Source organism: Aquipseudomonas alcaligenes (assembly GCF_003205495.1).
GTDB classification, from domain to species: domain Bacteria; phylum Pseudomonadota; class Gammaproteobacteria; order Pseudomonadales; family Pseudomonadaceae; genus Aquipseudomonas; species Aquipseudomonas alcaligenes_B.
On sequence record NZ_QJRX01000001.1, the window covers coordinates 224432 to 279271 of the forward strand.

The 54840-nt window shown below is 69.0% G+C and carries 54 protein-coding genes (2 of these 54 only partly in view); 28 read left to right on the forward strand and 26 right to left on the reverse strand.

Annotated elements, in window-relative coordinates:
• The 3 genes from DMO17_RS01015 to DMO17_RS01025 form a co-directional block, all read left to right on the forward strand.
• Positions 1-661: the 3' portion of a class I SAM-dependent rRNA methyltransferase gene (locus DMO17_RS01015; protein WP_110680456.1), read on the forward strand. The gene continues 536 nt to the left of window position 1, outside the view; 661 of the gene's 1197 nt are visible here — the last part of the coding sequence; its start codon lies beyond the left edge, outside the window; the stop codon is at positions 659-661.
• Positions 662-890: 229 nt separating this feature from the next.
• The gene (gene ilvD, locus DMO17_RS01020) at positions 891-2729 is read left to right on the forward strand and encodes a dihydroxy-acid dehydratase (protein ID WP_110680457.1); all 1839 of its coding nucleotides are present in this window, start codon (positions 891-893) and stop codon (positions 2727-2729) included.
• 90 nt (positions 2730-2819) lie between these two features.
• On the forward strand, positions 2820-3287 hold the full coding sequence (locus DMO17_RS01025) for a metallophosphoesterase family protein (protein WP_110680458.1): 468 nt from the start codon (positions 2820-2822) through the stop codon (positions 3285-3287).
• On the opposite strand, the gene DMO17_RS01030 is transcribed toward DMO17_RS01025, so the two are convergent.
• From DMO17_RS01030 to DMO17_RS01040, 3 genes are all read right to left on the reverse strand, one after another.
• Entirely contained in the window at positions 3269-3916 is a 648-nt protein-coding gene (locus tag DMO17_RS01030; protein WP_110680459.1) for a YitT family protein, read from the reverse strand. The genes DMO17_RS01025 and DMO17_RS01030 overlap by 19 nt on opposite strands.
• A gap of 86 nt (positions 3917-4002) precedes the next feature.
• On the reverse strand, positions 4003-4515 hold the full coding sequence (locus DMO17_RS01035) for a dihydrofolate reductase (protein WP_181418706.1): 513 nt from the start codon (positions 4513-4515) through the stop codon (positions 4003-4005).
• 28 nt (positions 4516-4543) lie between these two features.
• Positions 4544-5731, reverse strand: a complete 1188-nt coding sequence (locus DMO17_RS01040) for a GGDEF domain-containing protein (RefSeq protein WP_181418707.1) — start codon at positions 5729-5731, stop codon at positions 4544-4546.
• A gap of 126 nt (positions 5732-5857) precedes the next feature.
• Here DMO17_RS01040 and DMO17_RS01045 point away from each other — a divergent pair, with 126 nt between their 5' ends.
• Together DMO17_RS01045 and DMO17_RS01050 are read left to right on the forward strand one after the other, a co-directional pair.
• Positions 5858-7249, forward strand: coding sequence for a DUF2868 domain-containing protein (locus DMO17_RS01045; RefSeq protein ID WP_375537996.1), 1392 nt, complete (start codon positions 5858-5860; stop codon positions 7247-7249).
• Between the two features lie 120 nt (positions 7250-7369).
• On the forward strand, positions 7370-8740 hold the full coding sequence (locus DMO17_RS01050) for a DUF3482 domain-containing protein (RefSeq protein WP_110680461.1): 1371 nt from the start codon (positions 7370-7372) through the stop codon (positions 8738-8740).
• 6 nt (positions 8741-8746) lie between these two features.
• Here DMO17_RS01050 and DMO17_RS01055 read toward each other — a convergent pair whose 3' ends face one another.
• The 3 genes from DMO17_RS01055 to DMO17_RS01065 form a co-directional block, all read right to left on the reverse strand.
• Positions 8747-9541, reverse strand: coding sequence for a thymidylate synthase (locus DMO17_RS01055; protein ID WP_110680462.1), 795 nt, complete (start codon positions 9539-9541; stop codon positions 8747-8749).
• 74 nt (positions 9542-9615) lie between these two features.
• Positions 9616-10407, reverse strand: a complete 792-nt coding sequence (lgt, locus tag DMO17_RS01060) for a prolipoprotein diacylglyceryl transferase (protein WP_110680463.1) — start codon at positions 10405-10407, stop codon at positions 9616-9618.
• Positions 10408-10417: 10 nt separating this feature from the next.
• Positions 10418-11200, reverse strand: a complete 783-nt coding sequence (locus DMO17_RS01065) for a sulfite exporter TauE/SafE family protein (RefSeq protein WP_110680464.1) — start codon at positions 11198-11200, stop codon at positions 10418-10420.
• A 103-nt stretch (positions 11201-11303) separates the two neighbouring features.
• Here DMO17_RS01065 and DMO17_RS01070 point away from each other — a divergent pair, with 103 nt between their 5' ends.
• Complete coding sequence (locus DMO17_RS01070) at positions 11304-12056, forward strand: NRDE family protein (protein ID WP_110680465.1); 753 nt, start codon at positions 11304-11306, stop codon at positions 12054-12056.
• Here the strand turns inward: DMO17_RS01070 and DMO17_RS01075 are convergent.
• On the reverse strand, positions 12053-12625 hold the full coding sequence (locus tag DMO17_RS01075) for a DUF6436 domain-containing protein (protein ID WP_110680466.1): 573 nt from the start codon (positions 12623-12625) through the stop codon (positions 12053-12055). The genes DMO17_RS01070 and DMO17_RS01075 overlap by 4 nt on opposite strands.
• Positions 12626-12736: 111 nt before the next feature.
• Between DMO17_RS01075 and bipL the strand changes: the two genes are divergently transcribed.
• Positions 12737-13675 (forward strand): phospholipase BipL, encoded by a 939-nt coding sequence (gene bipL, locus DMO17_RS01080; RefSeq protein ID WP_110680763.1) that lies wholly within the window; start codon positions 12737-12739, stop codon positions 13673-13675.
• 10 nt (positions 13676-13685) lie between these two features.
• On the opposite strand, the gene DMO17_RS01085 is transcribed toward bipL, so the two are convergent.
• Entirely contained in the window at positions 13686-14453 is a 768-nt protein-coding gene (locus DMO17_RS01085; protein ID WP_110680467.1) for a DUF2059 domain-containing protein, read from the reverse strand.
• A gap of 63 nt (positions 14454-14516) precedes the next feature.
• Between DMO17_RS01085 and DMO17_RS01090 the strand changes: the two genes are divergently transcribed.
• The 3 genes from DMO17_RS01090 to DMO17_RS01100 are packed head-to-tail and all read left to right on the forward strand — an operon-like array spanning position 14517 to position 16131.
• A complete protein-coding gene (locus tag DMO17_RS01090; protein ID WP_110680468.1) occupies positions 14517-15125 on the forward strand; it encodes a 2OG-Fe(II) oxygenase in 609 nt (202 codons plus the stop codon).
• A 21-nt stretch (positions 15126-15146) separates the two neighbouring features.
• A complete protein-coding gene (locus DMO17_RS01095; RefSeq protein ID WP_110680764.1) occupies positions 15147-15644 on the forward strand; it encodes a 2-thiouracil desulfurase family protein in 498 nt (165 codons plus the stop codon).
• A 52-nt stretch (positions 15645-15696) separates the two neighbouring features.
• Complete coding sequence (locus tag DMO17_RS01100) at positions 15697-16131, forward strand: DUF4399 domain-containing protein (protein ID WP_110680469.1); 435 nt, start codon at positions 15697-15699, stop codon at positions 16129-16131.
• Here DMO17_RS01100 and DMO17_RS01105 read toward each other — a convergent pair.
• A complete protein-coding gene (locus DMO17_RS01105) occupies positions 16118-18499 on the reverse strand; it encodes a penicillin acylase family protein (RefSeq protein WP_110680470.1) in 2382 nt (793 codons plus the stop codon). The genes DMO17_RS01100 and DMO17_RS01105 overlap by 14 nt on opposite strands.
• Positions 18500-18593: 94 nt before the next feature.
• On the opposite strand from DMO17_RS01105, the gene DMO17_RS01110 reads away from it, so the two are divergent.
• Positions 18594-19613 (forward strand): AraC family transcriptional regulator, encoded by a 1020-nt coding sequence (locus tag DMO17_RS01110; protein ID WP_110680471.1) that lies wholly within the window; start codon positions 18594-18596, stop codon positions 19611-19613.
• Positions 19614-19699: 86 nt separating this feature from the next.
• On the opposite strand, the gene serA is transcribed toward DMO17_RS01110, so the two are convergent.
• Positions 19700-20929: a phosphoglycerate dehydrogenase gene (gene serA, locus DMO17_RS01115; protein ID WP_110680472.1), complete on the reverse strand. Its 1230-nt coding sequence runs from the start codon at positions 20927-20929 to the stop codon at positions 19700-19702.
• A gap of 176 nt (positions 20930-21105) precedes the next feature.
• Between serA and DMO17_RS01120 the strand changes: the two genes are divergently transcribed.
• The 3 genes from DMO17_RS01120 to DMO17_RS01130 all read left to right on the forward strand — a co-directional run bounded on the left by DMO17_RS01120 (position 21106) and on the right by DMO17_RS01130 (position 24251).
• The gene (locus DMO17_RS01120) at positions 21106-22500 is read left to right on the forward strand and encodes an FAD-binding oxidoreductase (protein ID WP_110680473.1); all 1395 of its coding nucleotides are present in this window, start codon (positions 21106-21108) and stop codon (positions 22498-22500) included.
• A 66-nt stretch (positions 22501-22566) separates the two neighbouring features.
• Entirely contained in the window at positions 22567-23232 is a 666-nt protein-coding gene (locus DMO17_RS01125; protein ID WP_110680765.1) for a fumarylacetoacetate hydrolase family protein, read from the forward strand.
• Between the two features lie 89 nt (positions 23233-23321).
• Complete coding sequence (locus tag DMO17_RS01130; RefSeq protein ID WP_110680474.1) at positions 23322-24251, forward strand: SdiA-regulated domain-containing protein; 930 nt, start codon at positions 23322-23324, stop codon at positions 24249-24251.
• A gap of 69 nt (positions 24252-24320) precedes the next feature.
• On the opposite strand, the gene DMO17_RS01135 is transcribed toward DMO17_RS01130, so the two are convergent.
• From DMO17_RS01135 to DMO17_RS01145, 3 genes are all read right to left on the reverse strand, one after another.
• The gene (locus DMO17_RS01135; protein ID WP_110680475.1) at positions 24321-25355 is read right to left on the reverse strand and encodes a histone deacetylase family protein; all 1035 of its coding nucleotides are present in this window, start codon (positions 25353-25355) and stop codon (positions 24321-24323) included.
• 315 nt (positions 25356-25670) lie between these two features.
• Positions 25671-26843, reverse strand: coding sequence for a 5-demethoxyubiquinol-8 5-hydroxylase UbiM (ubiM, locus tag DMO17_RS01140; protein WP_110680476.1), 1173 nt, complete (start codon positions 26841-26843; stop codon positions 25671-25673).
• A 77-nt stretch (positions 26844-26920) separates the two neighbouring features.
• Complete coding sequence (locus DMO17_RS01145) at positions 26921-27904, reverse strand: AraC family transcriptional regulator (protein WP_258371056.1); 984 nt, start codon at positions 27902-27904, stop codon at positions 26921-26923.
• Between the two features lie 148 nt (positions 27905-28052).
• Between DMO17_RS01145 and DMO17_RS01150 the strand changes: the two genes are divergently transcribed.
• Complete coding sequence (locus DMO17_RS01150; protein ID WP_110680478.1) at positions 28053-28976, forward strand: SdiA-regulated domain-containing protein; 924 nt, start codon at positions 28053-28055, stop codon at positions 28974-28976.
• On the opposite strand, the gene DMO17_RS01155 is transcribed toward DMO17_RS01150, so the two are convergent.
• Positions 28977-29756 carry an exodeoxyribonuclease III gene (locus tag DMO17_RS01155; RefSeq protein ID WP_110680479.1) on the reverse strand — a complete coding sequence of 260 codons (780 nt, stop codon included), beginning with the start codon at positions 29754-29756 and terminating at the stop codon, positions 28977-28979.
• A 104-nt stretch (positions 29757-29860) separates the two neighbouring features.
• Between DMO17_RS01155 and pyrE the strand changes: the two genes are divergently transcribed.
• On the forward strand, positions 29861-30502 hold the full coding sequence (gene pyrE, locus DMO17_RS01160; protein WP_110680480.1) for an orotate phosphoribosyltransferase: 642 nt from the start codon (positions 29861-29863) through the stop codon (positions 30500-30502).
• A gap of 19 nt (positions 30503-30521) precedes the next feature.
• The gene (locus DMO17_RS01165; RefSeq protein WP_181418708.1) at positions 30522-31121 is read left to right on the forward strand and encodes a DUF4124 domain-containing protein; all 600 of its coding nucleotides are present in this window, start codon (positions 30522-30524) and stop codon (positions 31119-31121) included.
• An 18-nt stretch (positions 31122-31139) separates the two neighbouring features.
• Here DMO17_RS01165 and argB read toward each other — a convergent pair whose 3' ends face one another.
• The 4 genes from argB to coaBC form a co-directional block, all read right to left on the reverse strand.
• A complete protein-coding gene (argB, locus tag DMO17_RS01170; RefSeq protein WP_110680481.1) occupies positions 31140-32048 on the reverse strand; it encodes an acetylglutamate kinase in 909 nt (302 codons plus the stop codon).
• A gap of 23 nt (positions 32049-32071) precedes the next feature.
• Positions 32072-33469: a phosphomannomutase/phosphoglucomutase gene (gene algC, locus DMO17_RS19790; RefSeq protein WP_220034062.1), complete on the reverse strand. Its 1398-nt coding sequence runs from the start codon at positions 33467-33469 to the stop codon at positions 32072-32074.
• 1192 nt (positions 33470-34661) lie between these two features.
• A complete protein-coding gene (gene dut / locus DMO17_RS01180) occupies positions 34662-35117 on the reverse strand; it encodes a dUTP diphosphatase (RefSeq protein ID WP_110680483.1) in 456 nt (151 codons plus the stop codon).
• Positions 35118-35140: 23 nt separating this feature from the next.
• Positions 35141-36349: a bifunctional phosphopantothenoylcysteine decarboxylase/phosphopantothenate--cysteine ligase CoaBC gene (gene coaBC, locus DMO17_RS01185; protein ID WP_110680484.1), complete on the reverse strand. Its 1209-nt coding sequence runs from the start codon at positions 36347-36349 to the stop codon at positions 35141-35143.
• A 138-nt stretch (positions 36350-36487) separates the two neighbouring features.
• Here coaBC and radC point away from each other — a divergent pair, with 138 nt between their 5' ends.
• Positions 36488-37162 carry a RadC family protein gene (radC, locus tag DMO17_RS01190; RefSeq protein ID WP_110680485.1) on the forward strand — a complete coding sequence of 225 codons (675 nt, stop codon included), beginning with the start codon at positions 36488-36490 and terminating at the stop codon, positions 37160-37162.
• Here radC and DMO17_RS01195 read toward each other — a convergent pair.
• Entirely contained in the window at positions 37159-38733 is a 1575-nt protein-coding gene (locus tag DMO17_RS01195) for an ABC transporter substrate-binding protein (protein ID WP_110680486.1), read from the reverse strand. The genes radC and DMO17_RS01195 overlap by 4 nt on opposite strands.
• A 321-nt stretch (positions 38734-39054) precedes the next feature.
• Here DMO17_RS01195 and rpmB point away from each other — a divergent pair, with 321 nt between their 5' ends.
• Positions 39055-39291 carry a 50S ribosomal protein L28 gene (gene rpmB / locus DMO17_RS01200; RefSeq protein WP_021702024.1) on the forward strand — a complete coding sequence of 79 codons (237 nt, stop codon included), beginning with the start codon at positions 39055-39057 and terminating at the stop codon, positions 39289-39291.
• A gap of 10 nt (positions 39292-39301) precedes the next feature.
• On the forward strand, positions 39302-39457 hold the full coding sequence (gene rpmG / locus DMO17_RS01205; protein ID WP_021702025.1) for a 50S ribosomal protein L33: 156 nt from the start codon (positions 39302-39304) through the stop codon (positions 39455-39457).
• A 60-nt stretch (positions 39458-39517) separates the two neighbouring features.
• Here the strand turns inward: rpmG and ptsP are convergent, their stop codons facing one another.
• Together ptsP and DMO17_RS01215 are read right to left on the reverse strand one after the other, a co-directional pair.
• Positions 39518-41797: a phosphoenolpyruvate--protein phosphotransferase gene (gene ptsP / locus DMO17_RS01210; RefSeq protein ID WP_110680487.1), complete on the reverse strand. Its 2280-nt coding sequence runs from the start codon at positions 41795-41797 to the stop codon at positions 39518-39520.
• A 19-nt stretch (positions 41798-41816) separates the two neighbouring features.
• Entirely contained in the window at positions 41817-42296 is a 480-nt protein-coding gene (locus tag DMO17_RS01215) for an RNA pyrophosphohydrolase (protein ID WP_110680488.1), read from the reverse strand.
• 145 nt (positions 42297-42441) lie between these two features.
• On the opposite strand from DMO17_RS01215, the gene DMO17_RS01220 reads away from it, so the two are divergent.
• Positions 42442-43098 carry a histidinol-phosphatase gene (locus tag DMO17_RS01220; RefSeq protein ID WP_110680489.1) on the forward strand — a complete coding sequence of 219 codons (657 nt, stop codon included), beginning with the start codon at positions 42442-42444 and terminating at the stop codon, positions 43096-43098.
• On the opposite strand, the gene DMO17_RS01225 is transcribed toward DMO17_RS01220, so the two are convergent.
• The 3 genes from DMO17_RS01225 to ilvA are packed head-to-tail and all read right to left on the reverse strand — an operon-like array spanning position 43099 to position 45564.
• The gene (locus tag DMO17_RS01225) at positions 43099-43566 is read right to left on the reverse strand and encodes a DUF2269 family protein (RefSeq protein WP_110680490.1); all 468 of its coding nucleotides are present in this window, start codon (positions 43564-43566) and stop codon (positions 43099-43101) included.
• A gap of 28 nt (positions 43567-43594) precedes the next feature.
• Positions 43595-44038 carry a DUF2269 family protein gene (locus DMO17_RS01230; RefSeq protein WP_110680491.1) on the reverse strand — a complete coding sequence of 148 codons (444 nt, stop codon included), beginning with the start codon at positions 44036-44038 and terminating at the stop codon, positions 43595-43597.
• Between the two features lie 11 nt (positions 44039-44049).
• The gene (ilvA, locus tag DMO17_RS01235; RefSeq protein ID WP_110680492.1) at positions 44050-45564 is read right to left on the reverse strand and encodes a threonine ammonia-lyase, biosynthetic; all 1515 of its coding nucleotides are present in this window, start codon (positions 45562-45564) and stop codon (positions 44050-44052) included.
• A 44-nt stretch (positions 45565-45608) separates the two neighbouring features.
• Here ilvA and DMO17_RS01240 point away from each other — a divergent pair, with 44 nt between their 5' ends.
• From DMO17_RS01240 to DMO17_RS01255, 4 genes are all read left to right on the forward strand, one after another.
• A complete protein-coding gene (locus DMO17_RS01240) occupies positions 45609-46208 on the forward strand; it encodes a TetR/AcrR family transcriptional regulator (protein ID WP_258371058.1) in 600 nt (199 codons plus the stop codon).
• A gap of 271 nt (positions 46209-46479) precedes the next feature.
• A complete protein-coding gene (gene aguA / locus DMO17_RS01245) occupies positions 46480-47586 on the forward strand; it encodes an agmatine deiminase (protein WP_110680494.1) in 1107 nt (368 codons plus the stop codon).
• A gap of 103 nt (positions 47587-47689) precedes the next feature.
• Positions 47690-48010, forward strand: a complete 321-nt coding sequence (locus DMO17_RS01250) for a DUF2388 domain-containing protein (RefSeq protein ID WP_110680495.1) — start codon at positions 47690-47692, stop codon at positions 48008-48010.
• On the forward strand, positions 48007-49968 hold the full coding sequence (locus DMO17_RS01255; protein ID WP_110680496.1) for a DUF7844 domain-containing protein: 1962 nt from the start codon (positions 48007-48009) through the stop codon (positions 49966-49968). Before DMO17_RS01250 ends, DMO17_RS01255 begins: the two co-directional genes overlap by 4 nt.
• A gap of 16 nt (positions 49969-49984) precedes the next feature.
• On the opposite strand, the gene DMO17_RS01260 is transcribed toward DMO17_RS01255, so the two are convergent.
• Positions 49985-50386, reverse strand: coding sequence for a GFA family protein (locus tag DMO17_RS01260; RefSeq protein ID WP_110680497.1), 402 nt, complete (start codon positions 50384-50386; stop codon positions 49985-49987).
• Positions 50387-50467: 81 nt separating this feature from the next.
• Here DMO17_RS01260 and DMO17_RS01265 point away from each other — a divergent pair, with 81 nt between their 5' ends.
• From DMO17_RS01265 to DMO17_RS01275, 3 genes are all read left to right on the forward strand, one after another.
• Positions 50468-51388 (forward strand): AEC family transporter, encoded by a 921-nt coding sequence (locus tag DMO17_RS01265; protein ID WP_375537997.1) that lies wholly within the window; start codon positions 50468-50470, stop codon positions 51386-51388.
• A gap of 143 nt (positions 51389-51531) precedes the next feature.
• Positions 51532-52836: a CitMHS family transporter gene (locus DMO17_RS01270; RefSeq protein WP_110680499.1), complete on the forward strand. Its 1305-nt coding sequence runs from the start codon at positions 51532-51534 to the stop codon at positions 52834-52836.
• A gap of 98 nt (positions 52837-52934) precedes the next feature.
• Positions 52935-53696, forward strand: a complete 762-nt coding sequence (locus tag DMO17_RS01275) for a TerC family protein (protein WP_110680500.1) — start codon at positions 52935-52937, stop codon at positions 53694-53696.
• Positions 53697-53749: 53 nt separating this feature from the next.
• Here the strand turns inward: DMO17_RS01275 and recD are convergent, their stop codons facing one another.
• Positions 53750-54840: the 3' portion of an exodeoxyribonuclease V subunit alpha gene (gene recD / locus DMO17_RS01280; protein ID WP_110680501.1), read on the reverse strand. Its footprint extends 742 nt past the window's final position; only the last 1091 of its 1833 coding nucleotides appear in the window; its start codon lies beyond the right edge, outside the window — the gene reads right to left on this strand; its stop codon occupies positions 53750-53752.

Sequence of the window (54840 nt, forward strand, 5' to 3'; positions counted from 1 at the left end):
GCCGGAGTGGGTGGCGCTGGAAGAGAACGGCGTGAAGTTCGAGGCGCCGGTGCAGGGCGGGCAGAAGACCGGCTGGTTCTACGACCACCGCATGAACCGCGCGCGCCTGGCCCCCTACGTCAAGGGCAAGCGCGTGCTCGACCTGTTCAGCTACGTCGGCGGCTGGGGCGTGCAGGCCGCCGCCTTCGGCGCCAGCGAAGTGTTCTGCGTCGACGGCTCGGCCCTGGCCCTGGACGGCGTAGAGCGCAACGCCACCCTCAACGGCGTGGCCGAGAAGGTCACCTGCATCGAGGGCGATGTGTTCGAGGCGCTGAAGGAACTGAAGGCCGCCGAGGAGCGCTTCGACGTGGTGGTCGCCGACCCGCCCGCCTTTATCAAGCGGAAAAAAGATCTCAAGAACGGCGAGGCCGCCTACCGCCGCCTCAACGAACAGGCCATGCGCCTGCTCAACAAGGACGGCATCCTGGTCAGCGCCAGCTGCTCCATGCACCTGCCCGAGGACGACCTGCAGAACATCCTGCTGACCAGCGCCCGCCACCTCGACCGCAACATCCAGCTGCTGGAACGCGGCGGCCAAGGCCCGGACCACCCGGTGCACCCGGCAATCCCGGAAACCCGCTACATCAAGAGTCTGACCGTGCGCCTGCTGCCCAACAGCTGAGTGCCGACCGCCTGCGGTCCGCCAACCTTTCCCCGGCGGCCGCGGGCGGCGTAGAATCGGGCCATTCCTCGCCACCATCCCCCGGCGGGCCCGTGAGCCCGGGCCGAACGAACGGCGACCCCGTCTCGTCCTGCGGCCCCATCCGAACGCTCGGTCACCTGCCGTTTGCATCCGGTCCAGTCGACGCTCACCATACGAACATCACCTGATTAGCCGCAGGAACCGCGTCATGCCCGATTACCGCTCGAAAACCTCCACCCACGGCCGCAACATGGCCGGCGCCCGCGCCCTGTGGCGCGCCACCGGGATGAAGGACGAAGACTTCAAGAAACCGATCATCGCCATCGCCAACTCCTTCACCCAGTTCGTGCCCGGCCACGTGCACCTGAAGGACCTGGGCCAGCTGGTCGCCCGCGAGATCGAGAAAGCCGGCGGCGTGGCCAAGGAGTTCAACACCATCGCCGTCGACGACGGCATCGCCATGGGCCACGACGGCATGCTCTATTCCCTGCCGAGCCGCGAGATCATCGCCGACTCGGTGGAATACATGGTCAACGCCCACTGCGCCGACGCGATCGTCTGCATCTCCAACTGCGACAAGATCACCCCCGGCATGCTGATGGCCGCCCTGCGCCTGAACATCCCGGTGGTGTTCGTCTCCGGCGGGCCGATGGAAGCCGGCAAGACCAAGCTGGCCAACCACGGCCTGGACCTGGTCGACGCCATGGTGGTGGCCGCCGATGACTCTTGCTCCGACGAGAAGGTCGCCGAGTACGAGCGCAGCGCCTGCCCGACCTGCGGCAGCTGCTCCGGCATGTTCACCGCCAACTCGATGAACTGCCTGACCGAGGCCCTGGGCCTGTCGCTGCCGGGCAACGGTTCGACCCTGGCCACCCACAGCGATCGCGAGCAGCTGTTCCTGCGCGCCGGCCGCCTGATCGTCGAGCTGTGCCAGCGCTACTACGGCGAGGGCGACGAGTCGGTGCTGCCGCGCAACGTCGCCAGCTTCAAGGCGTTCGAGAACGCCATGACCCTGGACATCGCCATGGGCGGCTCGACCAACACCATCCTGCACCTGCTGGCCGCCGCCCAGGAGGCCGAGCTGGCCTTCGACCTGCGCGACATCGACCGGCTGTCGCGCAAGGTGCCGCAGCTGTGCAAGGTGGCGCCGAACATCCAGAAGTACCACATGGAAGACGTGCACCGCGCCGGCGGCATCTTCTCCATCCTCGGCGAGCTGGCCCGTGGCGGCCTGCTGCACACCGACGTGCCGACCGTGCACAGCCCGAGCATGGCCGACGCCATCGCCCAGTGGGACATCACCCAGACCCAGGACGAGAAGGTCCACACCTTCTTCAAGGCCGGCCCGGCCGGCATCCCGACCCAGGTCGCCTTCAGCCAGTCGACCCGCTGGGAGACCCTGGACGACGACCGCGAGAACGGCTGCATCCGCTCGGTCGAACACGCCTACTCGCAGGAAGGCGGCCTGGCCGTGCTGTACGGCAACATCGCCCTCGACGGCTGCGTGGTGAAGACCGCCGGCGTGGACGAGTCCATCCACGTGTTCGAAGGCACGGCGAAGATCTTCGAGAGCCAGGACAGCGCCGTGAAGGGTATCCTCGCCGACGAAGTGAAGGCTGGCGACATCGTGATCATCCGCTACGAAGGCCCGAAGGGCGGCCCGGGCATGCAGGAAATGCTCTACCCGACCAGCTACCTGAAGTCCAAGGGCCTGGGCAAGGTCTGCGCCCTGCTCACCGACGGCCGCTTCTCCGGCGGTACCTCGGGCCTGTCCATCGGCCACGCCTCGCCGGAAGCCGCCGCCGGCGGCGCCATCGGCCTGGTCAAGGACGGCGACAAGGTGCTGATCGACATCCCCAACCGCAGCATCAACCTGCTGGTGTCGGATGAAGAACTGGCCGCGCGCCGCGTCGAGCAGGACAAGAAGGGCTGGAAGCCGGTCGCCCCGCGTGCGCGCAAGGTGTCCACCGCACTGAAAGCCTACGCCCTGCTGGCCACCAGCGCCGACAAGGGCGCGGTGCGCGACAAGGCGCTGCTCGACCAGTAAGGCACGCAGCAACCCCCAGATAAGCCCGGCCCCGCGCCGGGCTTATGCTTTGTAGGGCGGGTGAAACACGCGGAGTTCTCGGAGCACAGCATGAAGATCGGCCTGATCAGCGACACCCACGGCCTGCTGCGCCCCGAGGCGCTGGCGGCGCTGGCCGGCTGCGACCATCTGCTGCATGCCGGCGATATCGGCCGACCGGAGATTCTCGACGCCCTGCGCCGGATCGCCCCGCTGACGGTGGTGCGCGGCAATAACGACGAGGGACTGGACTGGGCCAGGGAACTGCCCGAGCGGGTCGAACTGCAGCTGGGCGGCATCGACATCCACCTGGTGCACCAGGGCACTGATGTGCCGGCGCGCCTGCCCGAGTCCGTGCGCGTGGTGGTCAGCGGCCATTCGCACCGGCCTCTGATCGAGGAGCGCGACGGGCGCCTGTGGGTCAACCCCGGCAGCGCCGGCCCGCGGCGCTTCAAGCTACCGATCAGTGTCGCCCTGCTGCATATCGAGAACGGCGCCGTGCGTGCTGAGCTTGTGGCGCTTCAGCTGACCCCGACATAGCGGTCACTGCGGTGATTGAGCGCCAGCACCAGGTTGAGCATCACCGCCCCCAGCACCGACAGGGCCACCTTGTCCGGCGTCACCACGAAGATCGCGCCCAGCACGATGACGGCGTCTATGCCCATCTGCACCGCGCCGGCGCGCAGACCGAAACGCTCCTGGAGGAACAGCGCGAGGATGTTCACCCCACCCAGGCTGGCCTTGTGGCGGAACAGCATCAGCAGCCCCAGGCCCATGGCCGCGCCGCCGAACAGCGCCGCGTACAGCACGTTGAGGTGGGTGAAGGCCACCCAGCCCGGGGTCAGCTCGGCCAGCAGGGAGACCAGCAGCACGGCGCAGCCGGTGCGCAGGGTGAAGCCCCAGCCCAGGCGCCAGATGCCGAGCAGGTAGAACGGCAGGTTGACCAGGCAGAACACCAGGCCGAACGGCCAGCCGGCCAGGTACTTGGCGAGGAAGGCGATGCCCACGGTGCCGCCGGTGAGCAGTCCGGCATGGCCGTAGAAAGCGATGCCCAGGGCCACCAGGGCGGTGCCGAACAGCAGGGCCAGGGCATCCTCCCACAACGGGTGGCGGACGAAGAGGGCGGCGACCGTTTCCGTCTGCGCGGGCCCGGCGGTGTTGTCAGTCATGGGCAGAAACCTGGCGGAAGAAGGCGAAAGCATAGGACGTCACCGCCGAGCGCAGGCGACCTCGATCAATGCCCGTGCAGAAAAACCTAGCGGCGCTGCCAGGTCTCGAAACGATAGGCCGGGCTGCCCTCGGCGGCCGCGTGCTCCTCGCGCTCGGCGCACTGCCAGTCGCCCTCGACGAAGGCCGGGAACCAGGCATCGCCTTCCGGCTGCAGGGCCACGCGGGTCAGGTACAGGCGCTCGGCCAGGGCCAGGCCCTGCTCGTAGAGCTGGGCGCCGCCGATCAGCATCAGCTCGTCCACGCCCTGCTCGCGGGCCCAGGCATCGGCGCGGGCGATGGCTGCATCCAGGTCGGGGAACACCTCGGCGCCTTCCAGCGCCAGCCCGGCCTGGCGGCTGACCACCAGGTTGAGGCGGCCCGGCAGCGGCCGGCCGAGCGAGTCCCAGGTCTTGCGGCCCATGATGATCGGCTTGCCGAGGGTCTTGGCCTTGAAGTGCTTGAGGTCCGCCGGCAGGTGCCAGGGCAGTTGGTTGTCGCGGCCGATCACACGGTTGTCAGCGAGGGCGGCGATCAGGCAGAGGGGCAGAGTCGTTTTCATGGGCGCGAGGATACCGACTGGCGCCGGCTCAGGCCACCTGGCTACTGCCCGGGCGCTTGCCGACCACCCGGTTGCGCCCCTGCTCCTTGGCCAGGTACAGCGCCACATCGGCCAGGCGCAGGGCGTCGGCCAGGCTCTGGTGCGGCTGCGGCACCAACCAGGCGACACCCAGGCTGATGGTCACCACCGGCGCCACCTCGGACTTGGCGTGGGCCAGGCCGAGGCGCTGCACTTCCGCGCGCAGGCCTTCCAGCAGCGCCAGCACCTCGGCCTCCGCCACCCCGAACCAGAGGCCGACGAACTCCTCGCCGCCATAGCGCCCGGTGATGTCCAGCGGGCGCCGGGCCTGCTGGCCGATCACCCGGGCCACGGCACGCAGGGCCTCGTCACCGGCGCTGTGCCCGTAGTGGTCGTTGTAGCGCTTGAAGTAGTCCACATCCAGCATCGCCACGGCGATCGGCTGGCGCTCGCGCAGGGCCTGGCGCCAGCTGGCCTCGGCGCGCTCGCCGAAAGCGCGGCGGTTGAGCAGGCCGGTCAGCGAGTCGCGCTCGGCCAGGTCCTGCAGCAGGCCCTGGGCGAGGAAATTCTGGCGGGTGGCGTACTCGAGGAAATAGGCGCCCACCGAGCCGATCACGTTGGTGGTGGCGAGGAAGAACAGGTTGTACAGCAGCGCCTCGGCGGGCAGGCCGCTGGCCAGCTCCACCAGCAGGTAGCCGAGAAAGGTCAGCCAGCCGCACAGGGCGGCGGCGGCGAAGCGCAGGCCGGTGAGGAAGTAGAAGAACACCGTGACCAGGATGATGCCCTCGTAGGGCAGCGGATAGTCATGGGCCCGGGCGACCCAGATGATGGCGTCCACACCCAGGCCGCAGACCAGCGCGCAGACGCCGCCGATCAGCTGCAGATGGCCGTGCAGCGAGCGCCGGAAGGTGGCCAGCCAGGTCAGTACCAGCGTGGGTGCGATCAGGTACAGGCGGATGGCGAGGATCTTGTTGCGCACCGAGTCCGGCAGGCTGATCGAGTCGAGCACGGCGAAGGCGAGAAAGAGCAGGATGGCCACCAGCAGGGCACGGCGCATGCGCACCAGGAAAATCCCGAGGTGATAGCGCCCATAGGCACTCTCCAGCTCATCGTCGAAGCGCAGCAGGCGGAAGCCCTCGCGGTGCTGGCGCAGGTAGGGCGAGTCACGGTTGACCCAGTCCATGTGGGGCAGCTTCATGGCCGCGCTCCTCTCGTTGTTATGCCTGCAGCCTAGTCGCAGGCGCAGCGGCATCACAACCCGGGCTTCCCCCGGGGCGCAGCGCAGCGGTTATGCTTGGACCTCGACCCGCAAACGGAATGCCGCGTGACAGACAGTCCCCTGCCTCCCCGCTCGCGCCTGCAACGCCTCTGGCTGTGCGAGACCATCCGCCTGCGCGAGGAACATGCCGGCCCGCTGGAAGACACCGAGGCCAACCGCCTGGCGCGCCAGGCCGGCGGCGACCTGGCGGTGCGCATCGAGGCCCGCGCCCTGAGCCTCGCCGCGCGCGACGGCCAGACCGGCGCGCTGCGGCACTGGCTGCAGGGCGCGCGCCTGGCCCTGCTGGCGCTGGCCCTGCTGGCCCTGGCCGGCGGCGTCGGCCTGGCCTTCGCCGCCTTGGGCGACGGCAGCCCGGTCAACCTGTTCTGGGCCCTGGGCAGCCTGCTCGGCCTGCACCTCGTCACCCTGCTCGCCTGGCTGCTCGGCCTGCTGCTGGCCGGCGAACACCAGGCCGCCCTCGGCCGCCTGTGGTTGTGGCTCAGCGAGAAGCTGGCGCGCGACGCCGCGGCCGCCCAGCTCGGCCCGGCGCTGGTCCTGCTGCTGCAGCGCCGACGGCTCAACCGCTGGCTGCTCGGCGCACTGGTGCACGGCCTGTGGCTGCTGGCGCTGGGCGCCGCCCTGATGATGCTGCTCCTGCTGCTGAGCACCCGCCGCTATGGCTTCGTCTGGGAGACCACCCTGCTCTCGGCCGACACCTTCGTCGCACTCACCCACCTGCTCGGCGGCCTGCCCGCCCTGCTCGGCTTCCACCTGCCGGACGTGGAGACCATCCGCGCCAGCGGCGAGGCCGCGCTGGCCGACGAGGCCGCCCGCCATGCTTGGGCCGGCTGGCTGCTCGGCGTGCTGCTGGTGTTCGGCCTGCTGCCGCGCGCCCTGCTTCTGCTGCTGTGTCTGTGGCGCTGGCAGCGGGGCCAGGCCCGCCTGACGCTGGAGCTGAACGACCCCGCCTATCGCCTGCTGGCCGAGCGCCTGCAGCCGCCCGCCGAGCGCCTCGGGGTGATCGACGTGGCACCCGCCGCCCTGCCCGAGAGCCGCGCCGGCGCCAACCTGCAGGCCAGCGCCGGCGCCCTGCTGGTGGCAGTGGAGCTGGACGACCGCCGGCCCTGGCCGCCGCCGCTGCCCGCTGCGGTGGCCGATGCCGGCGTGCTGGACAGCCGCGAGCAGCGCCAGCACCTGCTCGACCAGCTCGGCCGCTTCCCGCCGGCGCGCCTGGCGGTGGCCGTCGACCCGCGCCGCTCGCCGGACCGCGGCACCCTGGCGCTGCTCGGCGAGCTGTCGCGCACGGCCGCCGCCACGCGCATCTGGCTGCTGCCGCCGGCGCCCGGCGAGGCGCTGGACAGCCAGCGCCTGGGCGACTGGCACGAGGCCCTGCAGCGTCTGGGCCTGGCTTTCTCCGACGCGGCGCCGCTGGCCTGGCTGGAGAGCGGCCATGACTGATTGCACCCTCTCCCCAGCCCTCGCCCATCAATGGCAGAGGGGGCAGTCCGTGCATTCTGTGACCAGCTGGAGTCAGCCCTCGCCCGCCGGCGGGAGATGGGCCGAGGAAGAGGGCCGCCGATGACCAGGCCGCTGAAACTCGCCGTGGTCGGCCACACCAATGTCGGCAAGACCTCGCTGCTGCGCACCCTGCTGCGCGACGTCGGCTTCGGCGAGGTCTCGCACCGCCCCAGCACCACCCGCCACGTCGAGGGCGCGCGCCTGTCGGTGGATGGCGAGGCACTGCTGGAGCTGTACGACACCCCCGGCCTGGAAGACGCCATCGCCCTGCTCGAACACCTGGAGCGCCTGGACAGGCCCGGTGAGCGGCTGGATGGCCCGGCGCGCATCGGCCGCTTCCTCGATGGCGCCGAGGCCCGCCAGCGTTTCGAGCAGGAGGCCAAGGTGCTGCGCCAGCTGCTGGCCAGCGACGCCGGCCTCTATGTGATCGACGCCCGCGAGCCGGTGCTGGCCAAGTACAAGGACGAGCTGGCGGTGCTGGCCGGTTGCGGCAAGCCGCTGCTGCCGGTGCTCAACTTCTCCCACGCCGCCAGCCAGCGCGAGGACGAGTGGCGCGAGGCGCTGGCCCGCCTGGGCCTGCACGCGCGGGTGGCGTTCGACACGGTGGCGCCGCCGCTGGACGGCGAACGGCGCCTGTACGAGAGCCTGGCCCTGCTGATCGAATCGGCGCGGCCGCAGCTGGAGCGCCTGATCGCCGAGCATGAGACCCAGGCCGAGGCTCGCCGCCAGGCCGGCGCACGGCTGATCGCCGAGCTGCTGCTGGACTGCGCCGCCGGCCGCCGCAGCGTGGCCGGCCAGGCGCCGATCGAGCGGGGCGAGATCGCCGCCCTGCACCAGGCGGTGCGCCAGCGCGAGCAGCAGTGCGTCGAGGCCCTGCTACGCCTGTACGCCTTCCGCGCGGACGACGCCCGCGCCGGCGAGCTGCCGCTGACGGACGGACGCTGGGGCGACGACCTGTTCAACCCCGAGACCCTGCGCCAGCTGGGGGTGAAGGTCGGCGGCGGGATGGCCGCCGGCGCCGCCACCGGTGTGGGCATCGACCTGCTGGTGGGCGGCATCACCCTCGGCGCCGCCGCGTTGCTCGGCGCACTGGCCGGCGGCGGCCTGCAGACCGCGCGCAACTATGGCGGGCGCCTGCTCGGCAAGTTCAGGGGGCAACGCGAACTGACGGTGGACGACCAGGTGCTGCGCCTGCTCGCCCTGCGCCAACGCCAGCTGCTGGCGGCGCTGGCGCAGCGCGGCCACGCGGCGACCACGGCGATCCGCCTGGACACGCCGCAGGACCAGGCCTGGCGCCAGGCGCCGCTGCCGCAGGCGCTGCACAAGGCCCGCGCCCACCCCGAGTGGTCCTCGCTCAACCCTGGCGCACGCCTGGAGCAGAGCGAGCGGCGCGCGCAGGTGGAAGCCCTGGCGGCCGAGCTGGGCGGCTAGACCGCGTTACACCGCCACCGGCGCGGGAATGTGCGGGTGGGCCTGGTAGTTGAGCAGCTCGAAGTCCTCGAAGCGGAAGGCAAACAGGTCCTTCACTGCGGGGTTGAGCTTCATGGTCGGCAGCGGCAGCGGCTCGCGGGTCAGCTGCAGGTCGGCCTGCTCGAGGTGGTTGGCGTACAGGTGGCAGTCACCGCCGGTCCAGACGAAATCGCCCGGTTCGAGGTCGCAGACCTGGGCGATCATCATGGTCAGCAGGGCGTAGCTGGCGATGTTGAACGGCACGCCGAGGAAGATGTCGGCCGAGCGCTGGTACAGCTGGCAGCTCAGGCGGCCCTCGGCGACGTAGAACTGGAACAGGGCGTGGCACGGCGGCAGGGCCATCTCATCCACCAGCGCCGGGTTCCAGGCCGAGACGATCAGGCGGCGCGAGTCCGGGTTCTTCCGGATCATCTCGATCAGCTTGCTGATCTGGTCGATCGACTCGCCGTTCGGCGCCGGCCAGCTGCGCCACTGGTAGCCGTACACCGGGCCGAGGTCGCCGTTGTCGTCGGCCCACTCGTCCCAGATGCGTACGCCGTTGTCCTTCAGGTACTTGATGTTGGTGTCGCCCTGGAGGAACCACAGCAGCTCGTGGATGATGGATTTCAGGTGGCACTTCTTGGTGGTCACCAGGGGGAAGCCGTCGGCCAGGTTGAAGCGCATCTGGTGGCCGAACACCGAGTAGGTGCCGGTGCCGGTACGGTCGCTCTTGAAGGTGCCGGTCTCGCGCACCAGGCGCATCAGGTCGAGGTACTGTTTCATCTCAGCTCCGCTGAAGGGTCACGGGCGCCGTGGCGCCCAGGCAAAACGCGAATTCTAACCAAGTCGGGCCGGTTTCAGGCCGCCGCCTGGCGGCGGTAGGCCCAGACCATCAGGCCGATGCCGCCGAGGATCATCGGCAGGCACAGCACCTGGCCCATGGTCAGCCAGTTCCACGCCAGGTAGCCGAGCTGGGCGTCCGGCACGCGGACGAACTCGACGATGAAGCGGAACACCCCGTAGCAGGCGGCGAACAGGCCGGACACTGCCATGGTCGGGCGCGGCTTGCGCGAGTACAGCCAGAGGATGAGGAACAGGGCCACGCCTTCCAGGGCGAACTGGTAGAGCTGCGAGGGATGGCGGGCCAGCTGCTGCGGGTCGGTGGGGAAGACCATGGCCCAGGGCAGGTCGGTGGCCTTGCCCCACAGCTCGGCGTTGATGAAGTTGCCGATCCGTCCGGCGCCCAGGCCGATCGGCACCAGGGGGGCGATGAAGTCCATCAGCTGGAAGAAGCTCTTGTCGTTGCGCCGGCCGAACAGCCAGGTGGCCAGCATCACGCCGATCAGGCCACCGTGGAAGGACATGCCGCCTTCCCACACCCGCAGGATCTTCAGCGGCTCGGCGACGTAGGCGGCCAGGTCGTAGAACAGCACGTAGCCCAGGCGACCGCCGAGGATCACGCCCATGGCCACCCAGAACACCAGGTCGGAGAGCTTCTCCTTGCTCCAGGCCGGGTCGAAGTCCTGCAGCCGGCGGCTGGCCAGCAGCCAGGCGCCACCGATGCCGACCAGATACATCAGGCCGTACCAGTGGATCTTGATGATGCCGAGATCCAGCGCCACCGGGTCTATCTGCGGGTAAGGCAGCATTCAAAACTCCTTAGATCAGGAAATTCACGCCCACGCAGAGCAGCAGCAGGGCGAACAGGCGCTTGAGCAGGCGTGGCGACAGCTTGTGCGCCAGGCGCGCGCCGAAGCGGGCGAAGAACATGCTGGTAATGGCGATACCGGCCATGGCCGGCAGGTAGACGAAACCGGCGCTCCACGGCGGCAGCTGCGGCTCGCCCCAACCGATCAGCATGAAACTCAGGGCACTGGCAGCGGCAATCGGCAGGCCGCAGGCGGCGGAAGTGGCCACCGCCTGCTGCATGGACACGCTGCGCCAGGTCAGGAACGGCACGGTCAGCGAGCCGCCGCCGATGCCGAAGATGGCCGAGGCCCAGCCGATCACCCCGCCGGCGGCGGTCAAACCGAGCTTGCCTGGGACCGCGCGACCGGCCTTGGGTTTCAGCTCCAGGCCCATCTGGATGGCGATGACGATGGCGAACACGCCGATGATCTGCTGCAGCAGCGGGCCGTTGATCGCCGCCGCCGTCAGCGAGCCGAGGCCGGCGCCGAGCAGGATGCCGAGGGTCATCCAGGCGAAGATCGGCCACAGCACCGCGCCCTTGCGCTGGTGCTCCAGCACCGAGTTGATCGAGGTGAAGACGATGGTGGCCAGCGAGGTGCCCACGGCCAGGTGGGTCAGCACGGCCGGGTCGATGCCCTGGGCAGTGAAGCTCAGCACCAGCACCGGCACTATGATGATGCCGCCGCCGACGCCGAACAGCCCGGCCAGCACGCCGGCCGCCGCGCCCAACAGCAGATAGAGCAGAAATTCCATGAGCCCCCCCGGATCAGGCGGGCATGGTAGCGGAGCCTCTCCGGGCATGGCCAGACGCGGCGATATTTCCGTAGAGTGGGGGCCCGAGTGCCGGAGTCGCATCATGTGCCTGATCGCTTTCGCCTGGCGCCCCGATCACCCGCTCCCGCTGGTGCTGGCGGCCAACCGTGACGAGTTCTACGAGCGTTCCAGCCTGCCGCTGGGCGAGTGGGCGGACGCCCCCGGGCTGTATGCCGGGCGCGACCTGCAGGCCGGCGGCACCTGGCTGGGAGTGAGCCGCGACGGCCGCTTCGCCGCCCTGACCAACATCCGCGACCCGCGCCAGGCCAAGGGGCCGCGCTCGCGTGGCGAATTGCCGGTGGAGTTCCTGCGCGGCGCGCTGGATGCCGAGGCCTTCCTCGCCGGGCTGCGCCCGCGCCTGGGCGATTACAGCGGCTTCAACCTGCTGCTCGGCGACCGTCGCCGGCTGTTCTTCTTCAACTCGGAAGAGGGCTGTGCGCGCCGCCTGGCGCCCGGCCTCTATGGTCTGTCCAACGCCCAGCTGGACACGCCCTGGCCCAAGGTCCTGCGCGCCACCGCCCATCTCGCCGGCAGCCTCGCCGACCCGCATCCACAGCGCCTGCTGGACTTGCTGCGCGACGAACGGCGCCCGCCGCGGGAGTTGCTGCCGGACACCGGTATCGGCCTGGACTGGGAGCTGCTGTTGTCGTCGATGTTCATCGTCGGGCCGGGCTATGGCACCTGCGCCAGCACTGCCCTACTGCTGGGCGCCGACGGTGGCGTGCAGCTGGTGGAGCGGCGCTTCGATAATCGCGGCGTGCCGGCCGGCGAGGTATCGATCCGCCTGCCGGGCTAACCCTGCTCGCGCCAGTCGCAGAAGCAGCCCACCGCCAGGTTGCTCTCGGCCCTGACCCTGCGCCCGGCCACCAGGGCCTCGAGGATCGGCTCGATGAAGCTGTTGCTCGAAGTGCACAGGGCGCCCTCGCTGTAGGGGCCGAAGTAGGCCAGGTCGCCCTGGGCATCCCAGATAGCCACCGCCGGGCTGGCCGGCAGGTCCGCGCTGCCGGGCAGTTCCTGCAGCGCCTGCAGGCCCTGCAGGTTGTCCGGCAGGCGCCCCTGGCTGCCGGCCTTCTGCACCGCGTAGAACTGCACACCGCGCGGCGCGTAGGCCTGCAGCAGCTCGCCAAGGTGCTGCTGGTTGCCGACATTGCACGGGCAGCCCGGGTCCCAGAAGTGCACCAGGCGGATCGACCCCGGCCCGGCCAGCTCGGCCGGCAGGCGCAGCTGGGCGCCGGAGAACAGTTCGGTGCGCGCCTCGAAGGGGCGGATGTAGCGGGCCTGGAACCACCAGAAGGCGGCCAGCATGGCGCCCAGCCAGAGGATGGCGACGAGGCTGGCGAGCAGGGTCTTGCGGCGGGGAGACATGGTCGGCGGGCACCTGGGAAAGGCCGCTAGCTTGCCACGCCGCGCCCGACAGCTGAATATCGGCCATCACCCCGGGAACCGCGAAAGCCCATGACCGCCCTGCCCCAGACCCTGCCCGAGCCCTTCCAGCCCGAGCGCCTGCGCGCCGCCCTGCGACCCTTGGTCGCGGCCGCCACGTTGCCTGCCGAGGCGCAGGCCTACCAGCGCTACTACGGCCTGGACCTGCCGCAGCACGGTGCGGTGCAGCGCCGCCTCGGGCGCTTCCACTGCGCCGGCCTGGAGCTGGTCGCCCAGCTGTGGCTGCCGCCGCAGCCGCAGGCGACCCTGATCCTGCTGCACGGCTACTACGACCACACGGGCCTGTATCGCCATGTGATCGACTGGGCGCTGGGGCTGAACCTCGCCGTGCTGACCTGCGACCTGCCGGGCCACGGCCTGTCCGCCGGCGCCCGCGCCAGCATCGACGACTTCGCCACCTACCAGCAGACCCTGCAGGCGCTGTTCGCCGAGGCCGCCAGCCTCGACCTGCCGCAACCCTGGCACCTGTGCGGGCAGAGCACCGGCGGCGCCATCCTGCTCGACTACCTGCTGCTCGGCGAGCCGCGCCCGGAGCCCGGCGCCACCATCCTCCTGGCGCCGCTGGTGCGCCCGCGCGCCTGGGGCCTGTCGAAGCTCAGCTACCACCTGCTCGGGCCGTTCAAGGCGGAGATTCCGCGGCGCTTCTCGGAGAACTCCACCGACGCCGAGTTCCTCGACTTCCTGCAGCACCGCGACCCGCTGCAGCCGCGCACCCTGCCCACCGCCTGGGTCGGCGCCCTGGCCCGATGGATACCGCGCATCGAGAAGGCGCCGCGCAGCCTGCAGCAGCCACTGGTGGTGCAGGGTGAGGACGACATGACGGTGGACTGGCGGCACAACCTGCAGGTGCTGCAGGACAAGTTCGACCGCCCGGAGATCCTGCGCCTGCCCGGCGCCCGCCACCACCTGGTGAACGAGCGCGAGGCGCTGCGCCGCCAGTACTTCGCCTTCCTCAGCGAGCGCCTGCGCTAGCTCGCCTGGCTCAGATGCCCTGCTGCGCCGGCTGCAGGTCGGCGGCACTCTCGCCCGCCGCCAGGCCGGCGCGCAGGGCGGCCAGCGCGGCCTGGTAGTAGGCCTTGCCGGCGGCGGACTGGGCGAAGCCGACGAACTCCTCCAGCTCCGGGTCGGACAGCTCGCGGTAGACGTGCAGCAGGGTGTTGTCGATGTCCGCCTCGATCTGCTGCTGCAGACGCTCGCGCTGGCTCTGCACCAGCATCTGCGCCTGCTCGCCACCGAACAGGCCGGGCACCATCGAGCTGAGGCTGTCGGCGGCGACCCCGGCCAGGGCCAGGCTGACCTCGGCACCGGCGGCGGTGGCCGGCAGGGCCTGGGCCAGGTGGCGGATCAGCAGGCGCCGGGTGGCATCGGCCTCCACCCGCGGCAGGCCGTTGGCATGGGCGATCAGCTGGTCGCGGGCGGTGGCGCGGGTCTCCGCGGCGACGATGCGCCGCCCCAGCGGCGACTCGAAGAACTGCACGGCCGGACGCGGGTCGGCCAGCTGCATGCGCAGCGCGGCCTGGGCGCGCTGCTCCATGGCCGCCGGCTCGAAGCGGCGGTTGCTGTTGTCCACCAGGGCCTGGTACACGGCCGGCGGCAGGCTGCCCTGGTAGCGCTGCTGGGCGGCCTTCAGCGCATCGGTGAAATGCGCGCGCTGCTGCGGCCAGCCGGCGCTCTGGTAGAGCCGGGCATGCTCGTCGGCGGCGAAGGCGAAGCTGCACAGCAGCATGAGGCAAGCAAAGAGGACACGCATCGGGGACTCCTGTCTGAGGCCGCTATTCTAGGGGCGCGCGGGCCAGGCTGGTAGAATCCCGGCATGCCCAACGAACAACTGCAGCGGCTTTTGCCGCAGATCATCGAGGACCTGGCCAGCCGCGGCTGGTCGCGGCAGGACGCTTTCCTGCCTGCCACTCTGACCCACGAACTGGCCGAGGAGTGCCGCAGGCGCGCCCGCGAAGGCGCGCTGAACCCGGCCGGCACCGGCCGCGGCCAGGGCCTGGCGGTGCGCGAAGGCGTGCGTGGCGACCATATCCAGTGGCTGGAGGCGGGCCAGGCCGAGGCCTGCGACCAGTACCTGGCGGCCATGGACGCGCTGCGCCAGGCGCTCAACCGCGCCTTCTTCCTCGGCCTGGAGGACTACGAGAGCCACTTCGCCCTGTATCCGCCCGGCGCCTTCTACCAGAAGCACCTGGACCGCTTCCGCGACGACGACCGGCGCACGCTGTCGGCGGTGTTCTACCTCAATGCCGACTGGCAACCCGAGCAGGGCGGCGCCCTGCGCCTCTACCCAGAGGGTGGCGGCGAACTGGACGTGCTGCCGACGGCCGGCACCCTGGTGCTGTTCATGTCCGCCGAGCTGCCCCACGAGGTGCTGCCGGCAAGCCGCGAACGCCTGTCGCTGACCGGCTGGTTCCGCCGCCGCTAACGTCCCCGGGAGGACTGCATGATGGAGAAACTGCTGGTCAGCCGCTGCCTGCTCGGCCACCGGGTGCGCTACGACGGCGGCGCCCACGGCCCCTATGACCTGCTGCAGCGCTGGCAGGACGAGGGCCGCATCGTGCCCCTGTGCCCGGAGGTGGCCGGCGGCCTGCCGACCCCGCGCGCGCCGGCGGAGATTCCGGGCGGCCAGGGCGGTCAGGTACTGGACGGCGCACGGCCGGTGCTGACCGATGACGGCGAGGACGTCACCGCCGCCTTCGTCGCCGGCGCCGGGATCGCCCTGCAGCTGGTGCGCCAGCATGGCCTGCGGGTCGCCGTGCTCAAGGCGCGCAGTCCGTCCTGCGGCAATACACAGAGCTACGACGGCAGCTTCAGCGGCACCCTGGTCGCCGGCGAGGGCGTCACCGCCGCCCTGCTCAGGCGCCATGGGGTGAAGGTGTTCAACGAGTCCGAGCTGACCGCGGCGGCCGCCGAGCTGGCGCACCTGGAGCGTGGCGGCGACTGAACCGCGCGCGCCTGCCGTGGTCGTTATCGAGTCACCTCAGCAGGAGCGCATCATGTCCCAGGCTTTTCGCACACTCGCCCTGGCCGGCTTGCTGGCCGGCCTGCCGCTGCTCGCCAGCGCCGAGATACCGCGCAGCCCGGCCCCGGAGGGGGCACGGGTGTACTTCATCGAACCGGCCGACGGCGCCACCGTGGCGCGGACCTTCAGCGTCAAGTTCGGCCTCGCCGGCATGGGCGTGGCACCGGCCGGGGTCGACCTGCCCGGCACCGGCCACCACCACCTGCTGGTGGACCTCGCCGAGGCGCCGGCGATGGATCAGCCGCTGCCCGCCAGCGAGCAGGTGCTGCATTTCGGCAAGGGCCAGACCGAGACCGAGCTGACCCTGCCACCGGGCACCCACAGCCTGCAGCTGCTGGTCGGCGACAAGAACCACGTGCCGCTGCAGCCGCCGGTGATCTCCGAGCGGATCACCGTCACCGTGCAGTAGCGGGCACCAGCAGCAGCTCGCTGCGCGTGTTCGCCGCCACGTCGGCCTCGGCCAGGCGCATCGGCACGTAGTCACCACGCATGTAGGCCTCGGCCTGGTCGGCGTAGTGCTCGTCGAAGAGCACCCCGCTCTGCCCCACCGGGTTGATGCCCAGGCTCCTGCCGGCGTCGGCCAGGTCGATCAGGCGCCGGGTCGAGGGGCCGTAGACCACGTCCCAGGGCGCCGGGCCGACCCGGTGCGAGAGGTTGTTGGGCGTCTCGTGGCCACCCGGCGCGGCGAAGGGGCCGACGTTGAACAGGCGATCCAGCGGCTTCTGCTGGCCCAGTGGATGACCGTGGGTCAGCTGGTGCGCCTTGCCCCAGAGCCAGGCCGAGCTGTCGTCGCCCAGCTGCTGGCGCAGGTGCTCCAGGGTGCCCCGCCAGGCATTCGCCACCACCTCGGCACGGCCCTCGCGGGCCTCGGTGGCGCGCACATCCCACCAGGGCGAATCGGCATCGGCGGCCAGGCGCGGCAGGGCGCTGTCGAGCACGCGGGTGTAGAGCAGGCTGGCGAAGAAGTCGTCGCCCAGCTCGTCGTGCAGGGCGCCACGGGCCAGTTCATAGAGGAACTGGTTGAACAGGCTGGCGGCCACCGAGTCGAGGCGGTGGTCGCCGTCCCAGGCGGCCAGCCGCTCGACCAGCTCGCGCTCGTCGGCATCGCGCGCGGCACCACGCAGGTACGCCAGCAGCGGGGCCAGCAGGCGCGGGCCGTAGCCGGTGCCGCTGTCCAGCTGCAGTGCCTGGCTGTTGGCCAGGTCCCACTTCACCGCCGGGTCGCGCAGGCGCTCGTCCAGGCGCCGGGCACGGTCGGCCAGGTTGTAGTAGCCGGGTACCTCCAGGGCGTTGCGCGGCTGGTGGTTGGCCGAGAGGATATAGCCGCGCGGCGGATTCTCCTCCTGCGGGTTGGCGGCGAAGGGGTGGAAGCCGGGCTTGTCGGCTTCGTCGCTGGCGCCGTCGAGGATGAAGCTCGGATTGACCCCGGCCGGGCGCTGCGGCAGCTTGGCCGCCGCCCACCAGCCGATGTCGCCGGCGGCGTTGGCCCACACCACGTTGAGGCCGGGGGCGTGGATCTTCGCCGCGGCGGCGCGGGCCTTGTCCAGGGTGTCGGCACGGCCCAGCTGGTAGAAGGCCTCGAGGATCGGGTTGTCGGTCTCCAGAAAGGCCCACCACAGGGCGATCGGCGTCTGCCCGGCGGCCGGTGCCAGCGCGTCGTTGACGATCGGCCCGTGCGGCGAGCGGCGCAGGCTCAGGCGCACGTCGGCGCCGCCCTTGACCCTGATCACCTCCTCGCTGCGCTGCAGCTCGACCCAGCGCCCCCGGTACCAGACCTGCTCGGGGTTGTCCGGGTTGAGCTTCTCGGCGATCAGGTCGAGGTCGTCGTTCTGGAACATGGTGATGCTCCAGGCGAAGTCGCGGTTGAAGCCCAGCGAGGCGGTCGGGTTGAGCGCCTGGAAGTGGCCATACAGGTCGAAGCCCGGGGCGCTCAGCTGCGCCTCGTACCACACCGCCGGCACGGCGAAGCGGATATGCGGGTCGCCGGCCAGCAGCGGCTTGCCGCTGGCGGTGCGGCTGCCGGCCACGGCCCAGGCGTTGCTGCCCTCGAACTGTGGCAGGCCGGCCTGGCGAAACGCCTCGTGGCTGACCCGGGCCAGTGCGCCGAGGTCCTGCCAGTCGCCGGCGGCCAGCGCCGGGGCGATCACTCCCTGCGGCTGCCAGTCGAGGTCGAATATCCTGAGGTACTCGGCGCCCAGCTGGTCGCGCACCCGGGTCAGCACCGGCTCGGTGCGGAACGCGGCGGCGAAGCTGTAGGCCATGTAGCCGGCCACGGCCAGGGTGTCCTCGACGCGGAAGTCGCGCGAGGGGATGCCCAGCAGGTCGAACTCCAGCGGCCGCGGATGGCTGGCCTGGTACTGGTTGATGCCGTCCAGGTAGGCCTCCAGGGCCTGCCAGGCCGGACCACTGCGCTCGGCCCGATGCACGTACTGGCGCGCATGCTCGGCCAGGCGCAGGGTACGGAACAGGCGGTCGCTGGGCAGCAGCTTGTCACCCAGCACCTCGGCCAGCTCGCCGTTGGCCAGGCGGCGCAGCATCTCCATCTGGAACAGGCGGTCCTGTGCCTGCACATAGCCGAGGGCGCGGTACAGGTCGGCCTCGTTCTGCGCGCGGATGTGCGGCACGCCACGCTCGTCGTAGCGCACCGAGACCGGGGCGGCGAGGCCGGCGAGGGCCAGCTGGCCGTCGCGTTGCGGCTGCTTGCCGGCCAGGTACCAGGCGCCGGCGCCAGTGAGGGTGGCGAGCGCCACGGCGAGCAGGGTGAGGCTGCGTTTCATCGGGGAGTTCCTTGTCGTTATGGCGTCGATTGTGCGCAGCCGAGGCGGCCGTCGCATTGACCGAAAAACCGCCAGCGGCAAATATCTGGTCACCATGACCTCATCCGCCGACCTGCCGCTGACCCACTCCGCCACCCTGCGCCTGCTGCTGTACGAGGCGCTGGATGCGCTCGGCTTCGAGCCGGGGGAGATCTACCGGCGCGCCTTCCGCGACATCCCGCTGGGCCCGCCGAGCAGCGCGGCGCGCGAGCCCCACGACCTGGCGCCGCCGTTCTGGCAGGCGCTGCCGCGGCTGACCGGCGACCCCGACATCGGCCTGCATCTGGGCGAGCGCATGCAGCCACGGCCGCTGGATGTGGTCAGTTACCTGCAGCTGGCCAGCCGCGACCTGCGCGAGGCGCTGCAGGTGTTCGTGCGCTACCAGCACATCATTTCCGGCGGTTTCGCCGCGGCGCTGCAGGTGCAGGGCGAGCGCGCGCGGCTGATCATCGACCTCAACTACCTGGGGCACGGCTCGCTGCGCCAGCAGATGGAGTGCCTGGCGGTGCTGTTCGGCAAGCACCTGGCGCAGCTGTGCGGCCAGCCGGTGCCACTGCTCGGCCTGAGCCTGCGCCACAGCGCGCCGCGGCGGCTGCACGAGCATCGCCGGCTGTTCGGCCTGACCCCGTGCTTCGACGCCGAGCACGATGCCCTGGAGTTCCCGGCGGCGCTCCTCGACAGGCCGTCGCGCAATGCCGCACCGGCGATCTTCGCCGTGCTGCGCCGGCACGCCGACGAGCAGCTGACCGAGCTGGCCGGCAACTCGCTGGTCAACCGGGTGCGCTACTGGCAGGCCGGCCAGCTGGGCAGCGGACGCTGCGATCTGGCCGCTTGCGCACAGGCGCTGGGCAGCACGCCGGCGGCCCTGCAGCGCGGCCTGCTGGCGCGTGGCACGGGCTTTCGCCCGCTGCTCGAGGAGTTGCGCCGGCAGCGTTCGCTGACCCTGCTGGGCGAGGGCCGCGGCATCCGCGAGGTGGCCAGGGCCTGCGGCTTCGCCGAGCTGTCGCCCTTCTACCGCGCGTTCCGTCGCTGGTGGGGCTGCACCCCGGCACAGTGGCAGGCGCGCCGGGGCTGAAACGCAAAAGGGAGGCCGAGGCCTCCCTTTCGATTCATCCCCAAACAGCGCTACAGCGTGTCGCGCAGTAGCGCTGCGGGCTGTTTTTAGAACAGCACGCGGCTGCGGATGGTGCCGGTGACGTGCTGCAGCTTCTCCAGCGCCAGGTCGGAGTACTCGGCGTCGACGTCGATCACCACGTAGCCGACCTTGTCGTTGGTCTGCAGGAACTGGCCGGAGATGTTGATGCCGTTGTCGGCGAACACCTTGTTGATCTCGCTCATCACGCCCGGCACGTTCTGGTGGATGTGCAGCAGGCGGTGCTTGCCCGGGTGCGCCGGCAGGGCGACTTCCGGGAAGTTCACGGAGGACACCGAAGTACCGTTGTCACTGTACTTGACCAGCTTCTCGGCCACTTCCAGGCCGATGTTGGCCTGCGCCTCGGCGGTGGAGCCGCCGATGTGCGGGGTCAGGATCACGCGATCCAGGCCGCGCAGCGGGCTCTCGAACTCTTCGTCGTTGGACTTGGGCTCGACCGGGAACACGTCGATGGCGGCGCCGATCAGATGCTCGTCCTTGATCGCCTGGGCCAGGTGGTCCAGCTCGACCACGGTGCCGCGGGCGGCGTTGATCAGGATGCCGCCCTTCTTCATGGCACGGATTTCCTTCTCGCCGATCATCCACTGGGTGGACGGCAGCTCCGGCACGTGCAGCGACACGATGTCGCACAGGCCCAGCAGCTCGTGCAGGTTGCCGATCTGGGTGGCGTTGCCCAGCGGCAGCTTGGTCACGGTGTCGTAGAAGAACACCTGCATGCCCAGGGCCTCGGCCAGCACCGAGAGCTGGGTGCCGATCGAGCCGTAGCCGACGATGCCGAGCTTCTTGCCGCGGATCTCGAAGGAGTTGGCCGCCGACTTGATCCAGCCGCCGCGGTGGCAGGAGGCGTTCTTCTCGGGGATGCCGCGCAGCAGCAGGATGGCCTCGGCCAGCACCAGCTCGGCCACCGAGCGGGTGTTGGAATAGGGCGCGTTGAACACGGCGATGCCGCGCTCGCGGGCGGCGTCCAGGTCGACCTGGTTGGTACCGATGCAGAAGCAGCCGACGGCGACCAGCTTCTTGGCGCAGTCGAAGACCTCGGCGGTCAGCTGGGTGCGCGAGCGGATGCCGACGAAGTGGGCATCGGCGATCTTCTCTTTCAGCTCGTCGCCGGACAGCGCGCCCTTGAGGTACTCGATGTTGGTGTAGCCAGCGGCCTTCAGGGTGTCGACGGCGTTCTGGTGCACGCCTTCCAGCAGAAGGAACTTGATCTTGCTCTTGTCGAGAGAGGTCTTGCTCATCGGAGTACCTGTGGTCCCACAAAAAGTGTCAGGAAAGCGGCCGCGGCCGGGCCCGCGGATCGGCTCGGGGGCACGATTGGCGGGGTGCGTATGCTAGCATACGAGCCCCGCGAAACGCCCACCCCTGACCGATGAAGCGTTCTCAGGGTGACCATGAATCGTTTGAGAGTTCCCAGATGACCAATCCTGCCCTGATCGACGAGCTGAAGACCCTGGTGGAGCCCGGCAAGGTGCTGACCGATGCCGATTCCCTCAACGCCTACGGCAAGGATTGGACCAAGCACTTCGCCCCGGCGCCGTCCGCCATCGTCTTCCCCAAGACCATCGAGCAGGTGCAGGCCATCGTGCGCTGGGCCAACGCCCACAAGGTCGCCCTGGTGCCCTCCGGCGGCCGCACCGGCCTGTCCGCCGCCGCCGTGGCGGCCAACGGCGAGGTGGTGGTGGCGTTCGACTACATGAACCAGATCCTCGCCTTCAACGAGTACGACCGCACCGTGGTGTGCCAGCCGGGCGTGGTGACCAAGCAGCTGCAGCTGTTCGCCGAGGACAAGGGCCTGTACTACCCGGTGGACTTCGCCTCCTCCGGCTCCAGCCAGCTGGGCGGCAACATCGGCACCAATGCCGGCGGGATCAAGGTGATCCGCTACGGCATGACCCGCAACTGGGTGGCCGGCCTCAAGGTGGTCACCGGCACCGGCGAGCTGCTGGAGCTGAACCGCGACCTGATCAAGAACGCCACCGGCTACGACATGCGCCAGCTGTTCATCGGCGCCGAAGGCACCCTGGGCTTCGTCGTGGAAGCCACCATGCGCCTGGAGCGCGCGCCGAAGAATCTCACCGCGATGGTCCTCGGCACCCCGGACTTCGACTCGATCATGCCGGTGCTGCACGCCTTCCAGGGCAAGCTGGACCTGACCGCCTTCGAGTTCTTCTCCGACAAGGCGCTGGCCAAGATCCTGGCCCGCGGCGACGTGCCGCCGGCCTTCGACACCGACTGCCCGTTCTACGCCCTGCTGGAGTTCGAGGCGACCACCGAGGAAGTGGCCAACCAGGCCCTGGAGACCTTCGAGCACTGCGTCGAGCAGGGCTGGGTGCTGGACGGCGTGATGAGCCAGAGCCAGCAGCAGCTGGAGAACCTGTGGAAGCTGCGCGAGTACATCTCCGAGACCATCAGCCACTGGACCCCGTACAAGAACGACATCTCGGTCACCGTCGGCCAGGTGCCGGCCTTCCTGCACGACATCGACCGCATTGTCGGGGAGAACTACCCAGACTTCGAGGTGATCTGGTTCGGCCATATCGGCGACGGCAACCTGCACCTGAATATCCTCAAGCCGGAGAACCTGTCCAAGGACGAGTTCTTCGCCAAGTGCGCGATCGTCAACCAGTGGGTGTTCGAGACCGTACAGAAGTACAACGGCTCCATCTCCGCCGAGCACGGCGTGGGCATGACCAAGCGCGACTACCTGCACTACAGCCGCTCGGAAGCGGAGATCGGCTACATGAAGGCGATCAAGGCGGTGTTCGACCCGAACGGCATCATGAATCCTGGGAAAATTTTCCCCGTCTGAATCCGTAGGGCGGGTGAAACCCGCCAGGACAGCTTGCGGGTTTCACCCGCCCTACGAGGCATGAGCATGAGCTACCAGCACCAGTACATCGACGGCACCCCTATCCACTTCCCGCTGGGCAAGGTGGTCTGCGTCGGGCGCAACTATGCCGAGCACGCCGCCGAGCTGAACAACCCGATCCCCAGCGAGCCGCTGCTGTTCATCAAGCCCGGCAGCTGCACCGTGCCAATGGATGACGGCTTCGTCATTCCGCAGGAGCGCGGCGCCGTGCACTTCGAGGCGGAAATCGCCGTGCTGATCGGCAAGCCGCTGTCGAAGCAGCCGAGCGAAGAGGAAGTGCGCGACGCCATCTCCGGCTACGCCCCGGCCCTGGACCTGACCCTGCGTGACGTGCAGGCCAAGCTCAAGGAGAAGGGCCTGCCCTGGGAACTGGCCAAGAGCTTCGACGGTGCCTATGTACTGGCCCCCTTCGTCGCCGCGGACGCGGTGGAAGACGTGCGCGACATCGGCATCCGCCTGAGCATCGACGGCCAGCTGCGCCAGGACGGCAACAGCCGCGACATGCTCAACCCGATCATCCCGCTGATCCAGCACATCGCCGGCCACTTCAGCCTGCAACCGGGCGACGTGGTCTCCACCGGCACCCCGGCCGGCGTCAGCCCGCTGACCAGCGGCGAAAGCCTGGAGATCGAACTGGTCGGTCTGGCGCGTTTCGCCACTCGCGTCCTCTGAGAACACGCGGCGGACCATTCCGCCGCACTTCACAGAACTTTCACCCCTGCCAAGTAGTCTGAGAGGCTCGACCTCCCGAGCAGTATTCGATGCCTCTCGCCCTATCCCTGCCGCGCCGACGCCGCCTGACCCTGGCGTTGGTCATCGCCCTCGCCTGCACCGCCGCCCTGACCCGTTACCTGCACTGGGACGACCGTACCCTGCTCTGGCTCAAGGAGCAGCAGATGCCCGCCGCCGAGCGTGCCGCCAGCATCTGGCTGCCCGGCTACAGCGCCAGCATCGAGGGCAAGCCGCTGGCCGGCCTGGAGAACGACGAGGCCTCCGACCTGGCCTACAGCCCGCTCACCGGCACCCTGTTCACCGTCACCGGCAAGTTGCCGATGCTGGTCGAGCTGAGCCGCAGCGGCGAAGTGCTGCGGCGCATCGCCCTCAAGGGCTTCGCCAATCCGGAAGGTGTGGCCGTGCTGGAAAACGGCATGATCGCGCTGACCGACGAGCGCAAGCGCAACCTGTCGATCTTCGAGCTGGACCCGCAGACCCGCGAACTCGACCTGGCCGACGCCAAGCCCTTCGACCTGGGCTTCCCGGACGCCGGCAACAAGGGCTTCGAGGGCATCGCCTGGGACCCGGCGCAGCAGCGTCTGCTGCTGGGCAAGGAGCGCGCCCCCACCGCCATGTTCAGCCTGGGCAGCGACGGCCAGCGCCTGCTCGACCAGGAGCTGCGACCGCTGCCGAGCTACGGCCTGGGCATGCGCAACCTGTCGGCGCTCAGCGTCGACCCGCGCACCGGTCATATCCTCGCCCTTTCCGCCCAGTCGCGCCTGCTGCTGGAGCTGGACGAGAAGGGCGAGCCGGTCAGCTTCATCAGCCTGCTCGGCGGCCAGAGCGGCCTGGAAAGCCGCATCCCACGCGCCGAAGGCGTGGCCATGGACGAGGAAGGCACCATCTACATGGTCAGCGAGCCGAACCTGTTCTACGTGTTCCGCAAGGATGAGCCCTTCACCGCACCGCAAGGCTGAGCGTAGGGCGGGTGCAACCCGCGCGGCACATCGCTACGGAAGAGCCGCGGGTTTCGCCCGCCCTACGACTCAGCGCACGACGCTGTCGAAGCCCTGCAGTACGTTGATCGCGTTGATGCCGATCTCCTCCACCGCATAACCACCTTCCATCACGAACAGGGTCTGCAGACCCAGCGCGCCGATAACTTCGCCCATGCGCAGGTAGTCCGGGCTGTCCAGCTTGAACTGCGAGATCGGGTCTTCCTTGAAGGTATCCACCCCCAGCGAGACGATCAGCGCATCCGGCGCATAGGCGGCGATCTGCCGGCAGGCGGCGGCCAGCGCCAGGCTCCAGGCCGACCAGTCGCTGCCGGCGGCCAGCGGGTAGTTGAAGTTGAAGCCGCGACCGACGCCCTCGCCCTTCTCGTCGGCATAGCCGAGGAAGAACGGGTACTCGAAGCGCGGGTCGCCGTGAATCGAGGTGAACAGCACGTCGGCACGGTCGTAGAAGATGTCCTGGGTGCCGTTGCCGTGGTGATAGTCGACATCGAGGATGGCCACCCGGCTGGCGCCCTGGTCGAGCATGGCCTGGGCGGCGATGGCGGCGTTGTTGAAGTAGCAGTAGCCGCCCATGTAGTCGGCCGCAGCATGGTGGCCCGGCGGCCGGCACAGCGAGAACACCCCGCGCGCGCCCTTGGCCAGCTCGGCCTGACCAGTCAGTGCGACGTTCACCGAGCTGCTCACCGCCTGCCAGGTGCCGGCGGTGATCGGCACGCCAGCGTCGAAGCTGTAGTAGCCGAACTTGCCGTCGATGCAGTCCGGAATGGTCTGGCGCAGGCGGCGGTTGGGCCAGGTGAACGGCAGCATGTCGTAGTCGCGACCCAGGGCCTGCCATTCGGCCCAGGCATCCCTGAGAAAATGCACGAAGCCTTCGTCGTGCACCCGCAGGATCGGCGCCAGGCCGAACTCGCGCGGCGCCGCCACCTCGCCCAGCTTCACCTTCTGCGCCCGCGCCAGCACCATGTCGGCGCGGCTGGGTTTCTCGAAGCAGGGCGTGAGCTGGCCGTCGATCAGCTCGAACTTGCCGTGGTGCAGGTGATGGTCGTCGCTGTAGATCGTCAGCATGGGCGGCTCTCCGAAGGCATGTGGATCCGTGGACGTGCGGGGCGGACAGCCCTTTCCCGGCGGGACTGGGCCCCGGCCTGGTGGCTGCGCACTGCAGAGCCGAGATCGTCCCGCCATCCACAACTCAGGTATAACCAATTGTTTTTATTGGCAATTAATAGAAATCGAGGACCAGGGCCCTGGCATCGATTCTAGGCAGCGCGGCGCTTGCGACAGAACGATAGTTACGGACAAAAGGGGATAGATGTGGCCATCTTGCTCGGCAGGCGACCCCGCCGTAGCCCGGCACCCAGCCTTCCCCGATAGGCCTCGGGCTCAGGCCCGCGCCGTCAGGTGCCGGGCAATCCCCTTGCGCAGCGGCAACAGGCCCTGCGCCACGCGCAAGCCGGCCCCACGCAGCAGCCTCGCCGGCAGGCGGTCATCGGTGTAGACATCCACCAGCAGGTTGGTGGCCTGGTACAGCGGCCAGGTCGCCAGGCGCTGCTGGCGCTCGTAGCGCGACAGCAGCGCCGGGGTGGCTATGTCGTCACCGCGGGCCCTGGCGCCCAGTACGGCCGCACTGAGCCGCTGCACGCTGCCCAGGCCGAAGTTGAAGCCATGGGCGGTGACCGGGTGCATGCCGACGGCGGCATCGCCGATCAGCGCGCAGCGCGGGCCGACCAGCCTCTCGGCATAGGCACCGACCAGCGGGTAGGCGTGGCGCTCGCTGGCCAGGCGCATGGCGCCCAGGCGGCGCTCGAAACGGCGCTCCATCTCGCCGGCGAAGGTCGACTCGTCCAGCGCACGCAGGCGTTCGATCTCGCGCGGCGGCAGGGTCAGCACCACGGACGACTGCTCGCCGTTGAGCGGCAGCAGGGCCAGGGTCTGGCCGTAGCCGAACCACTCCCAGGCGGTCTGCCGGTGCGGTTTCTCATGGTCCATGCGGCACACCAGCATGGTCTTGCCGAAGTCCTTGAGCCGCGCGCCGATGCCCAGTTGGCGGCGGGTCTCGGAGAAGCGGCTGTCGGCGGCCACCAGCAGCCGGGTGCGCAACAGCTCGCCGCCCGCGAGTTCCAGCTCGACCTCGCGCTCACGGTGGCGGATGGCACGCACCGCGACCTCGCAGCGCAGCTGCACGTCGGTGCACTCGCGCACCGCGTCGTAGGAGGCACGGCGGATCGCGCGGTTGGCCACCAGCTGGCCGAGGCGTTCGGCGCCGGCCTGCTCGGCGCGGATCTGCAGGGCGAACAGCGACGGGCCGTTGAACACCTGGGCGTCGCGCAGCACGGCGACCTCCTCGGCCGGCAGGCGCTGCCACAGGCCGAGCTTCTCCAATAGCGCCTGCGAGGCCTGGGTCAGGGCGATCTCGCGGCCATCGAAGGCCGGGGCGGCCAGCGCGGTCTCGGCCTGGCGCTCCAGCAGGACGACCGACAGCCCCTGCCCGGACAGGGCGCGGGCCAGGCACAAGCCGGCCGGGCCGGCGCCGATGATGGCGACATCGTGGATCATGGAGAGCACTCCGCGCGGCACTTGGGATGCGCGCGAGTCTAGGGCCGGCGCCGCGGCCGGCCCTTGTCCCCGGTCAATCAGCGGCGCAGTTCGCTGGGCGCCAGGCCGCTCCAGCGCTGGAAGGCATGGCGGAAGCTGGCCGTCTCGCTGTAGCCGAGCTCTTCGGCGATCAGGTAGATCGGCTTGTCGGTATTGAGCAGCAGCTGGCGCGCCCTGTCGTAGCGCACCTCGTCGAGCAGGTGCTGGAAGCTGGTGTTGAGCTGCTGCAGGTGGCGGCGCAGGGTGCGCTCGGATCGGTGCAGGCGGGTGGCGACGCGCTCCAGGCTGGAACATTCGAGCAGGTTGCCGGCCAGCTGCTGGCGGATCAGGTCACGCAGGTCGTGGCGGCTGTGCAGCTGCGCCTCCAGCTGCATGCACTGCTGCAGGCCGTGCTGGTGGCTGACCGGGTCGGCCAGCGGCAGCGGCCGCTCGAGCAGCGCCGGGTTGAAGCACAGGGCGTTGCAGCCGGCGTCGAATTCCACCGGGCAGCCGAGCCTCTCGCCGTAGCTGGCGGCATGCGCCGGCGCCGGATAGGCCAGCAGCAGGCGGCGCGGGCGCACCGACTCGCCGAGCAGGTCCTGCACCACGGTGAGCAGCGAGGCCAGGCACAGTTCGGTGTTGAACAGGGTGAGGGCCGGGTCGTAGCGGTAGCCGCTGGCGCTCAGGCGCACCTCGTCGCCGCGCACCTGCAGGTCGAGCTGGAAATAGGTACCGAGCAGCGCCGGGTGGGCGATGGCCAGGCGCAGCGCCTCGCCGAGGTTGCGGCTGGCCAGCAGGGTGTAGCCGAGCATGCCGTAGGCCGAGACGTGCATGCGCTTGCCCAGCAGCAGGCCGAGGGCCGGGTCGGCGCTGGCGGCCAGGGCGTTGGCCAGCACGCGCAGCTCCTGGGCGTGGCTGACCAGGCGGGTCGGAGTCTGCAGATCCTCGCCGTGGATGCCGCTGCCCTCCAGCACCCGCTCGACCGCTACACCCATGCGTTGCAGCCCCTGCACGGCCAGGGCCACGGTATGCAAGGTGGTCATTACGCGCTCTTCCGGTAACACTGACATGACTGCCGTTTCCGTTGCGGTGGTATTCGGTAACTCGTCCGGCGGCCCGACTCGGCATTCTTAAGCTTGAATTCAGCTGCAGATGTTTTGCTGCAGCATCCCCCGAATCGGAAACTTCTTCATGCGCCGCCTGACCCAAGCTCGTGTCCTGCTGCCGACCCTGGCAGTGCTCGTCCTCCTGGCCCTGCTGGCGGTTGCCCAGCAGTGGCGCCTGCCCGAACGTGGCTGGTTCGCAGTGCAAGAATGGCGCCATGCCGCCGAGTGGCGCGACCGGTCGATCTGGCTGCCGGACTACCGCGCCAGCGTCCAGGCCCGGCCGATCGAAGGGCTGAGCGCCGATGTCTCGGCGCTGACCTACGACCCGGAGCGGCGCACCCTGTTCACCGTGACCAACAAGAACCCGCAGATCGTCGAGCTGTCGCTGGACGGCAGGATAGTGCGCCGGGTGCCCCTGGTAGGTTTCGGCGACCCGGAGGCCATCGAATACATCAGCCACGACCTCTACGTGATTACCGACGAGCGCCAGCAGCGCCTGTTCCGCGTGCACCTGGACGAGGACACCGAGTTCGTCGACGCCGCCGAGTCGGAGCAGCTGTCACTCGGCATCGGCCTGAACGGCAACAAGGGCTTCGAGGGCCTGGCCTACGACGCCGCGGGCCAGCGCCTGTTCGCCGCCAAGGAGCGCGACCCGGTGAGCATCTACGAGATCCACGGCTTCCCCCATACCAACCCGGACAAGCCCTTCGCCGTGCACGTGGTGGATGACCGCGAACGCGACGCCCGGCTGTTCGTGCGCGACCTGTCCAGCCTGCAGTACGACGAGGGCAGCGGTCACTTGCTGGCGCTGTCCGACGAGTCGCGCCTGGTGCTGGAGATCAATGCCGATGGCCGGCCGATCAGCAGCCTGTCGCTGCTGCGCGGCCAGCATGGTCTGGAGAGGAGCGTGCCACAGGCGGAGGGCGTGGCGATGGACGACCAGGGCCGCCTGTACCTGGTCAGCGAGCCCAACCTGTTCTACGTGTTCGAGAAGCAGGCCAGGCCCTGATCAGACGCTGAGCAGCCAGTCGTAGTCGACGATCAGCGGCGCGTGCTGGGAGAAGCGCGGCTGGCGCGGCAGCTTGGCGTTGCGCACCACGCGGCGCAGGCCGGGCGTGAGCAGCTGGTAGTCGAAGCGCCAGCCGAGGTTGAGCATCTCCGCCTGCTCGCTGTCCGGCCACCAGCTGTACTGGTCGCCTTCGCGGCTGACCTCGCGCAGGGCGTCGACATAGCCCATGTTGCCGATCACCTCATCCAGCCAGGCGCGCTCGGGCGCCAGGAAGCCCGGTAGCTGCTGGCAGTCGCGCCAGTTCTTCACGTCCAGCTTCTGGTGCGCCACGTACAGCGAACCGCAGTAGATGTACTCGCGGCGCTTGCGGCGCTGCTTGTCCAGGTAGCCGGTGAAGTCGTCGATGAACTTGAACTTGTGGTTCAGGCTCTCGTCGCCGCCCTGGCCGGACGGCAGCAACAGGGTGGCGATGCTCACCTTGTCGAAGTCGGCCTGCAGGTAGCGCCCGTAACGGTCGGCCATCTCGAAGCCGAGGCCGTGGATCACCGCCTTGGGCTGCAGGCGCGAGTAAAGCGCCACGCCACCCTGGGCCGGCACCTCGGCATCCGCCGCATAGAGAAAGTAGCCATCCAGCTGGTAGGCCGGATCGTCCAGTTCGAAGGAGGAGACTCTTGTATCCTGCAGGCAGATCACGTCGGCATTCTGGGCCTGCAGCCAGCTGAGCAAACCTCGCTCGACCGCGGCCTGAATACCATTCACGTTCACGCTGATGATCCGCATAAATGGCCCCCAAAAACACCAGCATGTATGATACCCGAGCTCATTCCCATTAGCTAAATTCATGGGGCCCGAACCCCATAAATCCGTGCCGTGCGGGGCTTTTCATGCAGGCGTACCAACGCGAATTCATTCGTTTTGCCATCGAGCGCGGCGTGCTGCGCTTCGGTGAGTTCACCCTCAAGTCCGGGCGCACCAGCCCCTACTTCTTCAATGCCGGCCTGTTCAACAGCGGCCTGGCGCTGGCCAAGCTGGGACGTTTCTACGCCTCGGCGCTGGTCGACTCCAGCATCGACTTCGATGTGCTGTTCGGCCCGGCCTACAAGGGCATTCCGCTGGCGGCAGCCACCGCCGTGGCCCTGGCCGAGCAGCACGAACGTGACCTGCCCTGGTGCTTCAACCGCAAGGAAGCCAAGGACCATGGCGAGGGCGGCACCCTGGTCGGCGCGCCGCTGGCCGGGCGGGTGATGATAGTCGACGACGTGATCACCGCCGGCACCGCGATCCGCGAGGTCATGCAGATCATCCAGGCCCAGGGCGCCCAGGCGGCCGGCGTACTGATCGCGCTGAACCGCCAGGAGCGCGGCCAGGGCGAGCTGTCGGCGATCCAGGAAGTGGAACGCGACTACGGCATGCCGGTGGTCAGTATTGTGTCGCTGGAGCAGGTGCTGGATTATCTGGCCGGCGATGCCGAACTGAAGAAACACCTGCCGGCGGTGGAGGCCTACCGCGCGCAGTACGGTATCTGAACCAAACAAGGGAACGTCCATGCGCACAACGGTCGCACTCGCAATCCTGGCCATGACCTCGGCCATCCAAGTCGCCCAGGCCGCCGGCAGTGGCACGGCCGTCGAGTACTACCGCTACCAGGACGACAAGGGGCAGGTGGTGCTGAGCCGCCAGGGCGTACCCCCGGAACATATCTCCAGGGGCTACCAGGTGCTCGACGACAAGGGCAGGATACTGCGCGAGGTGGCACCGGCGCCCAGCCTGGAAGAACGCCAGCGCCTGGCCGAGGAGAAAGCCAGGGCCAGCTCCGACGCCCAGCTGCTGCGCATCTACTCGGAGCCGAAGGACGTCGACCGCGCCCGCGACCGCAAGCTGGCCGAGCTGGACGGCCTGATCAGCGTGGCGCAGAGCAACCTGCACTCGCTGCGCACCCAGCAGGCCAACCTGCAGGCCAAGGCCGCCGAGTTCGAGCGCGCCGGCCGCGAGGTGCCCGAGCACCTGCTGGTGCAGATCGACAACATCAAGGCCGAGCAGGCCGGGGTGGAAAAGGACATCCAGCGCTATCGCGACAACCGCACGGCCGCCGAGGCGACCTTCGCCGCCGACCGCGCGCGCCTGGTCAAGCTGCGCGGCGAGTGACCCCGCCGCGCTGCGCCATCAGTGATGGCGCTTGCGATTGGTGATCAGGGTGCCGACGCCGCTGTCGGTGAAGATTTCCAGCAGCACCGCGTTGGGCACCCGGCCATCGATGATGTGCGCGCTGGTCACGCCACCCTGCACCGCCTCCAGGGCACAGCGAATCTTCGGCAGCATGCCGCCGTAGATGGTGCCGTCGGCGATCAGCGCATCCACCTGCTCGGTGGTCAGGCCGGTCAACACCTCACCCTGCTTGTCCATCAGGCCGGCGATGTTGGTCAGCAGCATCAGCTTCTCCGCCTTCAGCGCCTCGGCCACCTTGCCGGCCACCAGGTCGGCGTTGATGTTGTACGACTCGCCGTTGGCACCGACGCCGATCGGCGCGATCACCGGGATGAAGTCGCCCTTGACCAGCATGTTGAGCAGCTCGGTATTGACCCCGACCACCTCGCCTACATGACCGATGTCGATGATCTCCGGCTGGGTCATCTCCGGGGTCTGGCGGGTCACGGTGAGCTTCTTGGCGCGGATCAGCTCCGCGTCCTTGCCGGTCAGGCCGATGGCGCTGCCGCCGTGGCGGTTGATCAGGTTGACGATGTCCTTGTTGACCTGGCCGCCGAGGACCATCTCCACCACGTCCATGGTCTGTGCGTCGGTGACGCGCATGCCGTCGATGAAGTGGCTTTCAATGCTGAGCCTCTTGAGCAGATCGCCGATCTGCGGGCCACCGCCATGCACCACCACCGGGTTAATGCCGACTGCCTTCATCAGCACGATGTCGCGGGCGAAGCCTTCCTTCAGCTCGTCGCTCTCCATGGCGTTGCCGCCGTACTTGATCACCAGGGTCTTGCCGACGAAGCGACGGATATAGGGCAGCGCTTCGGACAGGACCTTGGCGACTTGAGTGGCGGCATCACGGTTGAGGGTCATGGCGAAACGAACTCCGGGGCAGATCAGAACGGCAGGTTGAGGTCAGGGGCGACGTTGTACAGCTGGGCGCGGAACACTTCCTTGATGCGATAGAGCTCCTCCTCGCTCTCCGCCTCGAAGCGCAGCACCAGCACCGGCGTGGTGTTGGAGGCGCGCACCAGGCCCCAGCCCTTGGGGTAGTCGACACGCACGCCGTCCAGGGTGGTCAGGTTGGCCTCGCCCCACACGCCGTCGCGCTGCAGGCGGTCGATCAGGCGGAACTTGTTCTCGTCGGTGACGGTGACGTTGATTTCCGGCGTGGAAATGTCCAGCGGGAAGGCGGCGAACACCTGCTCGGCGTCGCGGCGGTCCTGGCTGAGGATTTCCAGCAGGCGCGCGGCGCTGTAGATGCCGTCGTCGAAACCGAACCAGCGCTCCTTGAAGAACACGTGGCCGCTCATCTCGCCGGCGAGCAGGGCGCCGGTCTCCTTCATCTTCTTCTTGATCAGCGAATGGCCGGTCTTCCACATCACCGGGCGGCCGCCGTAGCCGCTGATCAGCGCACCCAGGCGGCGGGTGCACTTGACGTCGTAGATGATGTCGGCGCCCGGGTTGCGCGATACCACGTCCTTGGCGAACAGCATCATCAGGCGGTCCGGATAGACGATGGTGCCCTTGTTGGTCACCACGCCGACGCGATCGCCGTCGCCGTCGAAGGCCAGGCCCAGGTCGGCGCCCTCGGCCTTCACCCGGGCGATCAGGTCTTCCAGGTTCTCCGGCTTGCCCGGATCCGGATGGTGGTTGGGGAAGGTGCCGTCCACCTCGCAGTACAGCGGGATCACACTGCAGCCCAGGGCCTCGATCAGACGCGGGGCGATGACCCCGGCGACGCCGTTGCCGCAGTCGACCACCACCCGCATCGGCTTGGCCATGGCGATATCGTCGCGGATCTGGGCGAAGTAGCGGTCAAGGATGTCGATTTGCTCGACACTGCCGACGCCGCTGACCAGGTCGTTGTTGTCGATGCGCGCCTTGAGCGCCTGGATCTGCTCGTTGGCCTGGGTATCGCCGGCGATGACGATCTTGAAGCCGTTGTAGTCCGGCGGGTTATGGCTGCCGGTCAGCATCACCCCGGACTTGCCCTCCAGCACATGGGTGGCGAAGTACAGCACCGGGGTCGGCACCATGCCGATGTCGGTGACCTGGCAGCCGCAGTCCAGCAGCCCCTGGATCAGCTGCTGCACCAGCTGCGGGCCGGACAGGCGACCGTCGCGGCCGACGGCCACGTTCGGCTCGCCCATGGCCAGGCTCTGCGAGCCGATGGCGCGACCGATCCAGTAGGCGGCTTCGGGGGTGAGGGTGTCACCGACCACGCCACGGATGTCATAGGCGCGGAAGATGCTGGCGGGGAGTTTGGGCGGGTTCTGCACGGTACTTTCCATTACGGCGGGTTGGTCGAGGCCCAGGAGATCCTGGTCCTCGTCGAGAATGTCGATGTCCAGGATATCGGTGGCCTGGAACACCGGGTCAGCCGGTTGCGCACTGCGCGCCGCTGCCGGCGCCACCGCGACCGGCGTTTCCTGGCGTGGCCGCGGCAGGCGCGCCAGGCTCTGCGCCAGGCCATCGAGCGCGGCGAAATGCAGGCTGAAGGACTTGACCGACTTGCCGGCTGCCAGTTCCTGCAACATGCCGGCGAGCTGCTGCACATCGCCACGCAGGCGGGCGAGCAGATGGTTACGGGTCAGCACCAGGCCGAGCAGGGCGCCGGCCAGGCCGAGCAGAGCCGCAATGCCGAGAACCAGAGGCGACAGCGGCATACCCTGCAGCGCCGGGCCGGGCTGCAGCGTCAGCTGCCAGTTGGGGTTGTCGACCGCGAACTGCTGCGGCTCACCGTCTGCCGCCGGCGTACCGCGCTGCAGCAGGGGCTGCGCGGCGCCGCTGGCGAACTGCTGGAGCAGCTGCACCTGGCCGGCATCGGCGGGCAGCGCCGGCAGGGCAGCCAGCAGGCGATCAAGCTCGACCACCAGCAGCAGGGTGCCCTGCAACGTCTCGCTGCCCGGGCTACGCAGGGGCGCGACGCTGTAGACCAGCCAGCGCTCGGCGATCTTGTAAGCCTCCACGGCAGGCGTCTGGCCATTTTCCAGGCGCCGGATCATGTCCAGCGCGGCGAAGTTCATCGGCCCGCTGCGTCCCACATCCAGGGCCGCGCGCCCCGGCAGGTTGAGGTGCGCATCGACCACCCCCTGCCAGTGCAGCAGGCTGCGCTCGGCGGCGCCGATCAGGTTGCGATCGCCACTCTGCAGGGCGGCGAGCAGGGCCGGGTTGGCCGCGGCCGCCTGGGTGTCGGCACGCAGCTGGCGCTGGGCCTGCTGCAGGGCGCCGGCCTGGCCGGCGCCCCAGGCCTCGATCAGCTGCTGGCGCTGCTGCTGGGCGCTGCCGCTGAGATTGAAGCCGATCAGGGCGGCGGCCAGCAGCAGGCCGCCCAGCACGGCGATGGCCCCCGGCAGCAGCGCCTGCGAGTCGTTGCCGGGACGCACGGGCTTGGCCGGGGCGACGGAAATCGGTTGGTCGGTATCCTTGGCGGTACGTTTGAACAGTTTCACGCAGCGTCTCCCTGGCGGTTCATGCCCTGACTCAGTGGCTACCCGAATGCCCGAAACCACCGGCTCCGCGCTGGCTGGCGTCGAACTCCTCGACCAGCTCGAAGTGCGCCTGCACCACCGGCACCAGCACCAGCTGGGCGATGCGCTCGCCGACGGCGATGGTGAAGGGCGTCTGCCCGCGGTTCCAGCAGGACACCATCAACTCGCCCTGGTAGTCCGAGTCGATCAGACCGACCAGGTTGCCGAGCACGATGCCGTGCTTATGGCCGAGCCCCGAGCGCGGCAGGATCAGCGCAGCCAGGCCGGGATCACCGATATAAATGGACAGACCGGTGGGGATCAACAGCGTCTGGCCCGGCTCGAGGACGCTGTCCTCCTTGAGCATGGCGCGCAGGTCGAGGCCGGCGGAGCCGGGAGTGGCATACTGCGGCAGGGGAAAATCGCTGCCCAGGCGCGGGTCGAGAATCTTGGCTTGCAGAGCGTGCATGACGGGTTCCGTAGACGAATGAATCAGGCGCGGTTCAGGCGCTCGGCGATGAAGGCCACCAGCTGGCGGGCGATCTTGCTCTTGCTGGTCTGGGCGAAGGCGCTGGCCTGCAACTCGCGATCGATCACGGTGATGGCGTTCTCTTCGCTGTTGAAACCGATGGTCGGGTTGGCCACGTCGTTGGCGACAATCAGGTCGAGGTTCTTGTCCTTCAGCTTGCGCGCAGCATAGTCGAGCAGATTCTCGGTTTCTGCGGCGAAGCCCACGCTGAAGGGACGATCTGCGCGGCCGGCGATAGTGGCGAGGATGTCCGGGTTGCGCACCAGCTGCAGAAGCAGGCCTTCACCGCTGCTAGGGTCCTTCTTCATCTTCTGGGTGGCCACCACTTCCGGGCGGTAGTCGGCGACGGCGGCGGAGGCGATGAACAGGTCACAGGGCATGGCGGCCTCGCAGGCGGCGAGCATGTCGCGGGCGCTGACCACGTCGATGCGGTTGACCCGGTCGGGTGTCGGCAGGTGCACCGGGCCGGTCACCAGGGTCACCCTGGCGCCGGCCTCCACGGCCGCTTCGGCCAGGGCGAAGCCCATCTTGCCGGAGCTGTGGTTGGTGATGTAGCGCACCGGGTCGATGTTTTCCTGGGTCGGCCCGGCGGTGATCAGCACGTGCTTGCCGGTCAGCGCCTGCCACTGGAAGCAATCGGCGGCGCGCTGGGCCAACTCGTCGGCCTCGAGCATGCGGCCGGGGCCGACGTCGCCGCAGGCCTGGCTGCCGGCAGCCGGGCCGAACAGGTGCAGGCCGCGCTGGACGAGGAGTTCGGCGTTGGCCTGGGTGGCGGGGTCGCGCCACATGGCCTGGTTCATCGCCGGGGCCAGGGCGACCTGGGCGTCGGTGGCCAGCACCAGGGTGGTCAGCAGATCGTCGGCCACGCCCTGGGCCAGGCGCGCCATGATGTCGGCGGTGGCCGGGGCGATCAGCACCAGGTCGGCCCACTTGGCCAGCTCGATATGGCCCATGGCGGCTTCGGCGGCCGGGTCGAGCAGGTCGAGGTGCACCGGATGGCCGGACAGCGCCTGCAGGGTCAGCGGGGTGATGAACTCGCGGCCGCCACGGGTCATCACCACCCGTACTTCGGCGCCCTGGTCGCGCAGGCGACGGACCAGCTCCGCGCTCTTGTAGGCGGCGATGCCGCCGCCGACACCCAGGACGATGCGTTTCCGATACAGCCGCTGCATAGGCCTGCCTTTAATAATGTGGTGTGGATAGCAGCGCGGCGGCGACACCTCCCCAGGCCGGTCACCGCGCCAAAAAAGCCGGGCTAAGATAGCACAGGGCCTGCGCCGGAACAGCGGGCCGACGGACAGGGAGATGTCATGAGCATACGCGACTGGCCCGCGGCGGAGCGCCCGCGGGAGAAACTGCTGGAGCTGGGGGCGGCGGCGCTGAGCGACGCCGAGCTGCTGGCGATCTTCCTGCGCACCGGCGTGGCCGGACAGAGCGCGGTGGACCTGGCCCGCCACCTGCTGGTCGATTTCGGCAGCCTGCGCGCGCTGCTGGAGGCCGACCTGGGTTCCTTCAGCCAGCGCCTGGGCCTCGGCCCGGCCAAGTTCGCCCAGCTGCAGGCGGTGCTGGAGATGGGCCGCCGTCATCTGGCCGAGCGGCTGCGCCGGGATTCCGCGCTGGAAAGCCCACAGGCGGTGCGCGACTACCTCAAGGCGCGCCTGCGCCACGAGCCACACGAGGTGTTCGGCTGCCTGTTCCTCGATGCCAAGCACCGGGTGATCTGCTTCGAGGCGCTGTTCTTCGGCTCCATCGACGGCGCCAGCGTCTACCCGCGCCAGGTGGTCAAGCGCGCGCTGTTCCACAACGCGGCCGCTGCCATCCTGGTGCACAACCATCCGTCAGGGGTGGCCGAGCCCAGCCAGGCTGATCGCCAGCTGACCGAGCGACTCAAGGAGGCGCTCGGCCTGATCGAGGTGCGTGTGCTCGACCACTTCATCGTCGGTGACGGCGAGCCGTTGTCGATGGCCGAGTTCGGCTGGGTCTAGTCCAGTCGCACCTTGGCGAAATCCTGGCGACCGAACGGGCTGACCTGATAGCCGCTGACCTTGTCGCTGTGCAGGGCAAAGGCGGTGGGGTGCGCCAGCGGCAACCACAGTGCCTGTTGCTGGATCAGCGTTTGCGCCTGCTGGTACAGGGCGCTGCGCTGCTCCTGGGCACTGACAGCCTTGCCCTCGGCGATCAGCCGGTCCAGCTGCGGGTCGCAGTAGCGCGCGAAGTTCAGCCCGGATTGCACCGAGGCGCAGGCGAATTGTGGGGTGAGGAAGTTGTCCGGGTCACCGTTGTCGCCGGCCCAGCCCATGAACAGCAGGTCGTGCTCGCCGGCCTTGGCGCGGCGGATCAGCTCGCCCCATTCGATCACGCGGATTTCGGCCTGGATGCCGACCTTGGCCAGGTCGGCCTGCAGCAGCTGGGCACCGAGGGTCGGGTTGGGATTCAGCAGGCTGCCGGAGGGGCGGGTCCAGATGGTGGTCTCGAAGCCATCCGCCAGGCCGGCCTCGGCCAGCAGCGCGCGGGCCTTGGCCGGATCGTGGGCATAGCCGGGCAGGTCCTTGGCATGGCTCCAGGTGTTTGGCGGGTAGGGGCCGCTGGCCGGGGTGGCGCTGCCCTCGAATACGGCCTGGAGGTAGCTGGCCTTGTCGAAGGCCAGGTTGATCGCCTGGCGCACCTGCGGCTTGTCCAGCGGCGGGTGCTGGCTGTTGAGGACAACGAAGGCGGTCATGAACGCCGGCGTCTCGCTCACTTTCAGCTTCGACTCCTGGCGCGCCCCCTGCACGTCCAGCGGCTTGGGCGACAGGGCAATCTGGCATTCGCCGCGCTTGAGCTTCTGCAGACGCACATTGGCGTCGGGGGTGATGGCGAACACCAGGCCGTCGATGGCCGGCTTGCCGGCGAAGTAGTCGGGGTTGGTCGCGTAGCGGATCACCGCGTCCTTCTGGAAGCGCTTGAGCACGAAGGGCCCGGTGCCGACCGGCTGGCTGTTGAGTTGCTCCGGCGTGCCGGCGGCCAGCAGCTTGTCGGCATATTCCGCCGAGTAGATGGAGGCGAAACCCATGCTCAGGGTGGCGAGGAAGGTGGCGTCCGGGCGCTTGAGCACGAAGCGCACGCTCAGCGGCGTCGGCGCCTCGATGCGCTCAATCAGTGCCGGCCACTGCATGGACTGGGCGTGCGGATAGCCGCTGGCGGCGACCTGGTGCCAGGGGTGGGCCGGGTCGAGCATGCGGCGGAAGCTGAACAGCACGTCGTCGGCGTTAAGTTCGCGGCTCGGGGCGAACCACTCGGTGCGCTGGAACTTCACCCCGGGGCGCAGCTGGAAGGTCCAGCTCAGGCCGTCGTCGGACACCTCCCAGCGCTCGGCCAGGCTGGGCACCAGCTGGCCGGCCGCGGCGTCGTAGTCGACCAGGCGGTTCATCAGCACGTCGGCCGAGGCGTTGGTGGTGGTCAGCGAGTTGTACTGCACCACGTCGAAACCATCCGGACTGGCTTCGGTACAGACGCTGAGCACGGCGGCCTGGCTCAGCAGGGGCACGAGCAGCAGGGGCAGGGCGGCAAGACGCATCGCGGTTCCTCCGATCGACAAGAACCCAACCCTAGACCATGGGCGCGAGAGCGACAACGAATTCCGGCGACGAGCGGTCATGCCCCCGCCGCTGCGAGGCTGCGCCGCTCCTGGCCGGCAGCGGCGCAGCCCGGCCCTGGCAATCCTTGCGAGCGACCTGCTGTTCTGGTATAAAGCAGCGCTCTTTTCTAGGGGCCCGGTCCTGCGGCAACGCAAAACACCGGTAAGACCCCGAGAAACGCGGCGCTGAGCGCCAAATGACTATTGAGTTCAAGCGGCCAACCCATGCCGGGTTGGGCATGTGGTTTAGAGGGCTGAGGCATGTCGAGAGTCTGTCAAGTTACCGGTAAGGGTCCGGTAACCGGGAACAACGTTTCCCACGCTAACAACAAAACCCGTCGTCGTTTTCTGCCGAACCTGCAGCATCATCGCTTCTGGGTCGAGTCCGAGAAGCGCTTCGTGCGTCTGCGCGTTTCCGCCAAGGGCATGCGCATCATCGACAAGCGCGGCATCGACGTAGTGCTGTCCGAGCTGCGCGCTCGCGGCGAAAAGGTTTAAGGAGCTAATCATGCGTGAACTGATCCGTTTGGTGTCCAGCGCCGGTACCGGCCACTTCTACACCACCGACAAGAACAAGCGCACCACTCCGGACAAGATCGAGATCAAGAAATACGATCCGGTCGTCCGTAAGCACGTGACCTACAAGGAAGCCAAGATCAAGTAATTGATCCGGCCCTTGCGAAAAAACCCGCCAATCGGCGGGTTTTTTCATTTCCAGCGATCCTCAACTCTGGATGGTCGCCGCCGGATTGATCACCCGCCCCAGACCCAGGTTACGCAGAGCCAGGTGCAGGGTGCTGTGGATGACCTGCGGGCTGTCGATGGTCATCAGCTGGCCGAGCAGCTCGCGCGCCTTGCTAGAGCTGATCTGGCGCAGCAGCCACTTCACCTTGGGCAGGTTGGTGGCGTTCATTGACAGGCTGTCGAAGCCCATGGCCAGCAGCAGCACGGCCGCGGCCGGGTCCCCGGCCATCTCGCCGCAGATGCTCACCGGCTTGCCTTCGGCGTGGGCGCCGTCGACCACCAGCTTGAGCGCGTGCAGCACGGCCGGGTGGAGGAAGTCGTAGAGGTCGGCAACCCGCGGGTTGTTGCGATCCACCGCCAGCAGGTACTGGGTCAGGTCGTTGGAGCCGACCGAGATGAAGTCGACCTGGCGCGACAGCTCGCGGATCTGGTAGACGGCAGCGGGAATCTCGATCATCACACCCACCGGCGGCATGGGGATGTCCACGCCCTCGTCGCGCACCTCGCCCCAGGCGCGGTGGATCAGGTGCAGCGCCTCCTCCATCTCCTGCATGCCGGAAATCATCGGCAGGAGGATGCGCAGGTTGTTCAGGCCTTCGCTGGCCTTGAGCATGGCGCGCACCTGGACCAGGAAGATCTCCGGGTGGTCGAGGGTGATGCGGATGCCGCGCCAGCCGAGGAAGGGGTTCTCTTCCTTGATCGGGAAGTAGCTCAGCGCCTTGTCACCACCGATGTCCAGGGTGCGCATGGTCACCGGCAGCGGATGGAAGGCGGCCAGCTGCTCGCGGTAGGTGGCCAGCTGCTCCTTCTCGCTGGGAAAGCGCTCGCCGTTCATAAACGGCACTTCGGTGCGGTACAGGCCGACACCCTCGGCGCCGCGCTCCTGGGCGCGCTTCACGTCGGCCAGCAGGCCGGTGTTGACCCACAGCGGCAGGCGCTGGCCGTCCAGGGTCTCGCACGGCAGTTCGCGCAGGGCGTCGAGGCCCTGGGCCAGCTGGCGCTCCTCCTCGACCACCTCGGCGTACTGCTTGCGCAGCAGCTCGCTGGGGTTGGTGAAGACCTCGCCGTGGTAGCCGTCGACGATCAGCTCGATGCCGTCGACCTTGGAATAGGGCAGATCGACCACCCCCATGACCGTGGGGATACCCATGGCCCGGGCGAGGATGGCCACGTGCGAGTTGCCCGAGCCGGTGACCGAGACCAGGCCGACCAGCTTGCCTTCCGGCACCTGGCCGAGCATGGCCGGCGACAACTCCTCGCTGACCAGGATGCTGTTGTCCGGGTACACTAGGTTCTGCTTGCGCTCTTCCTGCAGGTAGGCGAGCAGGCGCCGGCCGAGGTCGCGCACGTCGCTGGCGCGCTCGCGCAGGTAGGCGTCGTCCATCAGCTCGAAGCGCGACACGTGCTCGGTGACCACCTGGCGCAGGGCGCCCTGGGCCCACTGGCCGGTCTGGATGACCTTGCGCACCTCGCCGCCGAGCGCCGCGTCGTCGAGCATCATGCGGTAGACCTCGAACAGCGCCAGTTCCTCCTTGCGCAGCTGGCTGGCGAGCTTCTCGGACAGCTCCTGCATGTCCTCGCGCACCCACTCCAGGGCCTTGCCGAACAGCGCCAGCTCGGCCTCGATGTCGTCCACGGACTTGTCCGGCACCACGTTGAGGTCGGCCGGTGGCAGCACCACCACAGCGCTGCCCACGGCCGCGCCGGGCGAGCCAGGCACGCCGACGAAGCGCGCCTCCTGGATGCCCTTGCCCTGCTTGCCCAGGCCACGGATCGAACCGGTGGCCTCGGCGTGGGCAATCACCCCGGCGAGCTGGGCACTCATGGTGACCAGGAAGGCTTCCTCGCCCTCGTCGAACTGGCGACGCTCCTTCTGCTGCACCACCAGCACGCCCATCACCCGACGGTGGTGGATGATCGGCGCACCGAGGAAGGAGGCGTAACGCTCCTCGCCGGTCTCGGGGAAGTACATGTAGCGCGGGTGCTCGGAGGCGTGCTCGAGGTTGAGCGGCTCCTCGCGGGTGCCGACCAGGCCGACCAGGCCCTCGTTGGGCGCCATGCTGACCTTGCCGATGGAGCGCTTGTTGAGGCCGTCGGTGGCCATCAGCACGAAGCGGTTGCTGTCCGGGTCGAGCAGGTAGACCGAGCAGACCTGGCTGCCCATGGCCTCCTTCACCCGCTGCACGATGATCGTCAGCGCCGCCTTGAGGTCCTTGGCGGCGTTTACTTCCTGGACGATCTTGCGCAGGGTGTTGAGCATGGCTCGCACTCGAACTCCGTCAGTCGCGCGCCAGCAGGCGCGGGGCTAATTCCTTGAGCGCGCGGCGGTAGACCTCGCGCTTGAACGTGACCACCTGGTTCAGCGGGTACCAGTAACTCACCCAGCGCCAGCCATCGAACTCCGGCTTGCCGGTCAGGTCCATGCGCACCCGGCTCTCGTCGCTGGTCAGGCGCAGCAGGAACCATTTCTGCTTCTGCCCGATGCACAGCGGCTGGCTGTGCGTGCGCACCAGGCGCTGGGGCAGACGATAACGCAACCAGCCGCGGGTGCAGGCGAGAATCTTCACATCCTGCTGCTCCAGGCCGACTTCTTCATTCAGCTCGCGGTACAGGGCCTGCTCGGCCGACTCGCTGGGATTGATGCCGCCCTGGGGAAACTGCCAGGCGTCCTGGTTGATCCGCCGAGCCCAGAGCACCTGGCCGACATCATTGGTCAGGATGATGCCGACATTAGGGCGAAAACCATCGGAATCGATCACGGCACACCACCTTCAAAACGCATGTGCCGGCATTGTTCCACAAAGCCCGCGGGCGCAGCAAACGCGGGCCCCTGGCATGGGCAGGGGCGGCGAAAGCGGCTATTCTGGCGCCCCTCCGTGACCACCGCGAACCAGGTAATCCGACGTGCGCCTTGCCCTCTTCGACCTCGACAACACCCTGCTGGCCGGCGACAGCGACCACAGCTGGGGCGAATTCCTCTGCGCCACCGGCCGCGTCGACGCCGCCGCCTATCGCGCGCGCAACGACGCCTTCTACGCCGACTACTGCGCCGGCAAGCTGGACGTGGTGGCCTACCAGAGCTTCACCCAGGCCATCCTCGCCCGCACCGAGGCCGCCGAGCTGGCGCGCTGGCAGGCCGAGTTCATGCGTGACGTGATCGAGCCGATCATCCTGGCCAAGGGCGAGGCGCTGCTGCAGGAGCACCGCGCGGCCGGCGACAAGCTGGTGATCATCACCGCCACCAACCGCTTCATCACCGCGCCGATTGCCGCGCGCCTGGGCGTCGAGACGCTGATCGCCACCGAGTGCGGCATGGACAACGGCCGCTACACCGGCCGGGTCGCCGGCGTGCCCTGCTACCAGGAGGGCAAGGTGACGCGGATGAACCAGTGGCTCGCCGAGACCGGCCTGAGCCTGGACGGCGCCTCCTTCTACAGCGACTCGCGCAACGACCTGCCGCTGCTGGAGGCGGTGACCAGGCCGGTGGCGGTGGATCCGGACGACACCCTGCGCGCCATCGCCAGCGAGCGCGGCTGGCCGGTGCTCAGCCTGCGCGACTGATCAGAGCGGCTTGGCCACCATCAGCCAGAAGATGGCGATGAAGGCCAGGAAGGCCGGCCAGCCCAGCACGAACCAGATGCGCATGTAGCGGTGGGCGCGCGCCGGCAACACGCCGCCGCCCCGCAGCGCCTCGGCGGCCATGTCGCGCACGCGCATCTGCAGCCACAGCACCGGCAGCCAGCACAGCCCGGCCAGCACGAACAGCCCGGCGCTCCACAGCAGCCAGCTCTGGTTCAGCGGCCAGCCGGCGAGCCTGGCCAGGGCCAGGCCGGAGAGCGGCTGGAACACGGCCGTGGTGGCGATGAACAGCCAGTCGGCCATGACCAGGTGGCGGAAAGTAGTGGCGATCACCTGCAACTGACCGCTGCGCCAGGCGCGCAGGGCGTAGTAGGCCGAGCCCAGCCCGGTGCCGAACAGCAGGGCGGCGGACAGCACATGCAGGGTCTTGAGCAGCAGGTAGAGGCTCATCACGACTGCTCGCGAGACGCTCGGGACATCAGGCCGGCTTGACTCCCATCAGGGCGAAGATCGCCAGCAGCAGCACCAGCAGGGCGACCCCATAGGCGAGCACGAAGCGCAGCAGCTTGACCGGTACGTTGCCCGTGGCGACGGCCGTCTGCCAGGCACCGAGGCGGCCGTGCAGCAGCAGGCCGATGACCATCAGCACGGCAAACAGCACGGCGCTGTACAGCAGCCAGCTGGCGCCCAAGGGCAGGCCGACGATATGCACCAGCCACCAGCCGCTGATCGGCAGCGAGACGGCCAGCAGGCCCAGCGCCGGCAGGCTGTACAGGCGGGTGACGCGCAGCTTGCGCGCCAGCACGCCGGCATCGCCCGCGCGATGGGCCTTCCACAGCATGAAGGCATGCGCGATCAGCCCCGCCAGCAGCAGCACGGCGGGGATCAGGTGGGCATATTTCAGCAGCGGGTAGTGTTCCATCACGGGCTCCGTTAGCCGAGGAAAAGCTTGTAGGCGGGATTGTCGGTCTCGTCCCAATAGGGATAGCCGATGGCGTCGAAGGCCGCCGGAATCTGCTCGCGCTCGTCCGCCGGCACCTGCAGGGCGGCCAGCACGCGACCATCGGCGGCACCGTGGTTGCGGTAGTGGAACATGGTGATGTTCCAGCGCCCGCCCAGGCGATTGAGGAAGTTGAACAGTGCACCGGGCCGCTCGGGGAACTCGAAGCGGAACACCACCTCGTCCGACACCGCCGCCGCATGGCCGCCCACGGTGTGGCGGATATGCAGCTTGGCCAGTTCGTTGTCGGTCAGGTCGAGCACCGGGAAGCCCTGGCTGCGCAGGCTCTCCACCAGCGCCGCGCGCGGGTCGTGCTCCGGGTGGGTCTGCACGCCGACGAAGATGTGCGCCTCGCGGTCGGTGTGGTAGCGATAGTTGAACTCGGTGATCTGGCGCTTGCCGATCGCCTCGCAGAAGGCCTTGAAGCTGCCCGGCCGCTCGGGGATGGTCACGGCGATGATCGCCTCGCGCTTCTCGCCCAGCTCGGCGCGCTCGGCCACGTGACGCAGGCGGTCGAAGTTGATGTTGGCGCCGGAGTCGATGCCGACCAGCACCTGGCCCTGCACGCCCTCGCGCTCCACGTACTTCTTGATTCCGGCCACGGCCAGGGCGCCGGCCGACTCGGTGATCGAGCGGGTATCGTCGTAGATGTCCTTGATCGCCGCGCAGATCTCGTCGGTGCTGACGGTGATCACCTCGTCGACGTAATCCTTGCAGATGTCGAAAGTGTGCTGGCCGATCTGTGCCACCGCCACGCCGTCGGCGAACAGCCCGACCTGCGGCAGCACCACGCGCTGGCCCGCGGCCATGGCCGCCTGCAGGCAGTTGGAGTCGTCCGGCTCGACGCCGATCACGCGGATGTCCGGGCGCAGGTATTTGACGTAGGCGGCGATGCCGGCGATCAGCCCGCCGCCGCCGACCGGCACGAACACCGCATCCAGCTGGCCCGGCTGCTGGCGCAGGATCTCCATGGCCACGGTGCCCTGCCCGGCGATCACCAGCGGGTCGTCGTAGGGGTGGATGTAGCTGTAGCCCTTCTCCTCCACCAGCTTGAGCGAGTACGCCAGGGCCTCGGGGAAGGCGTCGCCGTGCAGCACCACCTTACCGCCGCGCGAGCGCACGCCCTGCACCTTCAGCTCCGGCGTGGTACGCGGCATGACGATGGTGGCCTTCACCCCCAGGTGCTTGGCGGCCAGGGCCAGGCCCTGGGCGTGGTTGCCAGCGGACGCGGTGACCACGCCGCGCTCCAGCTCCTCGGGGCTGAGCTGGGCCAGCTTGTTGTAGGCGCCGCGAATCTTGAACGAGTACACCGGCTGCAGATCCTCGCGCTTGAGCAGAATCTGGTTGCCCAGCCGCTCGGTGAGCTGGCGGGCCGGTTGCAGCGGGGTTTCCACCGCGACGTCATAGACGCGCGAGGTGAGCATCATCTTCACGTACTGTTCGAGCATTGCGGGCGTTCTTGGCTGAGGGGCGGACGGGCCAGTCTACCCCAGTGCGGCGTGGATGCGGGAGCCGCGCCGCCGCGCGCGAACTGCTCAGCAGCCAGGGCTTCGCCGGCCTGACCATCTATGCCGTGGCCGAGCGCGCCGGCATTCCGCCCTCGTCGGTCTATCACTTCTTCGCCAGTGTGCCGGCCCTGCTGGAGGCGCTGACCGCCGACATCCACGCCGCCTTCCGCGACTGCCTGCTGCAACCGGTGGCGCATGCCGCGCTGCGCGACTGGCGCGACCTGTCGCGCATCGTCGAGCAGCGCATGCTGGCCATCTACGCCAGCGACAGTGCGGCGCGCCAGCTGATCCTGGCCCAGCACGGGCTGTCCGAGGTGACCCAGGCCGACCGCCAGCACGACCTGGAGCTGGGGCGCCTGATGCAGGCCCTGTTCGATCGCCACTTCCCGCTGCCACAGCTGCCGAGCGACATCGACGTGTTCGCCCTGGCCATGGAGCTGGGCGACCGGGTCTACGCCCGCTCGGTGCAACTGCACGGCACCATCACCCCACGCCTGGCCGAGGAAGGCATGCGCGTGTTCGACGCCTACCTGGCCCTGTACCTGCCGCCCGCCCTGCCCAGGCGCGAGCAGCCGCTCGCCTGAGCGCCGCACAGCGGCAGCGCAGGTGCCCGGCGAAAGAGCGCCGCAACAGCCGTCATAAAATCGATATTTGTCAGTAAATATACCAGAAATTATCTTTTACAGATCATAATCGACTTCCAAAGTCGATTTTTATCGGATATAAATTCGACATCCGCTCCTGCAGCCAGGAATCCCCCCGGCGCTCTGCTAGTGTCAGATGAGCCCGGATGACTCCCCACAACCACCGGCGCAAGGCCGCAAGCGGCCGGCGCGTTACCCACGGACCATTGCCATGACCACACTCCACAGCACTCCGCGCGCCGACGGCTTCCGCATGCCCGCCGAATGGGAACCGCACAGCCAGACCTGGATGGTCTGGCCCGAGCGCCCGGACAATTGGCGCCTCGGCGGCAAGCCGGCGCAGGCCGCCTTCACAGCCGTGGCCAAGGCCATCGCGCAATTCGAGCCGGTGACCGTGTGCGTCTCCGCCGGCCAGTACGAGAACGCCCGCGCGCGCCTCGACGCCAGCAACATCCGCCTGGTGGAAATCAGCACCGACGACGCCTGGGTGCGCGACACCGGGCCGACCTTCGTCACCAACGCCAGCGGCGAGGTGCGCGGCGTGGACTGGACCTTCAACGCCTGGGGCGGCTTCGATGGCGGCCTGTACTGGCCCTGGCAGCGCGACGACCAGGTGGCCAGCAAGATCCTCGAGATCGAACGCTGCGAGCGCTACCGCACCGAAGGCTTCGTGCTGGAGGGCGGCTCCATCCACGTCGACGGCGAGGGCACCCTGATCACCACCGAGGAATGCCTGCTCAACAAGAACCGCAATCCGCACCTGAGCCGCGAGCAGATCGAGGCGGTGCTGCGCGAGCACCTGGCCATCGATACCGTGATCTGGCTGCCGGACGGCCTGTACAACGACGAGACCGACGGCCACGTCGACAACTTCTGCTGCTACGTGCGCCCCGGCGAGGTCCTGCTGGCCTGGACCGACGATGCCAACGACCCCAACTACCCGCGCTGCCAGGCGGCCATGCGGGTGCTGGAGACGGCCCGCGACGCCAAGGGCCGCGCGCTTGTGGTGCACAAGATGCCGATCCCCGGGCCGATCCACGCCACCGAGGAAGAATGCGCCGGCGTCGACGCCGCCGAGGGCAGCCAGGAGCGCAGCCCCGCGGTGCGCCTGGCCGGTTCCTACGTCAACTTCCTGATCGTCAACGGCGGCATCGTCGCGCCGAGCTTCGACGACGCCAAGGACGAGGAAGCCCGCGCCATCCTCCAGCGCGTGTTCCCCGAGCACCGCGTGGTGATGGTGCCGGGCCGGGAAATTCTCCTCGGTGGCGGCAATATCCACTGCATCACCCAGCAGCAGCCTGCGCCGCAACGGCGCTGAGGACACAGCCTGTGAGCCGCCTCGCGCCTGGGCGGCCCCGGGCTTGAACTGCGCCGCGGGATTCTCGTCCAATAGAGCGATCCCTGATTTACCCGGAGCCGCCATGCGCAAACTGTCTTCCTTCCTGCTCGCCACCAGCCTCTGCCTCGCCGCCGGCGCCCAGGCGCAAACCCTGGTGGCCACCAGCAACATCCTGGTGCGCGCGCTGGACCGCAGCCTGGACTTCACTTCCGACACCACCACCTCGGTGCGCGACATGAAGGTGGTGCTGGCCGCCCGCGACGATGCCGCCAGCTTCGTCGCCAGTGCCGGCGAGGTGCGCGGCGCGCAACTGGAGGCGGCCTTCGCCACCCTGCGCGAACAGCTACCGGAAGCCCGCGCGGCCTCCGACCAGCAACTGGCCGAAGCCATACTCGCCCTGTGAGGTCGCGCGCCGCGCGCTGGCTGGCCGCGCTCCTGCTGCTGGCCGCTGCCAGCGCGCAGGCCGAACTGCGCCTGCGGCTGAACGCCGAGGGCCTCAGCGCCCAGGAGCGCCAGGCCAGCGCCGAACTGCTGGAACAGGCCATGGCCCACCTGCCGCCGAGCTTCATCGCGCGGCTGGACGGCGAGATCGAGGTGCGCTGGTCCGACGACCTGCCGCCGTCGGCCTATGGCCGCCTCAACCGCCTCGACCTGCTCAGCCTCAACGCCCGCCTGCTGCCGCTGCTGCTCGACCCGGCCCGGGCCGATGCCGACAACGGCCGCAGCCACGGCAGCCTGCGCCGCGAACTGCTGGCCACCCTGCTGCACGAACTGACCCATCTCTACGACCGCTCGCGCCTGTGGCCCCAGGCCGCACGCACGCTGCAATGGCGCTGCCGCCAGGCCGAACGCAGCCTGGGGCCGGTCGGCCTGCGCGAGGAGTGCCGCGGGCAGAGCGAGCGGCGCTTCAGCCTCAGCGACGACCCGCGCCTGCTCGACCTGGCCGGCTGGCCGCAGCGGGTCGGCCTGCGCGGCGCGCGCGAACAGGACAACGGCCAGACGGCGCGCAGCCCCGACCTCTACGAGCTGAGCAACCCGCGCGAATTCGTCGCGGTGAACCTGGAGTACTTCCTCCTCGACCCCAGCTACGCCTGCCGGCGCCCGAGCCTGCAGCGCTACTTCCGCGAGCACTTCGGCTGGCAGCCGGCACAGCAGGCGCGCTGCCCGGCCGAACAGGCCTACCTGAATGCCGGCCGCGACTTCGCCCGCCAGCCGTTGGGCCGGCTCGACCCGCAGCGGGTCTACCAGGTCGACTACCTGCTGGCCGAGCCCAACCAGCAGTGGGCCAGCCGCTGGGGCCATAGCATGCTGCGCCTGGTGGTGTGCGCGCCGGGGCGGCCGCGCGGCCCGGCCTGCCGGCTGGACCTGGACCAGCACCTGGTGCTGTCCTACCGCGCCTTCGTCGGCGACGTGCAGCTGTCCAGCTGGGACGGCCTGACCGGCGCCTATCCCTCGCGCCTGTTCATCCTGCCGCTGGCCCAGGTAATCGAGGAATACACCAAGGTCGAGCTGCGCGGCCTGGCCTCGGTGCCGCTGCGCCTGTCACGCGAGGAGATCGAGCGCCTGGTCACTCGCGCCGTCGAACAGCACTGGAGCTACGACGGCGACTACTGGTTCCTGTCCAACAACTGCGCGGTGGAGACCCTCAAGCTGCTGCGCAGCGGCAGCGGCCGCGACGAACTGCATGCGCTCGACAGCATCATGCCCAACGGCCTGCTCGACCTCCTGGAGGCCCGCGGCCTGGCCGACCGCAGCGTGCTGGACGACCCGCGCGAGGCGCTGCGCCTGGGCTATCGCTTCGACTCCTTCCGCGAGCGCTACCAGGCCATGTTCGAGATCCTGCGCCAGCGTCTGCCGGTACCGCAGCAGCAGGTGGAAGACTGGCTGGCGCTGTCGGCCGAGGCGCGCCGGCCCTGGTTCGCCGAGGCCGACCTGCGCGCCGGCGCCGCCCTGCTGCTGCTCGAACAGGCGGCGCTGCGGCGCCAGCTGCTGCTGGCCCAGGAGCAGCTCAAGCAGCGCTACCTGAGCGCCCGTGACGACCCGCGCGACGCGCGCTTCGCCAGGGCCGACGCCACCCTCAAGGCGATCCTCGCCGGCAGCGGTTTCCTCAGCCGCCCGGCCGAGCTGCTGGACGCCGGCTACGGCCTGCCGCAGGCCGGCGAGTGGCAGCGCCTGGAGGCACAGAGCGGCGAGCGCCAGGTGCGCCTGCGCCAGCTCAGCGACGACCTCGACCAGGAAGTGCGCGGCCTGCTGGAACCCGCGCTGCTGGCCGAGATCGAGGCCGGCGAGGCCAACCTGGCGCGGCTCGGCCAGCACCTGCGCGAGCTGCACAAGGCCGGCGGCGGCCTGCTCCTGCCCTGAGCGAGAGACACCCGGCCTAGAGGCGCTCCTCGTCCTCCTCCGGCAGCTGCGGGTCCAGCTGCAGCCAGGGCAGGCGGCTGCTGACCCAGATATGCCGGTCGGCCGGCGCCAGCTCCGGCCGGTCCAGGCTGGCCACCGTGATGTCCAGGCTGTCCGGGCTGAGTGTGGTGAACAGCGCCAGGTGGCAGCCGCAGTGCGCGCAGAAATGGCGCAGGCAGCTGGCCGAGGAGGCATAGGCGGCGGCGCTGCCGCGCAACCACTGGAAGCGCGCCAGCGGCACCGTCAGCCAGGTGGTGACGATGCCACCGGTGGTGCGCCGACAGATCGCACAGTGGCAGTGGGCGATATCGCGCAGCGGCGCGCTGATGCGATAGCGCAGCCGGCCGCAGTGGCAGCCACCCTCGTGGATATCGGTCATGGGCCTTCCCCCGTTGCAGCAGCGACCCCAGAGACGCTAGCGCGCCGCCGTGGTTTTGCCCAAGATGGCGGCTCGCCCGCCGTGGAAGTTGCCGTGACCGCCCTGCTGCAGACCCTCTGGCCCCTGTTCGCCCTGATCCTCGGCGGCCTTGCCCTGCGCCGCTGGAACTTCCCCGGTGAGGCCTTCTGGCCGGCCGCCGAACGGCTCAACTACTTCATCCTGTTCCCCGCCCTGCTGCTGAGCAGCCTGGCCAGCGCGCCGCTGGACAACCCGGCACTGCCGCGCCTGGCCCTGGCCGTGCTGCTCGGCCTCGGCGGCGCCTGGCTCGGCCTGCTGCTGGTGCGCCGCCTGCGCGGCTGGCCGGCGGCACGCTTCGGCGCCCTCACCCAGGGCATCCTGCGCTTCAACACCTACCTGGGCCTGGCCGTGGTCGGCAGCCTGTACGGCCAGGCCGGCCTGGTGCTGGCGGCGTTGCTGCTGGCGCTGCTGGTGCCGGCGGTGAACCTGCTGTCGGTCTGGTCGCTGACCGCCGAACGCGGCGTCAGTGCGCGCAGCCTGCTGCTGCCGGTGCTGAAGAACCCGCTGATCCTCGCCTGCCTGGGCGGCGTGGCGATCAACCTGGCCGGCCTCGGCCTGCCCGGCGGCAGCGACCGCCTGCTCGGCCTGCTGGCCGCCGCCAGCCTGCCGCTGGGCCTGCTCTGCGTCGGCGCCGCGCTGCGCCCGCAGGAGCTGCGCGGGGAACAGGCCGCACTGGCCTGGAACTGCGCCCTGCGCCTGCTGGCCATGCCGGCGCTGGCCTGGCTGGTGGCCCGCCTGTTGCACCTGCCGGCGCTGGAAAGCGCGCTGCTGGTGCTGTTCTTCGCCCTGCCCACGGCGCCCACCGCCTATGTGCTGACCCGCCAGCTGGGCGGCGACGGCCAGCTGATGGCCGGACTGATCACCCTGCAGACCCTGCTCTCCGGCGCCAGCCTGTTCGCCGTGCTGGCCCTGCTGGCGGGCTGAGCGGACGCCCGGCGAAAGCCCGCTGAAAGCTTGAGCCCCTAGCATCCGACGGCCGCCGGCCCCGGACCGGCGTTCCGACAACAACAAGATGGGCCCCGCGCTCGCCGCGCCAGCGCCGGCCATGCCCGTCCGGAGACTGCCTGATGCTGACCTTCCTCGGCTTCGCCATGGTCATGACCTTCATGTACCTGATCATGAGCAAGCGCCTGTCCGCCCTGATCGCCCTGATCCTCGTGCCCATCGCCTTCGCCCTGCTCGGCGGCTTCGCCGCCGGCATCGGGCCGATGATGCTCGAGGGCATCGGCAAGCTCGCCCCGACCGGGGTGATGCTGATGTTCGCCATCCTCTACTTCGCCCTGATGATCGACTCCGGCCTATTCGACCCGGCCGTGCGCGCCATCCTGCGCCTGGTCAAGGGCGACCCGCTGAAGGTGTCCATGGGTACCGCGGCGCTGGCGCTGATCGTTTCCCTCGATGGCGACGGCGCCACCACCTACATGATCTGCGTCGCCGCCATGCTGCCGCTGTACAGCCGCCTGGGCATGAGCCCGCTGATCATGGCCGGGCTGATCATCCTCGCCGGCGGGATCATGAACATGACCCCCTGGGGCGGCCCCACCGCGCGCGCCGCCAGTGCCCTGCACGTCGACCCGTCGGACATCTTCGTGCCGATGATCCCGGCCATGGCCGTCGGCTGCCTGGCGCTGTTCGGCATCGCCTGGGCCTACGGCAAGCGCGAGCGCGCCCGCCTCGGCGTGCTGCAGCTGCCGGACGACCAGCTCGCCCATGCCGAGATCAGCGTCTCGCAATACCCGGAGGCGCGCAGGCCCAAGCTGCTGTGGGTCAATGGCGTGCTGACCGCCGCCCTGATGGCGGCGCTGATCGGCGGCCTGCTGCCGCTGCCGGTGCTGTTCATGATCGCCTTCAGCATCGCCATGATCATCAACTACCCCTGCCTGCAGCAGCAGAAGGAACGCATCGCCGCGCACGCCGGCAACGTCCTGGCGGTGGTCGGGCTGATCTTCGCCGCCGGCATCTTCACCGGCATCCTGTCCGGCACCGGCATGGTCGAGGCCATGTCCAGGAGCCTGCTGGCGATCATTCCGGAAGAGCTGGGCCCGCACCTGGCGGTGATCACCGCGCTGGCCAGCCTGCCCTTCACCTTCTTCATGTCCAACGATGCATTTTATTACGGCGTGTTGCCGGTTCTTGCCGAAGCGGCCAGCCATTACGGCATCAGCCCGGTGGAAATGGCCCGCGCCTCGATCGTCGGCCAGCCGGTGCACCTGCTCAGCCCGCTGGTGCCCTCCACCTACCTGCTGGTGGGTTTGGCCAAGGTCGAGTTCGGCGATCACCAGCGCTTCACCCTCAAGTGGGCGGTGCTGATCTGCCTGGCCATCCTGCTGGCGGCACTGCTGCTCGGCGTGTTCCCGCTGTTCGGCGGATGACCCCGGCAAGTAACGGCATTTTCCCGCAAAGCCGGCTAGAATCGCGCGCCATCGCCGGCACCCGCCGAACCGAACCCATCGACACGCAAGGAACCACTATGGAATGGCTGACCAACCCTGAAATCTGGGTTGCCTTTCTGACCCTGACCGCCCTGGAGATCGTCCTCGGCATCGACAACATCATCATGATCGCCATCCTGGTCGGGCGCATGCCGCCGCACCTGCAGGCGCGCACCCGCTTCTTCGGCCTGGCCCTGGCGATGGTCACCCGCATCGCCCTGCTGCTGTCGATCACCTGGATCATGCAGCTGACCAACAACCTGTTCCACCTGTTCGGCCAGGGCATCTCCGGGCGCGACCTGATCCTGTTCTTCGGCGGCCTGTTCCTGCTGTGGAAGAGCAGCACCGAGATGTTCCACAGCCTGGAAGGCGAGGATGAGACCGAGCAGACCCCGGGCGGCACCGCCGCGCGCAACTTCATCGGCACCATCATCCAGATCGCCATCATCGACATCGTGTTCAGCCTGGACTCGGTGATCACCGCCGTCGGCATGGTCTCCCACGTGCCGGTGATGGTCGCCGCGATCATCGTCGCCGTGCTGGTGATGATGCTGGCCGCCGGCACCATCAGCGACTTCATCGACAAGCACCCGTCGCTGAAGATGCTGGCCCTGGCCTTCCTGGTGGTGGTCGGCACAGTGCTGATCGCCGAGAGCTTCGAAGTCCACGTGCCGAAGGGCTACGTCTACTTCGCCATGGCCTTCTCCCTGGCCGTCGAGGCGCTGAACATCCGCATGCGCATCGCCCGCGGGCGCAAGGAAGAGCCGGTCAAGCTGCGCAAGGACATTCCGGGGCAGTAAGCCGCCGCGCAGCAAGCAGAACGGGGCCGAATGGCCCCGTTTTTCATGGCCGCTCAGAACAGGTCGAGCTGGCCTGTGGACGCCTCGCTCGATGCTGCAGCCGCCGGTGGCTCGAGTGGAGTCACCCCCAGCCGCTGCGCCAGCCCCGCCGCTCGCTCGGCCCTGGTATTCACCGCCTCGGCCAGGCGCGCCGGCAGGCCCCAGATCTCCACCTTGTGCTTGGCACGGGTAATGCCGGTGTAGAACAGCGCGCGGGTCAGCAGCGGGCTGGGGCTTTCCGGCAGGGCCAGCAGCACTTCGCTGAACTCCGAGCCCTGGCTCTTGTGTACGGTCATGGCGAAGGCACTGTCGTGGCTGGGCAGGCGCGCCGGGGCGAAGGCGCGGAAGCCCTCATCACCCTCGAAATAGACGCGCAGGCCATGCTCGCCGGCCAGGCACAGGCCGATATCGCCGTTGAACAGGCCCAGCGCGTAGTCGTTCTGCCGCACCATCACTGCGCGGCCGGGGTACCAGCGTTCACGCTCGGCCAGCGAGTAGCGGCGCTTGATCCGTGCCTCCAGCGCTTCATTGAGGCCGCCGACGCCCCAGGGACCTTCGCGCTGCGCGGTCAGCGCGCGGAAGGCATTGAAAGCGGCGAAGGCTGCGGCCGGATCGCCCTGGCGCGCGGCCTTGAGGTAGGGCGCATAGCCCTGTTCCAGACGCTCCAGCAGCGCGGCCTGGCTGGGTTCGGCCTGCCAGGCCAGGTCGGCGCGACCTTCACGCAGCAGGTTGAGGGTGCCGGCGGCATCGCCACCGTTGATCCTGCGCGCCAGCTCGCCGATGCCGCTGTCGCCGGCGAAGCGGTGGCTGTGGGTGAGCAGCACCACGGCGTCGCCCAGAGCCGAGCGCGGCGTCTCGACCGGTACGGTCTGCCCGGTGATGCGCTGCAGCTCGGCGGCGGCCGCGGCGTCGAAGCCGCGCCCTTCGCACAGCTCGGCGAACACCGCGCCGGCCTCCACGGCGGCCAGCTGGTCCTTGTCGCCGAGCAGGATCAGCCGCGCCTGCGGCGGCAGGGCGTCGACCAGCTTGGCCATCAGCGCCAGGTCGACCATCGACGCCTCATCCACCACCAGCACGTCCAGCGCCAGCGGCCGCGCCGCGTCGT

Excerpts from the sequence above, each read along its gene's own strand:
- pyrE (WP_110680480.1), top strand. The coding sequence starts at position 29,861 with ATGCAGGCGTACCAACGCGAATTCATTCGTTTTGCCATCGAGCGCGGC.
- DMO17_RS01150 (WP_110680478.1), top strand. The coding sequence starts at position 28,053 with ATGCGCCGCCTGACCCAAGCTCGTGTCCTGCTGCCGACCCTGGCAGTG.
- rpmG (WP_021702025.1), top strand. The coding sequence starts at position 39,302 with ATGCGTGAACTGATCCGTTTGGTGTCCAGCGCCGGTACCGGCCACTTC.
- aguA (WP_110680494.1), top strand. The coding sequence starts at position 46,480 with ATGACCACACTCCACAGCACTCCGCGCGCCGACGGCTTCCGCATGCCC.
- serA (WP_110680472.1), bottom strand. The coding sequence starts at position 20,929 with ATGAGCAAGACCTCTCTCGACAAGAGCAAGATCAAGTTCCTTCTGCTG.
- DMO17_RS01260 (WP_110680497.1), bottom strand. The coding sequence starts at position 50,386 with ATGACCGATATCCACGAGGGTGGCTGCCACTGCGGCCGGCTGCGCTAT.
- ubiM (WP_110680476.1), bottom strand. The coding sequence starts at position 26,843 with ATGATCCACGATGTCGCCATCATCGGCGCCGGCCCGGCCGGCTTGTGC.
- DMO17_RS01065 (WP_110680464.1), bottom strand. The coding sequence starts at position 11,200 with ATGGAATTTCTGCTCTATCTGCTGTTGGGCGCGGCGGCCGGCGTGCTG.
- rpmB (WP_021702024.1), top strand. The coding sequence starts at position 39,055 with ATGTCGAGAGTCTGTCAAGTTACCGGTAAGGGTCCGGTAACCGGGAAC.
- DMO17_RS01040 (WP_181418707.1), bottom strand. The coding sequence starts at position 5,731 with ATGAAGCTGCCCCACATGGACTGGGTCAACCGTGACTCGCCCTACCTG.
- DMO17_RS01225 (WP_110680490.1), bottom strand. The coding sequence starts at position 43,566 with ATGAGCCTCTACCTGCTGCTCAAGACCCTGCATGTGCTGTCCGCCGCC.
- DMO17_RS01135 (WP_110680475.1), bottom strand. The coding sequence starts at position 25,355 with ATGCTGACGATCTACAGCGACGACCATCACCTGCACCACGGCAAGTTC.
- ptsP (WP_110680487.1), bottom strand. The coding sequence starts at position 41,797 with ATGCTCAACACCCTGCGCAAGATCGTCCAGGAAGTAAACGCCGCCAAG.
- DMO17_RS01250 (WP_110680495.1), top strand. The coding sequence starts at position 47,690 with ATGCGCAAACTGTCTTCCTTCCTGCTCGCCACCAGCCTCTGCCTCGCC.
- argB (WP_110680481.1), bottom strand. The coding sequence starts at position 32,048 with ATGACCCTCAACCGTGATGCCGCCACTCAAGTCGCCAAGGTCCTGTCC.
- DMO17_RS01155 (WP_110680479.1), bottom strand. The coding sequence starts at position 29,756 with ATGCGGATCATCAGCGTGAACGTGAATGGTATTCAGGCCGCGGTCGAG.
- DMO17_RS01100 (WP_110680469.1), top strand. The coding sequence starts at position 15,697 with ATGTCCCAGGCTTTTCGCACACTCGCCCTGGCCGGCTTGCTGGCCGGC.
- DMO17_RS01070 (WP_110680465.1), top strand. The coding sequence starts at position 11,304 with ATGTGCCTGATCGCTTTCGCCTGGCGCCCCGATCACCCGCTCCCGCTG.
- DMO17_RS01055 (WP_110680462.1), bottom strand. The coding sequence starts at position 9,541 with ATGAAACAGTACCTCGACCTGATGCGCCTGGTGCGCGAGACCGGCACC.
- algC (WP_220034062.1), bottom strand. The coding sequence starts at position 33,469 with ATGGAAAGTACCGTGCAGAACCCGCCCAAACTCCCCGCCAGCATCTTC.
- DMO17_RS01130 (WP_110680474.1), top strand. The coding sequence starts at position 23,322 with ATGCCTCTCGCCCTATCCCTGCCGCGCCGACGCCGCCTGACCCTGGCG.
- DMO17_RS01035 (WP_181418706.1), bottom strand. The coding sequence starts at position 4,515 with ATGAAAACGACTCTGCCCCTCTGCCTGATCGCCGCCCTCGCTGACAAC.
- DMO17_RS01050 (WP_110680461.1), top strand. The coding sequence starts at position 7,370 with ATGACCAGGCCGCTGAAACTCGCCGTGGTCGGCCACACCAATGTCGGC.
- DMO17_RS01165 (WP_181418708.1), top strand. The coding sequence starts at position 30,522 with ATGCGCACAACGGTCGCACTCGCAATCCTGGCCATGACCTCGGCCATC.
- DMO17_RS01120 (WP_110680473.1), top strand. The coding sequence starts at position 21,106 with ATGACCAATCCTGCCCTGATCGACGAGCTGAAGACCCTGGTGGAGCCC.
- ilvD (WP_110680457.1), top strand. The coding sequence starts at position 891 with ATGCCCGATTACCGCTCGAAAACCTCCACCCACGGCCGCAACATGGCC.
- DMO17_RS01030 (WP_110680459.1), bottom strand. The coding sequence starts at position 3,916 with ATGACTGACAACACCGCCGGGCCCGCGCAGACGGAAACGGTCGCCGCC.
- DMO17_RS01195 (WP_110680486.1), bottom strand. The coding sequence starts at position 38,733 with ATGCGTCTTGCCGCCCTGCCCCTGCTGCTCGTGCCCCTGCTGAGCCAG.
- radC (WP_110680485.1), top strand. The coding sequence starts at position 36,488 with ATGAGCATACGCGACTGGCCCGCGGCGGAGCGCCCGCGGGAGAAACTG.
- DMO17_RS01075 (WP_110680466.1), bottom strand. The coding sequence starts at position 12,625 with ATGTCTCCCCGCCGCAAGACCCTGCTCGCCAGCCTCGTCGCCATCCTC.
- coaBC (WP_110680484.1), bottom strand. The coding sequence starts at position 36,349 with ATGCAGCGGCTGTATCGGAAACGCATCGTCCTGGGTGTCGGCGGCGGC.
- DMO17_RS01105 (WP_110680470.1), bottom strand. The coding sequence starts at position 18,499 with ATGAAACGCAGCCTCACCCTGCTCGCCGTGGCGCTCGCCACCCTCACT.
- DMO17_RS01110 (WP_110680471.1), top strand. The coding sequence starts at position 18,594 with ATGACCTCATCCGCCGACCTGCCGCTGACCCACTCCGCCACCCTGCGC.
- DMO17_RS01230 (WP_110680491.1), bottom strand. The coding sequence starts at position 44,038 with ATGGAACACTACCCGCTGCTGAAATATGCCCACCTGATCCCCGCCGTG.
- DMO17_RS01145 (WP_258371056.1), bottom strand. The coding sequence starts at position 27,904 with ATGACCACCTTGCATACCGTGGCCCTGGCCGTGCAGGGGCTGCAACGC.
- DMO17_RS01090 (WP_110680468.1), top strand. The coding sequence starts at position 14,517 with ATGCCCAACGAACAACTGCAGCGGCTTTTGCCGCAGATCATCGAGGAC.
- DMO17_RS01270 (WP_110680499.1), top strand. The coding sequence starts at position 51,532 with ATGCTGACCTTCCTCGGCTTCGCCATGGTCATGACCTTCATGTACCTG.
- lgt (WP_110680463.1), bottom strand. The coding sequence starts at position 10,407 with ATGCTGCCTTACCCGCAGATAGACCCGGTGGCGCTGGATCTCGGCATC.
- DMO17_RS01275 (WP_110680500.1), top strand. The coding sequence starts at position 52,935 with ATGGAATGGCTGACCAACCCTGAAATCTGGGTTGCCTTTCTGACCCTG.
- DMO17_RS01095 (WP_110680764.1), top strand. The coding sequence starts at position 15,147 with ATGGAGAAACTGCTGGTCAGCCGCTGCCTGCTCGGCCACCGGGTGCGC.
- dut (WP_110680483.1), bottom strand. The coding sequence starts at position 35,117 with ATGCACGCTCTGCAAGCCAAGATTCTCGACCCGCGCCTGGGCAGCGAT.
- DMO17_RS01125 (WP_110680765.1), top strand. The coding sequence starts at position 22,567 with ATGAGCTACCAGCACCAGTACATCGACGGCACCCCTATCCACTTCCCG.
- DMO17_RS01025 (WP_110680458.1), top strand. The coding sequence starts at position 2,820 with ATGAAGATCGGCCTGATCAGCGACACCCACGGCCTGCTGCGCCCCGAG.
- ilvA (WP_110680492.1), bottom strand. The coding sequence starts at position 45,564 with ATGCTCGAACAGTACGTGAAGATGATGCTCACCTCGCGCGTCTATGAC.
- DMO17_RS01085 (WP_110680467.1), bottom strand. The coding sequence starts at position 14,453 with ATGCGTGTCCTCTTTGCTTGCCTCATGCTGCTGTGCAGCTTCGCCTTC.